This window comes from Isoptericola sp. GX10416 (genome assembly GCF_056590155.1).
On sequence record NZ_JBWPVO010000005.1, the window covers coordinates 113,532 to 169,970 of the forward strand.

Annotated in this window: 54 protein-coding genes (2 of these 54 running past the window's edge); 33 read left to right on the forward strand and 21 right to left on the reverse strand. The window is 73.3% G+C overall.

Annotated features, from left to right (window positions below; translation table 11 throughout):
• The 4 genes in view from ACWAT2_RS09840 to ACWAT2_RS09855 are tightly spaced (at most 10 nt apart) and all read left to right on the forward strand, a layout consistent with a single transcriptional unit that may run on beyond the window.
• On the forward strand, positions 1-2,013 hold the 3' portion of the coding sequence (locus ACWAT2_RS09840; RefSeq protein WP_402375347.1) for a polyribonucleotide nucleotidyltransferase. The gene continues 258 nt to the left of window position 1, outside the view; only the last 2,013 of its 2,271 coding nucleotides appear in the window; its start codon lies beyond the left edge, outside the window; the stop codon is at positions 2,011-2,013.
• Between the two features lie 8 nt (positions 2,014-2,021).
• Positions 2,022-3,350 (forward strand): M16 family metallopeptidase, encoded by a 1,329-nt coding sequence (locus ACWAT2_RS09845; RefSeq protein ID WP_402375345.1) that lies wholly within the window; start codon positions 2,022-2,024, stop codon positions 3,348-3,350.
• 10 nt (positions 3,351-3,360) lie between these two features.
• The gene (gene dapB, locus ACWAT2_RS09850; RefSeq protein ID WP_402375343.1) at positions 3,361-4,140 is read left to right on the forward strand and encodes a 4-hydroxy-tetrahydrodipicolinate reductase; all 780 of its coding nucleotides are present in this window, start codon (positions 3,361-3,363) and stop codon (positions 4,138-4,140) included.
• Complete coding sequence (locus ACWAT2_RS09855; RefSeq protein ID WP_402375341.1) at positions 4,137-4,622, forward strand: hypothetical protein; 486 nt, start codon at positions 4,137-4,139, stop codon at positions 4,620-4,622. The genes dapB and ACWAT2_RS09855 overlap by 4 nt, the downstream gene beginning before the upstream one ends.
• A 28-nt stretch (positions 4,623-4,650) precedes the next feature.
• On the opposite strand, the gene ACWAT2_RS09860 is transcribed toward ACWAT2_RS09855, so the two are convergent.
• Positions 4,651-5,859 (reverse strand): MFS transporter, encoded by a 1,209-nt coding sequence (locus ACWAT2_RS09860; RefSeq protein ID WP_402375339.1) that lies wholly within the window; start codon positions 5,857-5,859, stop codon positions 4,651-4,653.
• Positions 5,860-5,975: 116 nt separating this feature from the next.
• Between ACWAT2_RS09860 and ACWAT2_RS09865 the strand changes: the two genes are divergently transcribed.
• Complete coding sequence (locus ACWAT2_RS09865; RefSeq protein ID WP_402375337.1) at positions 5,976-6,791, forward strand: HdeD family acid-resistance protein; 816 nt, start codon at positions 5,976-5,978, stop codon at positions 6,789-6,791.
• On the opposite strand, the gene ACWAT2_RS09870 is transcribed toward ACWAT2_RS09865, so the two are convergent.
• The 5 genes from ACWAT2_RS09870 to ACWAT2_RS09890 are packed head-to-tail and all read right to left on the reverse strand — an operon-like array spanning position 6,784 to position 11,072.
• Positions 6,784-7,290, reverse strand: a complete 507-nt coding sequence (locus tag ACWAT2_RS09870; RefSeq protein WP_402375335.1) for a GNAT family N-acetyltransferase — start codon at positions 7,288-7,290, stop codon at positions 6,784-6,786. The genes ACWAT2_RS09865 and ACWAT2_RS09870 overlap by 8 nt on opposite strands.
• A gap of 21 nt (positions 7,291-7,311) precedes the next feature.
• The gene (locus tag ACWAT2_RS09875) at positions 7,312-8,514 is read right to left on the reverse strand and encodes an MFS transporter (protein WP_402375333.1); all 1,203 of its coding nucleotides are present in this window, start codon (positions 8,512-8,514) and stop codon (positions 7,312-7,314) included.
• Positions 8,515-8,549: 35 nt separating this feature from the next.
• Complete coding sequence (locus ACWAT2_RS09880; RefSeq protein WP_402375331.1) at positions 8,550-8,870, reverse strand: AzlD domain-containing protein; 321 nt, start codon at positions 8,868-8,870, stop codon at positions 8,550-8,552.
• On the reverse strand, positions 8,867-9,580 hold the full coding sequence (locus ACWAT2_RS09885; protein ID WP_402375329.1) for an AzlC family ABC transporter permease: 714 nt from the start codon (positions 9,578-9,580) through the stop codon (positions 8,867-8,869). Before ACWAT2_RS09885 ends, ACWAT2_RS09880 begins: the two co-directional genes overlap by 4 nt.
• A gap of 25 nt (positions 9,581-9,605) precedes the next feature.
• Positions 9,606-11,072, reverse strand: a complete 1,467-nt coding sequence (locus ACWAT2_RS09890; protein WP_402375327.1) for an NAD-dependent succinate-semialdehyde dehydrogenase — start codon at positions 11,070-11,072, stop codon at positions 9,606-9,608.
• A gap of 143 nt (positions 11,073-11,215) precedes the next feature.
• On the opposite strand from ACWAT2_RS09890, the gene dapA reads away from it, so the two are divergent.
• The 4 genes from dapA to ACWAT2_RS09910 all read left to right on the forward strand — a co-directional run bounded on the left by dapA (position 11,216) and on the right by ACWAT2_RS09910 (position 17,596).
• Entirely contained in the window at positions 11,216-12,139 is a 924-nt protein-coding gene (dapA, locus tag ACWAT2_RS09895) for a 4-hydroxy-tetrahydrodipicolinate synthase (RefSeq protein ID WP_402375325.1), read from the forward strand.
• Between the two features lie 21 nt (positions 12,140-12,160).
• Positions 12,161-13,846 (forward strand): ribonuclease J, encoded by a 1,686-nt coding sequence (locus ACWAT2_RS09900; protein ID WP_402375323.1) that lies wholly within the window; start codon positions 12,161-12,163, stop codon positions 13,844-13,846.
• Positions 13,847-14,017: 171 nt separating this feature from the next.
• Positions 14,018-14,710: a DUF4328 domain-containing protein gene (locus ACWAT2_RS09905; RefSeq protein ID WP_402375321.1), complete on the forward strand. Its 693-nt coding sequence runs from the start codon at positions 14,018-14,020 to the stop codon at positions 14,708-14,710.
• Between the two features lie 117 nt (positions 14,711-14,827).
• The gene (locus ACWAT2_RS09910) at positions 14,828-17,596 is read left to right on the forward strand and encodes an FtsK/SpoIIIE family DNA translocase (RefSeq protein ID WP_402375319.1); all 2,769 of its coding nucleotides are present in this window, start codon (positions 14,828-14,830) and stop codon (positions 17,594-17,596) included.
• Between the two features lie 3 nt (positions 17,597-17,599).
• On the opposite strand, the gene ACWAT2_RS09915 is transcribed toward ACWAT2_RS09910, so the two are convergent.
• The gene (locus tag ACWAT2_RS09915) at positions 17,600-18,934 is read right to left on the reverse strand and encodes a CapA family protein (protein WP_402375317.1); all 1,335 of its coding nucleotides are present in this window, start codon (positions 18,932-18,934) and stop codon (positions 17,600-17,602) included.
• Between the two features lie 109 nt (positions 18,935-19,043).
• Here ACWAT2_RS09915 and pgsA point away from each other — a divergent pair, with 109 nt between their 5' ends.
• The 3 genes from pgsA to ACWAT2_RS09930 all read left to right on the forward strand — a co-directional run bounded on the left by pgsA (position 19,044) and on the right by ACWAT2_RS09930 (position 20,628).
• A complete protein-coding gene (gene pgsA, locus ACWAT2_RS09920; RefSeq protein WP_402375315.1) occupies positions 19,044-19,634 on the forward strand; it encodes a CDP-diacylglycerol--glycerol-3-phosphate 3-phosphatidyltransferase in 591 nt (196 codons plus the stop codon).
• Positions 19,631-20,119, forward strand: coding sequence for a CinA family protein (locus tag ACWAT2_RS09925; RefSeq protein WP_402375313.1), 489 nt, complete (start codon positions 19,631-19,633; stop codon positions 20,117-20,119). The genes pgsA and ACWAT2_RS09925 overlap by 4 nt, the downstream gene beginning before the upstream one ends.
• A 179-nt stretch (positions 20,120-20,298) precedes the next feature.
• A complete protein-coding gene (locus ACWAT2_RS09930) occupies positions 20,299-20,628 on the forward strand; it encodes a helix-turn-helix domain-containing protein (RefSeq protein WP_402375311.1) in 330 nt (109 codons plus the stop codon).
• A 12-nt stretch (positions 20,629-20,640) separates the two neighbouring features.
• Here the strand turns inward: ACWAT2_RS09930 and ACWAT2_RS09935 are convergent, their stop codons facing one another.
• Entirely contained in the window at positions 20,641-21,444 is an 804-nt protein-coding gene (locus ACWAT2_RS09935; protein ID WP_402375309.1) for a DNA-formamidopyrimidine glycosylase family protein, read from the reverse strand.
• A gap of 143 nt (positions 21,445-21,587) precedes the next feature.
• On the opposite strand from ACWAT2_RS09935, the gene ACWAT2_RS09940 reads away from it, so the two are divergent.
• Positions 21,588-22,277, forward strand: coding sequence for a DUF998 domain-containing protein (locus tag ACWAT2_RS09940; RefSeq protein WP_402375307.1), 690 nt, complete (start codon positions 21,588-21,590; stop codon positions 22,275-22,277).
• Here the strand turns inward: ACWAT2_RS09940 and ACWAT2_RS09945 are convergent.
• Positions 22,243-26,952 (reverse strand): ATP-dependent helicase, encoded by a 4,710-nt coding sequence (locus ACWAT2_RS09945; protein WP_402375305.1) that lies wholly within the window; start codon positions 26,950-26,952, stop codon positions 22,243-22,245. The two genes, ACWAT2_RS09940 and ACWAT2_RS09945, sit on opposite strands and share 35 nt — an antisense overlap.
• A 60-nt stretch (positions 26,953-27,012) precedes the next feature.
• Between ACWAT2_RS09945 and ACWAT2_RS09950 the strand changes: the two genes are divergently transcribed.
• The 3 genes from ACWAT2_RS09950 (at position 27,013) to ACWAT2_RS09960 (ending at position 29,222) form a co-directional block, all read left to right on the forward strand.
• On the forward strand, positions 27,013-27,246 hold the full coding sequence (locus ACWAT2_RS09950) for a DUF3046 domain-containing protein (protein ID WP_402375303.1): 234 nt from the start codon (positions 27,013-27,015) through the stop codon (positions 27,244-27,246).
• A gap of 205 nt (positions 27,247-27,451) precedes the next feature.
• Positions 27,452-28,606, forward strand: a complete 1,155-nt coding sequence (recA, locus tag ACWAT2_RS09955; RefSeq protein ID WP_402375552.1) for a recombinase RecA — start codon at positions 27,452-27,454, stop codon at positions 28,604-28,606.
• A gap of 13 nt (positions 28,607-28,619) precedes the next feature.
• Positions 28,620-29,222, forward strand: coding sequence for a regulatory protein RecX (locus ACWAT2_RS09960; protein WP_402375301.1), 603 nt, complete (start codon positions 28,620-28,622; stop codon positions 29,220-29,222).
• Positions 29,223-29,243: 21 nt separating this feature from the next.
• On the opposite strand, the gene ACWAT2_RS09965 is transcribed toward ACWAT2_RS09960, so the two are convergent.
• The 4 genes from ACWAT2_RS09965 to ACWAT2_RS09980 form a co-directional block, all read right to left on the reverse strand.
• The gene (locus ACWAT2_RS09965; protein ID WP_402375299.1) at positions 29,244-30,200 is read right to left on the reverse strand and encodes an amino acid ABC transporter permease; all 957 of its coding nucleotides are present in this window, start codon (positions 30,198-30,200) and stop codon (positions 29,244-29,246) included.
• Positions 30,197-30,874 (reverse strand): ABC transporter permease subunit, encoded by a 678-nt coding sequence (locus ACWAT2_RS09970; RefSeq protein WP_402375297.1) that lies wholly within the window; start codon positions 30,872-30,874, stop codon positions 30,197-30,199. Before ACWAT2_RS09970 ends, ACWAT2_RS09965 begins: the two co-directional genes overlap by 4 nt.
• Before the next feature lie 119 nt (positions 30,875-30,993).
• Positions 30,994-31,839 (reverse strand): glutamate ABC transporter substrate-binding protein, encoded by an 846-nt coding sequence (locus tag ACWAT2_RS09975; RefSeq protein ID WP_402375295.1) that lies wholly within the window; start codon positions 31,837-31,839, stop codon positions 30,994-30,996.
• A gap of 35 nt (positions 31,840-31,874) precedes the next feature.
• A complete protein-coding gene (locus ACWAT2_RS09980; RefSeq protein WP_402375293.1) occupies positions 31,875-32,654 on the reverse strand; it encodes an amino acid ABC transporter ATP-binding protein in 780 nt (259 codons plus the stop codon).
• A gap of 100 nt (positions 32,655-32,754) precedes the next feature.
• Between ACWAT2_RS09980 and miaB the strand changes: the two genes are divergently transcribed.
• Positions 32,755-34,395: a tRNA (N6-isopentenyl adenosine(37)-C2)-methylthiotransferase MiaB gene (miaB, locus tag ACWAT2_RS09985; protein ID WP_402375291.1), complete on the forward strand. Its 1,641-nt coding sequence runs from the start codon at positions 32,755-32,757 to the stop codon at positions 34,393-34,395.
• A 13-nt stretch (positions 34,396-34,408) separates the two neighbouring features.
• On the opposite strand, the gene ACWAT2_RS09990 is transcribed toward miaB, so the two are convergent.
• Together ACWAT2_RS09990 and ACWAT2_RS09995 are read right to left on the reverse strand one after the other, a co-directional pair.
• Entirely contained in the window at positions 34,409-34,870 is a 462-nt protein-coding gene (locus tag ACWAT2_RS09990; protein WP_402375550.1) for a type III secretion system chaperone family protein, read from the reverse strand.
• A 47-nt stretch (positions 34,871-34,917) separates the two neighbouring features.
• A complete protein-coding gene (locus tag ACWAT2_RS09995; protein ID WP_402375289.1) occupies positions 34,918-35,484 on the reverse strand; it encodes a YbjN domain-containing protein in 567 nt (188 codons plus the stop codon).
• 34 nt (positions 35,485-35,518) lie between these two features.
• Between ACWAT2_RS09995 and ACWAT2_RS10000 the strand changes: the two genes are divergently transcribed.
• Positions 35,519-36,220 carry a hypothetical protein gene (locus tag ACWAT2_RS10000; RefSeq protein ID WP_402375287.1) on the forward strand — a complete coding sequence of 234 codons (702 nt, stop codon included), beginning with the start codon at positions 35,519-35,521 and terminating at the stop codon, positions 36,218-36,220.
• On the opposite strand, the gene ACWAT2_RS10005 is transcribed toward ACWAT2_RS10000, so the two are convergent.
• Complete coding sequence (locus ACWAT2_RS10005) at positions 36,133-36,609, reverse strand: hypothetical protein (RefSeq protein ID WP_402375285.1); 477 nt, start codon at positions 36,607-36,609, stop codon at positions 36,133-36,135. The genes ACWAT2_RS10000 and ACWAT2_RS10005 overlap by 88 nt on opposite strands.
• Positions 36,610-36,830: 221 nt before the next feature.
• On the opposite strand from ACWAT2_RS10005, the gene miaA reads away from it, so the two are divergent.
• Both miaA and dapF read left to right on the forward strand, forming a co-directional pair.
• Positions 36,831-37,829: a tRNA (adenosine(37)-N6)-dimethylallyltransferase MiaA gene (gene miaA, locus ACWAT2_RS10010; RefSeq protein WP_402375283.1), complete on the forward strand. Its 999-nt coding sequence runs from the start codon at positions 36,831-36,833 to the stop codon at positions 37,827-37,829.
• Positions 37,826-38,758 carry a diaminopimelate epimerase gene (gene dapF / locus ACWAT2_RS10015; RefSeq protein ID WP_402375281.1) on the forward strand — a complete coding sequence of 311 codons (933 nt, stop codon included), beginning with the start codon at positions 37,826-37,828 and terminating at the stop codon, positions 38,756-38,758. Before miaA ends, dapF begins: the two co-directional genes overlap by 4 nt.
• A gap of 33 nt (positions 38,759-38,791) precedes the next feature.
• On the opposite strand, the gene ACWAT2_RS10020 is transcribed toward dapF, so the two are convergent.
• The gene (locus ACWAT2_RS10020; RefSeq protein ID WP_402375279.1) at positions 38,792-39,397 is read right to left on the reverse strand and encodes a class I SAM-dependent methyltransferase; all 606 of its coding nucleotides are present in this window, start codon (positions 39,395-39,397) and stop codon (positions 38,792-38,794) included.
• Between the two features lie 82 nt (positions 39,398-39,479).
• Here ACWAT2_RS10020 and hflX point away from each other — a divergent pair, with 82 nt between their 5' ends.
• The 3 genes from hflX (at position 39,480) to ACWAT2_RS10035 (ending at position 44,127) form a co-directional block, all read left to right on the forward strand.
• Positions 39,480-41,009 carry a GTPase HflX gene (hflX, locus tag ACWAT2_RS10025; protein WP_449768916.1) on the forward strand — a complete coding sequence of 510 codons (1,530 nt, stop codon included), beginning with the start codon at positions 39,480-39,482 and terminating at the stop codon, positions 41,007-41,009.
• Positions 41,010-41,083: 74 nt separating this feature from the next.
• Positions 41,084-43,135, forward strand: a complete 2,052-nt coding sequence (locus tag ACWAT2_RS10030; RefSeq protein ID WP_402375275.1) for an ATP-dependent DNA helicase — start codon at positions 41,084-41,086, stop codon at positions 43,133-43,135.
• A gap of 32 nt (positions 43,136-43,167) precedes the next feature.
• Complete coding sequence (locus ACWAT2_RS10035; RefSeq protein WP_402375273.1) at positions 43,168-44,127, forward strand: L-lactate dehydrogenase; 960 nt, start codon at positions 43,168-43,170, stop codon at positions 44,125-44,127.
• A gap of 16 nt (positions 44,128-44,143) precedes the next feature.
• Here the strand turns inward: ACWAT2_RS10035 and lexA are convergent, their stop codons facing one another.
• The gene (gene lexA, locus ACWAT2_RS10040; RefSeq protein WP_402375271.1) at positions 44,144-44,905 is read right to left on the reverse strand and encodes a transcriptional repressor LexA; all 762 of its coding nucleotides are present in this window, start codon (positions 44,903-44,905) and stop codon (positions 44,144-44,146) included.
• A gap of 201 nt (positions 44,906-45,106) precedes the next feature.
• Between lexA and ACWAT2_RS10045 the strand changes: the two genes are divergently transcribed.
• The 3 genes from ACWAT2_RS10045 to ACWAT2_RS10055 all read left to right on the forward strand — a co-directional run bounded on the left by ACWAT2_RS10045 (position 45,107) and on the right by ACWAT2_RS10055 (position 46,283).
• Complete coding sequence (locus tag ACWAT2_RS10045; RefSeq protein WP_402375269.1) at positions 45,107-45,448, forward strand: LysM peptidoglycan-binding domain-containing protein; 342 nt, start codon at positions 45,107-45,109, stop codon at positions 45,446-45,448.
• Between the two features lie 89 nt (positions 45,449-45,537).
• Positions 45,538-46,053, forward strand: coding sequence for a transcriptional regulator NrdR (nrdR, locus tag ACWAT2_RS10050; RefSeq protein WP_402375267.1), 516 nt, complete (start codon positions 45,538-45,540; stop codon positions 46,051-46,053).
• Positions 46,054-46,100: 47 nt separating this feature from the next.
• On the forward strand, positions 46,101-46,283 hold the full coding sequence (locus tag ACWAT2_RS10055; protein ID WP_402375265.1) for a DUF5302 domain-containing protein: 183 nt from the start codon (positions 46,101-46,103) through the stop codon (positions 46,281-46,283).
• A 66-nt stretch (positions 46,284-46,349) separates the two neighbouring features.
• On the opposite strand, the gene serA is transcribed toward ACWAT2_RS10055, so the two are convergent.
• Both serA and ACWAT2_RS10065 read right to left on the reverse strand, forming a co-directional pair.
• Positions 46,350-47,588, reverse strand: a complete 1,239-nt coding sequence (gene serA / locus ACWAT2_RS10060) for a phosphoglycerate dehydrogenase (protein WP_402375263.1) — start codon at positions 47,586-47,588, stop codon at positions 46,350-46,352.
• 42 nt (positions 47,589-47,630) lie between these two features.
• Complete coding sequence (locus ACWAT2_RS10065) at positions 47,631-49,892, reverse strand: HelD family protein (RefSeq protein WP_402375261.1); 2,262 nt, start codon at positions 49,890-49,892, stop codon at positions 47,631-47,633.
• A 142-nt stretch (positions 49,893-50,034) separates the two neighbouring features.
• Here ACWAT2_RS10065 and ACWAT2_RS10070 point away from each other — a divergent pair, with 142 nt between their 5' ends.
• The 5 genes from ACWAT2_RS10070 (at position 50,035) to ACWAT2_RS10090 (ending at position 54,350) form a co-directional block, all read left to right on the forward strand.
• Positions 50,035-51,351 carry a PP2C family protein-serine/threonine phosphatase gene (locus ACWAT2_RS10070; protein ID WP_402375259.1) on the forward strand — a complete coding sequence of 439 codons (1,317 nt, stop codon included), beginning with the start codon at positions 50,035-50,037 and terminating at the stop codon, positions 51,349-51,351.
• Entirely contained in the window at positions 51,348-52,511 is a 1,164-nt protein-coding gene (locus tag ACWAT2_RS10075) for a sensor histidine kinase (protein ID WP_402375257.1), read from the forward strand. Before ACWAT2_RS10070 ends, ACWAT2_RS10075 begins: the two co-directional genes overlap by 4 nt.
• A 9-nt stretch (positions 52,512-52,520) precedes the next feature.
• On the forward strand, positions 52,521-52,961 hold the full coding sequence (locus ACWAT2_RS10080) for a response regulator (protein WP_402375255.1): 441 nt from the start codon (positions 52,521-52,523) through the stop codon (positions 52,959-52,961).
• A gap of 80 nt (positions 52,962-53,041) precedes the next feature.
• Positions 53,042-53,968 carry a PAC2 family protein gene (locus ACWAT2_RS10085; protein ID WP_402375253.1) on the forward strand — a complete coding sequence of 309 codons (927 nt, stop codon included), beginning with the start codon at positions 53,042-53,044 and terminating at the stop codon, positions 53,966-53,968.
• Positions 53,969-54,146: 178 nt separating this feature from the next.
• Positions 54,147-54,350, forward strand: a complete 204-nt coding sequence (locus tag ACWAT2_RS10090; RefSeq protein ID WP_402375251.1) for a cold-shock protein — start codon at positions 54,147-54,149, stop codon at positions 54,348-54,350.
• Between the two features lie 57 nt (positions 54,351-54,407).
• Here the strand turns inward: ACWAT2_RS10090 and ACWAT2_RS10095 are convergent, their stop codons facing one another.
• The gene (locus ACWAT2_RS10095) at positions 54,408-55,220 is read right to left on the reverse strand and encodes a spermidine synthase (protein WP_402375249.1); all 813 of its coding nucleotides are present in this window, start codon (positions 55,218-55,220) and stop codon (positions 54,408-54,410) included.
• Positions 55,221-55,389: 169 nt separating this feature from the next.
• Here ACWAT2_RS10095 and ACWAT2_RS10100 point away from each other — a divergent pair, with 169 nt between their 5' ends.
• The gene (locus ACWAT2_RS10100) at positions 55,390-55,824 is read left to right on the forward strand and encodes an SAV_6107 family HEPN domain-containing protein (protein WP_402375247.1); all 435 of its coding nucleotides are present in this window, start codon (positions 55,390-55,392) and stop codon (positions 55,822-55,824) included.
• Positions 55,821-56,439 carry the 5' portion of a DNA polymerase IV gene (gene dinB / locus ACWAT2_RS10105; protein WP_402375245.1) on the forward strand. The gene runs 629 nt beyond the window's last position, so the window shows 619 of its 1,248 coding nt (coding positions 1-619); its start codon is at positions 55,821-55,823; its stop codon lies beyond the right edge, outside the window. The genes ACWAT2_RS10100 and dinB overlap by 4 nt, the downstream gene beginning before the upstream one ends.

The following is a 56,439-nucleotide window of genomic DNA, read 5'->3' on the forward strand; positions in this document are numbered from 1 at the left end:
CGTCGCGAGGGACGTCCGTCCACCGAGGCGATCCTCACGTGCCGCCTCACGGACCGCCCGCTGCGCCCGCTGTTCGTCAAGGGGCTGCGCAACGAGGTCCAGATCGTCATCACGGTCATGGCTCAGCACCCGGACGACGCCTACGACGTCCTGGCGATGAACGCCGCGTCCGCGTCCACGCAGATCTCCGGTCTGCCGTTCTCGGGCCCGGCCGGCGCCGTGCGCATCGCGCTCGTCGACGACCAGTGGGTCGCGTTCCCGAAGCACTCCGACAAGGAGCGCGCCGTCTTCGAGATGGTCGTGGCGGGCCGCAAGGTCACCACGGCCGACGGCAGCGACGACGTGGCCATCGCGATGATCGAGGCCGAGGCCACCGACGACGCCTGGAACCTCATCCGTTCCGAGGGCGCCACGGCGCCCACCGAGCAGGTCGTGGCCGAGGGTATCGAGGCCTCCAAGCCGTTCATCGCCGCGCTGTGCGACGCCCAGATCTCCCTGGCGCAGCAGGCCGCGAAGGACGTCCAGGAGTTCCCGCTGTTCCCGGAGTACGCCGACGACGCGTACTCAGCGGTCGAGTCGGCCGTGTCGGGCACGCTGCGCGACGCGCTGTCGATCGCCGACAAGCAGGAGCGCGAGGGGCGTCTCGACGAGATCAAGTCGCAGATGCTCGGCGAGCTGCAGGCGGGCTTCGACGGCCGCGAGAAGGAGCTGTCGGCCGCCTACCGCTCGCTGCAGAAGCAGCTGGTGCGTCAGCGCGTCCTCACCGAGGGCGTGCGCATCGACGGTCGTGGGCTGGCGGACATCCGCACGCTGTCGGCCGAGGTCGAGGTGCTGCCCCGGGTGCACGGCTCGGCGCTGTTCGAGCGCGGCGAGACGCAGATCATGGGCGTCACCACGCTGAACATGCTGCGCATGGAGCAGCAGATCGACTCGCTCGGGCCGGTCACGCGCAAGCGCTACATGCACAACTACAACTTCCCGCCGTACTCGACGGGCGAGACGGGTCGCGTCGGCAGCCCGAAGCGTCGCGAGATCGGCCACGGCGCGCTCGCCGAGCGTGCCCTGGTACCGGTCCTGCCGAGCCGCGAGGAGTTCCCCTACGCGATCCGCCAGGTCTCCGAGGCACTCGGCTCCAACGGGTCGACATCGATGGGCTCGGTCTGCGCCTCGACGCTCTCGCTGCTCAACGCCGGTGTGCCCCTGAAGGCCCCTGTGGCGGGCATCGCGATGGGACTCGTCTCCGACACGGTGCCGTCGGGCGACGGCGAGGAGGTCCGTTATGCGGCGATGACCGACATCCTGGGTGCCGAGGACGCGTTCGGCGACATGGACTTCAAGGTCGCCGGTACCCGCGAGTTCGTCACGGCGATCCAGCTCGACACCAAGCTGGACGGCATCCCGGCGTCGGTCCTGACGGCCGCGCTGGGTCAGGCGCGCGACGCGCGCCTGACGATCCTGGACGTCCTCGCCGAGGCGATCGACGTGCCGGACGAGATGTCGCCGAACGCACCGCGCGTCATCGCCGTCAAGGTCCCCGTGGACAAGATCGGCGAGGTCATCGGGCCCAAGGGCAAGATGATCAACCAGATCCAGGAGGAGACCGGCGCCGACATCTCCATCGAGGACGACGGCACGGTCTACATCGGCGCGACCGACGGCCCGTCGGCCGAGGCCGCGCGCGCGGCGATCAACGCGATCGCCAACCCGCACGTGCCGGAGGTCGGCGAGCGCTTCGTCGGCACGGTCGTCAAGACGACGTCGTTCGGTGCGTTCATCTCGCTCTCCCCGGGCAAGGACGGGCTGCTGCACATCAGCCAGCTCCGCAAGCTCGTGGGCGGCAAGCGGGTCGAGAACGTCGACGACGTGCTGTCCATCGGCCAGAAGATCCAGGTCGAGATCGGTGAGATCGACCCGCGGGGCAAGCTCTCGCTCGTCGCCGTCACCGAGGACGACGAGAAGGCCGAGGCCGCGACAGGGGCCGACGAGCAGTCCGAGCCGCAGGGCGAGGCCTGATCGACCGTATGAGCCAGCACCTCCCGCTCGTCGGAGCGGGCCAGCCCGGTGCCGAGCTGACCGCCGGGCAGGACGGCGCGACGATCCGTCGCAGCGTCCTGCCCGGCGGTGTGCGTGTGCTCACCGAGCACATGCCAGGGCTCCGTTCGGCCACCGTCGGGGCCTGGGTCGGGGTCGGTTCGCGCGACGAGACCGACGGCCACCACGGTTCCACGCACTTCCTCGAGCACCTGCTCTTCAAGGGCACCCGCACCCGCTCCGCGCTCGACATCGCCGAGGCGTTCGACGCCGTCGGCGGCGAGGCGAACGCCGCCACCGGCAAGGAGTACACCTGCTACTACGCGCGGGTGCTCGACGACGACGTCCCCATGGCGATCGAGGTGATCGCCGACATGGTCACCTCCGCGCGCCTCGACGCCGACGAGCTCGAGACCGAGCGTGGCGTCATCCTCGAAGAGATCGCGATGACGGACGACGACCCGGGCGAGGTCGTCCACGAGGAGTTCGCCGCGGCGGCCCTCGGCACGCACCCGCTCGGCCGCCCGATCGGCGGGACCCCCGACACGATCCGCGCCGTGCCTCGCGACGCGGTGCTGGAGCACTACCGGTGGCACTACCGCCCGGAGACCCTCGTGGTCGCCGCGGCCGGCGGCGTGGACCACGACACGATCGTGCAGCAGGTCGGTGACGCGCTCGTGGCCGGCGGGTGGGACCTCGATCCGGCGGGCCTGCCTCGTGGGCGTCGGTCGAGCGCCCCGGACGCCGTCGGCGTGCCCGCCGCCGGCGTCGAGCTGACGATCCGCCGGCAAGTCGAGCAGGCCAACGTGATCGTCGGCGGCACCGGGCTCAGCGCCTCCGACGACCGGCGGTTCGCCTCCACGGTGATGCACGCCGCACTCGGTGGCGGGATGTCGTCCCGGTTGTTCCAGGAGATCCGGGAGAAGCGCGGCCTGGCGTACGCCACCTACTCGTTCGGGCAGGGGCACGGCGGGCTGGGGCTGTTCGGTCTCTACGCCGGATGCGCCCCCGGCAAGGTCGACCAGGTCACCACGCTGATGGTGGCCGAGCTGGAGCGTCTCGCGGCCGACGGCATCACGGACGCCGAGCTCGAGCGTTCCGTCGGTCAGCTCTCCGGCGGCATGGTCCTCGGCCTGGAGGACTCCGGGTCGCGCATGAGCCGGCTGGGCCGCGCGGAGCTCGTGCTCGGCGAGCTCGTGACGGTCGACGAGTCGTTGGCACGCATCCGTGCCGTCACCGCCACCGACGTGCGGGAGCTGGCCGCCGATCTCGCGTCGCGCCCGCGCTCGGTGGTGCGTGTCGGCCCCTTCGGAGAATGAGGAGACCATCGTGAGCACCAGCAGCACCGTCCGTGTGGCGGTCATCGGCGCCGCCGGGCGCATGGGCGCCCAGACGTGTGCCGCCGTCGAGGAGGCGGACGGCCTCGAGCTCGTCGCCCGCCTGGACGCGGGGGACGACGTCGAGGTCGGGGTCCGGGACGCCGGCGCGGACGTCGCGGTGGACTTCACGGTCCCGGCGGTGACGGAGGCCAACGTCCATGCCGCCCTGGACGCCGGGGCCCACGTGGTGGTCGGTACCACCGGGTGGGACGACGCGTCCCGAGGCCGGGTGGTGGAGCACCTCGAGCGGCTGGACGCCGAGGGCACCGGTGGGGGGCTCGGGGTGCTCATCGCACCCAACTTCGGGCTCTCCGCGGTGCTCGCGATGACGTTCGCGGCCAAGGCGGCGCGCTACTTCGAGTCGGCCGAGGTCGTCGAGCTGCACCACCCGGACAAGGTCGACGCGCCCTCCGGCACGGCCCGCCACACCGCCGCGGCGATCGCTTCCGCCCGGGCCGACGCCGGGCTCGGCCCGTCGCCCGACGCGACCCAGGACGGCTGGGACGCACGGGGTGCGGACGTCGACGGCGTCCGGGTGCACGCGGTGCGGCTGCGCGGGCTGGTGGCACACGAGGAGATCCTCTTCGGCAACGCCGGTGAGCAGCTGACGATCCGCCAGGACTCCTTCGACCGGGCCAGCTTCATGCCGGGCGTCCTGGTGGCCGTTCGCGAGATCACCTCTCGGCCCGGCCTGACCGTGGGCCTCGAGAACGTGCTGGACCTGTCGTGACCGACGGCGGCGCTCCGGAGGGCGTCCGGCGCAGGCTGCCTCGCGGGCTGGTCGGCGCGCTCGCCGTCACCGCCCTCCTGGCGCTGTACGTGGTGGCGATCGCGGAGCGCGGCGCAGCCATGCTGGGCAGCGGCGAGCCGCTGCTGATCGGCATCGGCCTCGCCGTGCTGGTCATCCCGCTGCTGGTGATCGGGCTCGTCGCCCGTGAGTTCTGGCTGGCCGCACGCGTGCAGCGCATGGCTGACGAGCTGGCGGCGGACGGCCAGCTCCCGGTGGACGATCTTCCGCGCTCTGCGGGCGGCAGGATCGACCGGGCGGCCGCGGACGCGGCGTTCGCGCAGTTCCGGGACGCGGTGGACGCCGCGCCGAAGGACTGGCGCACCTGGTATCGCCTGGCCTTCGCCTACGACGCTGCGGGGGACCGCCGTCGTGCGCGCGCCGCCCTGCGGCAGGCCTCGGCGCTCTTCAGGCCGCGCGACTGACGCCGGCAGCCCTCCTGTGCCCGGCGGGCTACCGCCCCGGGTCGGTCCCGACCGCCGCCGGGTCCTGCGGGAACGCGCCGCGCGCCACGAGCACGACGACGCACGCCACGGCGACCACGCCCGCACCCGTCAGTGCCAGCACGCTGCCGCCAGGACCGGCCACGACGCCGGCCCCGAGGGCGGCCCCGAGGCCGATGCCGAGGTTCGAGGTCCCGTTGACGAACGCCCCGGCGACGTCCGCCGTCGCGCCCTGCGTGCGCAACGCCGCCGCCTGGAAGGTCGCGGGGATCGCCCCGAACGCGGCGAGCCACACGCCGCCGGCCACGAGGACGCCCACCGGCTGGGGCAGGACCAGGGCGAGGACGGTCAGCGAGCCGACGATCGTGGCCATCGCCGTGATGGTCAGGGCGCGGGGCGTGCGGTCCAGGTAGCGGGCCGCCGCCCACAGCCCGACGAGCCCCAGTGCGCCGAAGAGCAGGAGCACGGGACCGACCGCCGCCTCGGACAGCCCGGTCGCCAGCAGCAGCACCGAGACGTAGGTGTACACGGTGTAGTGCCCGCCGAACAGCACCGTGTTGGTGCCGACGACGACGCCCAGCCGCCGGCGTCCCTGGCGGGCGGCCGAGCGGTCGCGAGCCGGCGGCGGGCCGACGTCGACCGCGGGCAGCAGGCGTGCCACCAGCACCGCCGTGAGGGCGCAGACGCCACCGAGCAGCGCGAACGACCAGCGCCAGCCGACCGCCGTGCCCAGCGACGTCGAGAGCGGCACGCCCAGGACGAATCCCATCGTGCCGCCGGCGGTGACGAGCGTCAGTGCCCGGCCGGTGTACAGCGGACCCACGAGGCGGGCGGCGTACGCGATCGACACCGAGAAGAAGACGGCGTGGCCGATCCCGCCGATGGTGCGTCCGGCCGCCATGACGGCGTAGGTCGGGGCGACGGCGACGAGCAGGTTGCCGGCCACGTAGGTGGCGAGCGTGACCAGGAGCAGCGGCTTGCGCGGGAACCGTTGCGTGGCCAGGGTCAGCGGGACGGCACAGACCGCGACGACGAGGGCGTAGACGGTGACGAGGAGCCCGGCCGTCGACTCGGAGACGCCGACGCCGCGGGCGAGCTGCGGCAGCAGGCCGACGGGCAGCACCTCGGTGGTGATGGCGACGAAGTTCGCCACCGCCAGGACCGTGATCCCGCCGGCGGCGTCGCGGACGGTGCGGGTGGAGGAGGCTGACGGCGGCACCGACTCATCGTGTCATCCTCACCGGCCGCCGCTCCCGCGCACGCGCTGCCGTGCACGGACGCGGGAGCGCTCGTAGCCTGAGCGCAGGTCAGCAGTCGACGACGAGAGGATCGCGCATGGCGCCCGACGACGGGGAGGCCGGGACGCAGGACGGCGCCGGCGGCACGTTCCGCAACCCGTTCCGACGGGTCTGGTGGCTGCCCGTGGTCCGCGGGATCGCCTTCGTGGTGCTCGGGCTGCTGCTGATGATCGAGCCGCTCGGTGAGCTCGAGGTGCTGCGGTTGCTCGTCGGCGCGTTCCTCGTGCTCGACGCGGTGCTGGTGGTGGTGCAGTGGTTCGTGCACCGCCGTCAGGTCGGCTCGGCGTGGTGGCTGGCGCAGGCGGGCGTCAACGTCCTCTTCGGCGTGGCCGTCGCGTTCTGGCCCGACCTGGAGCCGACGCCGCTGTACTACGTCCTGGCCAGCTGGGCGATCGTGCTCGGGATCGTCACCGTCGTCGGGGGCGCCGCCCTGGCCCGCAACCGTGACCTCGGCTGGCCGTGGATGATCACGTTCGGCCTCACGGCGGGTCTCTTCGGTCTGCTGCTCGTCACCCGCCCGCTCGACCTGCTGGACGTGCTGCGGCTGGTGACCATCGTGTTCGCGCTGTTCGCCTTCGTGGCGGGCTCGATCCACCTGGTGTCCGGGTTCGCGGTCCGCTCGGTCTCCCGCGAGCTGTGGGGGCTGCGAGAGCAGGCGGAGCGGGTCGGCGCCGTCGTGACGGGCGGCTCGGTGCTGGGCTCCGCGAACCCGCAGGCCGCCCCGGCGGCGGTGGCCGGGCCGGCGTCGCGGGGGACCACGGACGGTCCGCCGTCCGTCTCGACCCCCGTGGACGACACGACCGGGGGCGACGAGCCGCGGGAGACGCCCGGAGGTGCCGGCAGGGTCAGATGACCGCCGACCAGCGGCGCTCGACGACGTCCCGCGCGCCGGTGGCGAGCGCACGGTCGACGCCGTCGGGACCGAGGCCGGACGAGGACAGGAAGCGTTCGCGGCCCTCGTCGCCGTCGAGCACCCAGGTGACGACCTCCTGCGAGCCGTCGGTGCGCAGCCGGTCGACGGCGGCGGCGAGCAGTCGGGACCCGTGCCCGGCGAGCCGGTGGTCCGGGGCGACCTCCAGGGCCATGACCTGTCCTGGGCCGACGGCGGCGAAACCGACGACCCGCGGTCCGTCCAGCGCGACGAGCACGGCGAAGCCCGGCCCGGGCGGCCGCGAGATCGCGTCCGTCCACCGCTCCACCATGGTCTGCTCGTCGAGGGCGTCGACGGCGTCACCGAGCGTGTCGGCGTGGGTCGCCCGCCAGGCCTCGACCTGGACCCGCGTCACCGCTTCCTCGTCGCCGGGGACTGCGGGGCGGACGGAGACGTCGGCGGTCTCGCGGAACAGTGCCATGGGCACCACCCTAGGTGCTCGTCAGTCGTCGGCGGGCGCCGCGGCCCGGTGTTGCGGGGGCCGGACCTGGCCCGCCACCGCGAGGCTGAGCACCACGGCGCCGCAGATGACGAGCAGGGCCGAGCGCACGCCCACCTGGTCGGCCAGCAGGCCGAGCAGGGGTGGGGCGGCAAGCATCGCCACGGTCGAGAACGAGGTCGCGACCGCGACGCGGGGCGCGGCGTGGGTAGGTTCGTCGGAGGCCGCGGAGATGGCGATCGGGTTCGCGAGCGCGGCGCCGCAGCCCCAGAGCACGATCCCGGCCCAGGCCAGGGCGAGGGTGGGCGAGAGCCCGAAGAGGAGCAGCCCGAGCAGCGCGGACGCCCCCGACACGCGGAGCACGGTCACCCTCCCGTAGCGGTCGATCAGGCCTGTGCCCGCGAACCGGACGACGGTCATCGACGCGACGAACGTCCCGTAGGCGACGGCGCCGACCGCCTCGCGGGCGGCGAACCCGTCGACGACGGCGAGGGACAGCCAGGTCCCGGCGGACCCTTCCGAGAGGGACGCGGCGAGGAGCACCAGACCCACCAGCAGCGTGCGGGGCTCGCGCCAGGCGGCCATGGCGGCTCGCACCCCGCCGCCGCGACGCGCTGGTGCTCCGTCGGCGGGCGCCTGGTCGCGGGGCGGGGCCAACCTCGTCGAGGGGACGACGAGCAGGGCACGCACGACGGTCACGACGGCGACCACCACGACGAGCTGGACGGCGACGTGCGCTCCCGACCAGGCGAAGGCGGCGCCGACGAGCGCACCGAGGGCGGCCCCGACGGAGAACGCCGCGTGGAAGTGGGGGAGGATGGCCCGCCCGACGGCACGTTCCACGCCGGCGGCACTGATGTTGATGGGGATGTTGGTCAGGGCTCCGCACATCCCGTTCAGGCACGCCCCGACGGCGAACAGCGGGATGTTGGCGGTGGTCGTCGCGAGCGCGAGGAGCCCGAAGCCCACCGCGTTGCCCGCCGTGGCCGCGACGAGCGTGCGCCGGCTGCCGAACCGCGCGACGACGGCCCCGGCGACGAGCACCGCGAGGAGCGAGCCGGCTCCGCCGACGACCAGGAGCGAGCCGAGCTGGCCCGCGCTGAGCCCCAGCTCGGACCGGATCGAGGGCAGGCGGCTCATCCAGGACGTGCCCAGCACACCGAACAGCGCGAACTGCGCCATGAGCGACCAGCGGGCGAGAGCCACCTCGGGGCGCGGGGAGGTGGGTCGTGCGCCCGGCCTCAGCCCCACCCGAGCGCCCGCAGGCCGGCGGCGGCGGCCGCCGCGAGCACGACCACCACGATGAACGGCGCCCGCAGGGCCAGGGCGACGGCTGCGACCGCGAGGGCCGGGACGCGGGCGTCGACGACGACCAACGAGCCGTCGGCGAACGTCTGCACGACGACCAACGAGACGAGCAGTGCCACGGTCACGAGCGTCGACGTGCGCTGCACCCGCTGGGTGGCCAGCCAGTGCTCCGGTATCAGGTGGCCGGCGAGCTTCAGGCCGAAGCTGGCGAGCGAGGCGAGGAGCACGGTGATCCACAGCATGGTCGTGGTCATCGGTCGTCCTCGCTGGTCGTGCGGCGCGGTGCGGCAGGGGCGACGGCTCCGGCCACGACGGCGACGGCCGCCGCGGCGAGCACCGGGACCCCGGCCGGCGCGACCGGGACCAGCGCCAGCGTGACCACGACGGCCAGCCCTGCCACGACCTGCGCCCGGCGCTCGGCGAGGCGGGGCCACACCAGCGCGAGGAACGCCGCCCCCGCGGCAGCGTCGAGGCCCCACGCCCGCGGGTCGCCGAGGGCGTCACCGGCCAGCGCACCCGCCAGCGTGAAGGCGTTCCACAGCACGAAGACCCCGACGCCGGCCGTCCAGAACCCGGCGCGGACCGCCGCGGGCGTGCGCTGCCCGACGGCGACCGCCGTCGACTCGTCGATCGTCAGATGGGCGGCTGCCGCCCGGCGCCAGCCCCGCAGGGACAGCAGAGGGGAGACGACGGCGCCGTAGAGCATGTTGCGCGCACCGAGCAGCGTCGACGTCGCCACCGCCGCGACGGGCGACCCGCCGGCGGCGACGACGCCGATGAGGGCGAACTGGGAGCCGCCCGTGAACAGCAGGAGGCTCAGGACGGCGGTCTGCGCCACGGTCAGGCCGGCGACCACGGCCAGGGCGCCGAACGAGATCCCGTACAGGCCCGTGGCCACGGCCACGCTGACGCCCTGCCGGACGGCGGCGGAGACCTCGGGAGAGGATGGACGGCTCACGGCCACAGGAAACCATGGTCCGGGGGGCTCGTCACAACGCGACGTACACCGTCTCCAGGTACTCCTCCAGTCCGGCTGCCCCGCCCTCGCGACCCAGACCGGACAGCTTGACCCCGCCGAACGGTGCGCTCGCGTCCGAGACCATGCCGCGGTTGATGCCGATCATGCCCGCGTCGATCTCGTGCGCGGCCCGCATCGCGAGGTCCACGTCGCGGGTGTAGGCGTAGGCGGCGAGGCCGTACTCGGTCCCGTTGGCCAGGGCGATCCCCTCGTCGACGTCGTCGAAGGCGACGACGGGCGCGACGGGGCCGAAGATCTCCTCGGTGACGCAGCGGGCGTCGGCAGGGGTGCCCGCGAGCACGGTGGGGGAGTAGAAGTAGCCCTTGCGGTCCGGCCGCGCGCCACCCGCGACCGCACGCGCACCGCGATCGGTCGCGTCGGTCACGAGCTCGTCGACCTTGTCGACGGCGCTCGCGCCGATCAGAGGGCCGACGTCGTGTCCCTCAGCACCCGGACCCACGCTCAGCCCGGCGAACCGCTCGGCGAGCCGTTCGGCGAACTCGTCCGCGAGCGAGCCGTGCACCAGGAAGCGGTTGGCCGCGACGCAGGACTGTCCGCCGTTGCGCAGCTTGGCGACCATCGCGCCCTCCACGGCTGCGTCGAGGTCGGCGTCGGCGAAGACGACGAACGGCGCGTTGCCGCCCAGCTCCATGGAGCAGTTGAGCACCTGCTCGGCGGCCTGCCCGAGCAGGACCCGCCCGACGCCCGTCGACCCTGTGAACGAGAGCTTGCGCAGGCGGCCGTCGGCGATCACCGGCTCGGTCACCGTCTTCGCCGACGACGTGGGCACCACGTTCACCACGCCGGTGGGCAGGTCCCGTGCGGCGAGCTCCGCACGGAGGATCTCGGCGACCGCCATGGTGGTCAGCGGCGTGAGCTGCGCGGGCTTGATCACCACCGGGCACCCCGCGGCGAGGGCGGGTCCGATCTTGCGCGTGGCCATGGCGATCGGGAAGTTCCACGGCGTGATCAGCAGCGACGGGCCGACGGGCCGGCGGTGCACGAGCTGGTGGTTGCTCCCGGCCGGCGCGGTGCGCATCATCCCTGGCGCCCGCACCGCCTCCTCCGCGAACCAGCGGAAGAACTCGGCACCGTACGCGACCTCGGCCCGGGACTCGGCGAGCGGCTTGCCGCCCTCCGCGGTGATGAGTGCGGCGAGCTCGTCGGTGCGCTCCACGATCGCCTCGAAGCAGGCCCGCAGCAGCTCCGAGCGGTCTCGGGGCGGTACCGCGGCCCAGGCCGGCGCGGCGTCGTGCGCGGCCGCCAGGGCGGCGATGCCGTCGTCGCCCGTGCCGTCCGCCACGCTCGTCAGGACCTCTTCGGTGGCGGGGTCCACGACCTCGAAGGTGGAGCCGCCCGATGCCGGTCGCCACTCGCCGCCGACGAGGACCTGGGTCGGGGCGTCACGCACGGAGGAGAGGGTCGTCGTCGCAGTCATACCATCCAGTATGTGCGGGCACCGGGTCGCCGCAACAGCCCTGGCAGGCGGCGCACGGCACCCTGGCACGACGTCTCATCCCGCCGGTCGCGAACCCGTGGACAGGGGCACCAGGAAGGGGTACCGAACGGTACGGTGTCCCCATGACGCTGCCCGGCACCCCTGCGCGCCCTTTCGGCGCGGTTCTCACCGCGATGGTCACGCCCATGACGAGCACCGGGGAGATCGATCTGAAGGCCGCGGCGTCGCTGGCGCGGCGCCTGGTCGACGAGGGGAACGACGGCCTCGTGCTGTCGGGGACCACGGGCGAGGCGCCCGCGACCCACACCCCCGAGAAGGCGGCGCTCGTGCGCGCCGTCGTCGACGCCGTCGGCGACCGTGCGGCGGTGCTCTCCGGGGCCGGGTCGAACGACACGGCGCACGCCGTGCGCATGGCCGAGCAGGCTGCGGAGGCCGGCGCGGACGGCCTGCTCGTCGTCTCGCCGTACTACTCCCGCCCGACGCAGGAGGGCCTCTACCGCCACTTCGCAGCGGTCGCGGACGCGACCGAGCTGCCCGTCATGCTGTACGACATCCCGGGCCGTGCGGGCGTGCGCATCGCGCCGGCGACGTACGAGCGCATCGCCGCGCACCCGCGGGTGGTCGCGACCAAGGATGCCACCGGCGACCTGACCGGCGTCCCCGCGCTGCGTGCCGCCACGGGTCTCGCCTGGTACTCGGGCGACGACACGCTGCTGCTGCCCTTCCTCTCCCACGGTGGTGCCGGGATCGTCTCCGTCTCCGCCCACGTGGTGGCCGGGCAGTTCGCCGAGGTCGTGCGGCGCTTCGACGCCGGAGACCACGCCGGCGCGCTCGAGACCTTCTGCACGACGCTGCCCGTCATCGCCGCCATCAACGGTGCCGGTGCCCAGGCCGGCATGACCAAGGCCGCCCTCGAGCTGCTCGGTGCCGTGGGCAACCGCGAGCTGCGCCTGCCGAACGTCGCCGCCACCGACGCCGACGTCGCCATGATGCGCGCCGCCCTCATCGCCGGCGGTGTCCTGGACGCCGCCACCACCGTCCCGTAACCCCACAGGCCAGGAGGCCACGTGAGCCACCCTCACCCCGAACTCCCTCTTCCTCCCGAGCTGCCCGCCGGCGGGCTGCGCATCGTGGCGCTCGGCGGGCTCGGCGAGGTCGGCCGGAACATGGCCGTCCTCGAGTACGACGGCCGGCTGCTGATCATCGACTGCGGCGTCCTGTTCCCCGAGGACCACCAGCCCGGCGTCGACCTGATCCTGCCGGACTTCGAGTACCTCTCCGGCCGGCTCGACGACATCGAGGCGATCGTCCTCACCCACGGCCACGAGGACCACATCGGCGCCGTGCCCTACCTGCTGCGGCGCCGTCGCGACATCCCGATCTACGGCTCGCAGCTCACGCTCGCGTTCCTCGAGGCGAAGCTGAAGGAGCACCGCATCAAGCCGGTGACGCGGGTCGTCGCCGAGAACGACACGGTGCGGCTCGGCGTCTTCGGCCTCGAGTTCGTCGCCGTCAACCACTCCATCCCCGACGCGCTCGCCGTGGCCGTCACCACGGGTGCGGGCACGGTCCTGCACACCGGCGACTTCAAGATGGACCAGCTCCCGCTGGACGGCCGTGTCACGGACCTGCGGGCTTTCGCGCGCCTGGGTGAGCAGGGTGTCGACCTCTTCATGGTGGACTCCACCAACGCCGAGGTCCCGGGCTTCGTCACCCACGAGGTCGAGATCGGGCCCGTCCTGGACAGCGTGTTCGCCCAGGCGGAGAAGCGCATCGTCGTTGCCTCGTTCTCCTCGCACGTCCACCGCGTCCAGCAGGTCCTCAACGCCGCCCACACGCACGGGCGCAAGGTCGCGCTCGCGGGTCGCTCGATGATCCGCAACATGGGCATCGCGGCCGAGCTCGGCTATCTCGACGTGCCGCCCGGAGTGCTCGTCGACCTCAAGCGGACCGGCGACATCCCGGACGACGAGCTGGTGTACATGTGCACCGGCTCGCAGGGCGAGCCGATGGCGGCGCTGAGCCGGATGGCGAACGGCGACCACCGCGTCAAGATCGGGCACGGCGACACGGTGATCCTCGCCAGCTCCTTGATCCCCGGCAACGAGAACTCCGTGTTCCGAGTCATCAACGGCCTCACGCGGCTCGGCGCACGCGTCGTGCACTCGGGCAACGCGAAGGTCCACGTCTCGGGCCACGCCAGCGCGGGCGAGCTGCTCTACTGCTACAACATCATCAAGCCCCAGAACGTCATGCCCGTGCACGGCGAGGTGCGGCACCTCGTGGCCAACGCGGCGCTCGCGGTGAAGACCGGCATCCCCGCCGACCGCGTCGTGCTGGCGGAGGACGGCGTCGTCGTGGACCTGGTCGACGGGCGCGCCACCGTGGTCGGTGCCGTGCCCTGCGGGTACGTGTTCGTCGACGGGTCGTCGGTCGGCGAGGTCACCGAGAACGAGCTCAAGGACCGCCGGGTGCTCAGCGAGGAGGGCTTCGTGTCCGTCTTCGCCGTCGTGGACTCGGCCACCGGCAAGGTGCTCGCGGGCCCGCAGATCCTCGCGCGCGGCATGGCCGAGGGCGCGGCGGTCTTCGACGAGATCCAGCCGGACGTCGTCAAGGCGCTCGAGGACGCGATCGCCGGGGGCGCGACCGACACCCACCAGCTGCAGCAGGTGATGCGGCGCGTCATCGGCCAGTGGGTCAACCGGCGGCTGCGCCGTCGTCCGATGATCGTCCCGGTCGTCGTCGAGGCCTGAGCCGACGAGGGACCTTCGGTCGACCCTCGATCGACCCGCGGCGACCTGCATGCGCCAGTTTGCGCTATCCTCGCGCGACTTGTCCGTCTTGTGGAGGAACAGATGTCCGATCCTGACCCTTTCGCTCCGCCGTCGGTCACGCCAGCGCGCGCGACCCCTCCGGCCCGTCCCGTGGAGCCCACGTACGGGGCCTACGCTCCGGTGTCGCCGTCGGGTGGCAGGACGTCCGGCCCTTCGGACCCGTGGGGCCAGCCGGCGCCGACCCGGGTCGCTCCGACGGGGCTGGCGACATGGTCCGTCGCGCTGGCGTCCGCCTGGGGGCTGGTCCAGGTGCTGATGTTCGCGTCGTCGTCCGGCGCGGCCCAGGAGTTCAGCCGTGCCGTCGACGCGGGGGCGAGCCCCGGCGACGTCTGGACCACCTACGACAGCTTCGCCACCCTGCTGCAGCCCGTGCAGCTCGCAGCGTTCGTCGTCACGTGCCTCTGGCTCCACCGCAGCCGTCAGATCGCCGTCGCCGCGCGGCCGCAGGAACGGCACGTCCGGGGCGTCGTGTGGATCTGGCTGGGCTGGTTGGTGCCGGTGGTGTCGTTGTGGTTCCCGTACCAGGTCGTGCGGGACGTGCGTCAGGGGACCACCGGCCTGCGGCGGATGCCGGGGCTCGGGCTGTGGTGGGTGAGCTGGCTCGTCATGCTGTGGGCGTCGAACAGGGCGGCGTTCATCACCTCCGGGTTCAGCCGGTCCGACCCCGGGCTGCTTCCCGTGCTGGACGGCGTCGCGACCGCCGCGGTCGCCGTCGCCCTGGTGCTGTGGATCCGCGTCGTCCGCGAGGTCACGGCCGCGCAGCGGTCACTCCCGGCCGGCTGACGGGGGCCGGGGCCGCCCGGCGGCTGACGCACGTGACCGTGCTCACGCCCGGCGGGTGTGACACGCGCCCGCGACCTGCGGCGCCGGGCGGAGGCGCCCGGGTACGGTGAGAGGATCATGGCGACCCGGACGACCGCCCGGAAGAACTCCGGGGCTGCGCGGGGCGGGGCACGGACGGGGCGGCGCGCCTCGTCGTCCGCCTCGGGACGTGGCGCGTCCGCACGGTCGTCGTCGGCCCGCTCAGGAGCCTCGCGCGGTGCGCGGGCGTCCGGGCGGCGACCGGCCCGCAGCGGTCCGCCGTGGCCGGTCCGGATGGTGCGTGGTGCCTACCTGGGCGTCGCGCACGGCCTGGGCACCGTGACACGCACGATCACCAAGGGAGCGAGAGACCTGGAACCGGAGCACCGTCGGGACGGCGTCGCCTTCTTCCTCATCGCCGTCGCGCTCGTCGTGGCCGCGCGCGAGTGGTGGGGGATCCCCGGGACGTTCGGTCTGGTCGTCCATGCCGTCGTGGCGGGCACCGTGGGCCTGGCCGGCGTGGCCGTCCCGGTGCTGCTGATCTGGCTAGGGGTCCGGGTGATGCGGCACCCCGAGCGCGGCCGCGCGAACTCTCGCGTCGCCATCGGGCTGAGCCTCCTCGTCGTCTCTGTCTGCTCGCTGGTGGCGATCGCCGAGGGGACCCCGTCGCCGCGTGACGGCTTCGCGCAGGTGCAGGAGGCCGGCGGCATCATCGGCTACCTCGCCGCGACCCCCGTCGTCATCGGGGTCACCACCTGGGTGGCGGTCCCGCTCTTCCTCCTGCTCGGCTTCTTCGGGCTGCTCGTCGTCACCGCGACGCCCGTCCACCGCATCCCCGAACGGGTGCGCGGCCTGTACGACCGCCTGACCGGGAACCACCACGAGGACGAGGCGTCCGACGACCGGCTGCGGCTCGCCGACGGCGTCTCGGCGCACGACGGGTCGGACGACGCGGCCACGCCGCGCAAGCGGCGCAAGCGCCGCACCAAGGCCGAGCGTGCGGCGGACGCCGCCGCGGCCGAGCTGGACCAGTACGCCGGCGACGAGGCCTTCGAGAAGGCCGCCACGCTCGACCCGGCCGGGAGCCCGAGCTCGGCCGGGCGCCGCAAGGGTGACGGCACGGCCGCCACGCAGCGGGTGCCGTCCGGGACAAAGCCTTCCGGCACCATCGTCCCGGCCGCCGCGGCGGACGCCCCGCGCAGCGCACCCGAGCCGTCGCCCGCCCCGGCAGGTCGCGCGGAGCAACCGATGCTCTCAGGCGACACGGTCTACCTGCTGCCGAGCGAGGAGGCCCTGGTCGAGGGCGCGCCCCACAAGACGCGCTCCGCGGTGAACGACCGGGTCGTCGAGTCGCTGACCAAGGTCTTCGCCGACTTCGGCGTGGACGCCGAGGTCACGAACTTCACCCGCGGCCCCACGGTGACCCGGTACGAGGTCGAGGTCGGCGCGAAGACGAAGGTCGAGCGCATCACCTCGTTGTCCAACAACATCGCCTACGCGGTGGCGAGCGCCGACGTGCGGATCCTGTCGCCCATCCCGGGCAAGTCGGCGATCGGCATCGAGATCCCCAACTCGGACCGCGAGACGGTGGTCCTCGGCGACGTCCTGCGCTCGTCGGCGGCACGCCGCACCGAGCACGCGATGGTCATGGGCGTCGGCAAGGACGTCGAGGGCGGGTTCGTGGTCGCCAACCTGGCGAAGATGCCGCACATCCTCGTTGCGGGTGCGACCGGCGCCGGCAAGTCGAGCTTCATCAACTCGATGATCACCTCGATCCTCATGCGGGCGACGCCGGAGCAGGTGCGACTGGTCCTGGTGGACCCCAAGCGTGTCGAGCTGACGATCTACGAGGGCATCCCGCACCTCATCACCCCCATCATCACGAGCCCCAAGAAGGCGGCCGAGGCGCTCGAGTGGGTCGTGCGCGAGATGGACGCCCGGTACGACGACCTCGCGACGTTCGGCTTCAAGCACATCGACGACTTCAACGCCGGGGTCCGCTCCGGCAAGGTCAAGCCCTTGCCGGGCTCGGAGCGCAAGATCGCTCCGTACCCGTACCTGCTGGTCGTCGTCGACGAGCTGGCGGACCTGATGATGGTCGCCCCCCGGGACGTCGAGGCCTCGATCCAGCGCATCACCCAGCTGGCACGTGCGGCCGGGATCCACCTGGTCCTGGCGACGCAGCGGCCGTCCGTCGACGTCGTCACGGGGCTGATCAAGGCCAACGTGCCATCGCGGCTCGCGTTCGCGACGTCCTCGGTCACCGACTCGCGCGTCGTGCTGGACCAGCCGGGGGCCGAGAAGCTCATCGGCCAGGGTGACGCCCTGTTCCTGCCGATGGGGGCCGCCAAGCCGATGCGTGTGCAGGGGGCCTGGGTCACCGAGTCCGAGGTGCACGCCGTCGTCGAGCACGTGAAGTCGCAGCTCAAGCCGGTCTACCGCCAGGACGTCACGGCGCCGGCCGCCGCGAAGAAGCAGATCGACGACGACATCGGCGACGACCTCGACCTGCTCCTCCAGGCGGCGGAGCTGGTGGTCTCCACGCAGTTCGGCTCCACGTCGATGCTGCAGCGCAAGCTGCGGGTCGGCTTCGCGAAGGCGGGGCGGCTCATGGACCTCCTCGAGTCCCGCGAGATCGTGGGGCCGTCGGAGGGCTCGAAGGCTCGCGAGGTACTGGTGCAGCCCGACGATCTACCCGCCGCGCTCGCCCTGATCCGTGGGGAATCAGCCCCGGCGCCGGCCTACGACCAGGAGTCCGACGACGGGACGGCGGACCCGTACGCCGAGGGCACGGACTCGCACCGGCCCCCGGTCGCCACCGACTACCACGACGGTGCGGACACCGACGCGCAGGACCCGGTGCGCTGAGCCCTACCGCTCGGGCCGGGGCGAGTGCTGGTCGTCGTCGGCGTCCGCCGCGTCCTCGCGGGGGAGCACCACCGGTTCGTCGCCGGTCGGGTCGGACGGCCGGGTGCGTTCCCGGGCCGTGTCGCGGACGGCGTCCTCGACACGATCCTGGCGGTCGGCCAGCTCCGCCGACGAGAGGGTCGTGCTGCCCGGGTCCTCCAGCACGTCGGGCAGCGCGTGCACCCGGTGCCCGGCCGCGATGTCGACGGTGGTCCCGGTCCATCTCACCTTGCTGACCAGGGTGGGTCCGGACGGGCGTTCCTGGGCGAAGGTCGCGGACAGCAGCACGCCGTTGCTCGTGCGGGCGTCGCAGCACGCCGCGCTCTGGTTCGACAGCAGGTTCCCCAGACCGTAGGCCACCCACATCCCGCTGCCGTCGGGACCGCCGTCGACGCGCTCGACGCGCTGCGGCACGTGCGCGTGGTGGCCGATCACCAGGTCCACCGCGCCGGAGGTGCCGAGCTCGGCGACCACGTCCACCTGCTCGTCGGTGAGGTCCTCCGTGTACTCGACGCCTGCGTGCAGGCTGACCAGCACGACGTCAGCACCCTCCTCGCGGGCGCGCCGTGCGTCGTCGACGAGCCGCTCGGCGTCGATGAGATCGACCGCCCACCGTGCCGCGGGCGGCATCGGCAGACCGTTGAGGCCGTACGTCGCCGAGAGATGGGCCACGGTCAGCGTGCGGCCCGACCGATCCAGCTCGTACCGCTGCGGCGCGGACTGCTCGGTCTCCGAGCGGGCCGTGCCCACGTGCCCGAGGCCGGCGTCGTCGAAGGCGTCGAGAGTGGCGACCACACCGTCGTAGGCGCGGTCGACCGAGTGGTTGGAGGCGGTCGAGCACCCGTCCCAGCCCTGGGCGGCGACCGCGTCCACGAGGCCTGCGGGCGCGCCGAACATCGGGTAGCCGCTCGGGGCCGTGCCGGGCGGGGCGACCGGGACCTCCATGTGGCACAGCGCGAGGTCGGCCCCCGCCACCCACGGGTCGAGGCCGGCCAGCAGCCCGGCGAAGTCGCTTCCGCCCCCGGCGGACCGGACCACCGGCCCGTGCGGGAGCAGGTCGCCCGCCGCGAGGACCGTGAACGTCGCCGGCGGCACGGGTTCCGGCGGCGACTCCTTCGCGACGGCAGGGTCCGGCGACGCCGTGACGGTCCCCGGGCCGGCCGGGTCGTCGGCGACGATCTGGCACGACGTGACGACGCCGAGCGCGATGGTCGCGACCACGGCGACGCGGACCAGGGCCGCGGCGGGCGCGCCTCGGTCGCGCGCGTGCGCCGGTCCACGGAGCCTCGTGTGCTGCACCCCGCGAGAGTACCGGGCCTCCGGCCGCGCGGGTCGCGGGCCGGCAGGGGCGCACCGGGTGAAGCGACCGGCGGGATCCGGCCGTCACCCGCCCCAGTAGGCTGGACGGATGGACGCCACACCCTCACCGTGGAACATCGCGAACCTCGTGACCATGGTGCGCATCGCCCTCGTGCCGGTCTTCGCGTGGGCGCTGCTCGTCGACGACGGTCAGTCCGTGACCTGGCGCCTCGTGGCGACCGTCATCTTCGCCGTGGCCGCCGTGAGCGACCAGGTCGACGGTCATCTCGCCCGTTCCCGGGGCCTGGTCACCGACCTGGGCAAGATCCTCGACCCGATCGCCGACAAGGCCCTCGTGGGCGCGGCGCTCGTGCTGCTCTGGTGGCCGCTCGACGAGCTGCCCTGGTGGGTGCCCGCCGTCATCCTGGTGCGTGAGCTGGGGATCACCGTGATGCGCATGGGGATGCTGCGATACGCGGTGATGCCGGCCTCGCGCGGCGGCAAGATCAAGACGGTGCTGCAGATCGCGGCGATCCTGCTCTTCCTGCTCCCGCTGGACCACCTCCACGCGTCGGTCCTGGTCCTCGCATGGGTGGTGATGGGCGCCGCCGTCGCCGTCACCGTCGTCACGGGGCTCGACTACCTCGTCCAGGGGTGGCGCATCCGCCGTGACGCGCAGCGTTCGGAGCCCGCCGGGTGAGGGCTCGGACGCTGCTCTCGTACGCCGCGGCGCAGGGCTGGACGATCGGCGTCGCGGAGTCGCTGACCGGCGGGCTCGTCACGGCGTCGCTGGTCGAGGTGCCCGGCGCGTCGACGGTGGTCCGCGGCGGTGTCGTCGCCTATGCGACCGAGCTCAAGGCAACGCTGCTGGGGGTGGACGCCGGCCTGCTCGACGAGCGTGGCGCCGTCGACCCGGACGTGGCCGAGGCGATGGCGCGCGGCGTGCGGCAGGCGACCGGCGCCGACGTCGGTCTCGCGACGACGGGGGTGGCCGGGCCCGACCCGCAGGACGGCAGACCGCCCGGCCTGGTGTTCGTCGCGGTGGTGACCCCCGTGGCGTCGGCGGTGCGCCGGTTCGAGCTCGGCGGCGACCGTGCCGCCGTCCGCCGCGGGGCCGTGGACGCGGTTCTGACGCTCGCCGAGGAGCTGGTCGATGGTGAAGGATCCGTGTCGGCCGGGCGGTGATCCGAGGTGCGCCCGGGCGCCGGGAACACCGGAGGGGGGCCGGGCGTTGGGCAGGTGTGATCGCAGACAGGCCACGAACCCGTATCGATGCGCGTCCCGGTCGACGCGCGCCACACCGCTCGGGGTACGGTAGTGCCACCCCTCGATACGGGGTGGCGGACGAAGGAAGGGGGCGCGACATGATCGTCCTACGACGAGAGATCGGTGACGTGCTGCGCGACGCGCGGCAGCGTCAGGGGCGCACCCTGCGTGAGGTGTCCTCGGCGGCACGGGTCTCGCTGGGCTATCTCAGCGAGGTCGAGCGCGGCCAGAAGGAAGCCTCCTCGGAGCTGCTCGCCTCGATCTGCGAGGCCCTGGACGTGCCGCTGTCGCTCGTGCTGCGCGAGGTCAGCGACAAGATCGCCGTCGCCGAGGGCCTGCACGTGCCGGACACCATCCCGGCCGACGTGCTCGCGGGGATGTACTCCCGCGGCACCGCCTCGCGCGAGGACCTGACGCCGGTCGGCTGAGGCGCGACCGGCTCAACGGGCCGGAGCGTCGCTCGCCTGGCACGTCGGGCACCAGAAGACCGGACGTTCGTACGGAGGCTCGTTGGCCTGCCCGACGGCGACGGACGTCCGGCATCGGCGGCACGGCCTGCCGAGCTGTCCGTGCACCGCGCGGGGCACCTCCTGCAGCCCGCGAGAGCGACCGATGTCGACGCTGCGTCCCATGAGCCGTCGAGCCGTGGCCAGCAGCCGACGGTGCGCCGCGTCGTCCAACGCTTCCGCCGGGGTCCAGGGCCACAGGCGCGAGGCGTACAGCGACTCGGCCATCCAGATCGTGCCCAGGCCGGCGACGACGCCCTGGTCGAGCAGCACGTCGCACAGTGGCCGAGGGCCCTGCTCACGCATCCGGCGCACGGCTTCGTCCAGGCCGTCGCCGGGGAAGTCGTCCGCCAGCACGTCCGGTCCCAGGTGGGCGAGCAGGTGCGGCTCGTCACGGGTCCGCAGCAGGTCGAGCATGCCGAGACGCCACCCCACGCAGGTCCAGCGCGTCGTGGCCAGGACGGCGCGTATCTCAGGCCGTCGTGCCGCCGCGGCGCGCCCGCCCGTGCGCTCGACCCGCCACGAGCCGTCCATCCGCAGATGCGTGTGCAGCGTCCGGCCGTCGTCCAGCCGGGTCAGGACGTGCTTGCCGTAGGCCGTGCACGACGTCACGGTGCGGCCGACGAGATCTGCTCCCGCAGCGCTGGGCCAGCGAAGCTCCGCGCGCACGAGCGGCGAGCCGCGCAGCGCCTGGTCGAGCCGGTCCGCGGTCAGCCGCAGGACGTCACCTTCGGGCACCTGACCCTCCCTTCCTGGTGGACTCAGGGTGCCACGGTCACCCGTCAGGGACGGACCAGGGAGGTACCCGATGGATCGGCGCGGACTTTTCGGACATCCTTGGGTCCATGTCTCCCCTTGCACCAGAATCTCGCCCTGCCCAGGTGGCTCGTGGCAGCGTGCGCACCGTCGGATGGTTCGGTGCGGTGGCGCTCGGCGCGATGGTCGCCGCACACGTCCTCGGTGCCGGCGTCGTGGATCCCGTGGTCGATCCCGTGAGCTTCTACGCGTTCGTCTCCGGCGGTGGCGAGGCGATCCTGCTCGGTGGGACGGTGCTCGCGCTCGTCGGGCTCGTGGTGGTGGCACGGGCATACCGGTCGGGGTTGGCGGTCGGCCCGCTGCCGGGTGCCGCGATGGTCGTCTTCGCCGTCGCGATGGTGCTGGTGGGAGTGTTCCCGACGGACCCGCCGGGGGTGGAGACGACCTTGTCCGCCGCGGTGCACCGCACGAGCGCGGCAGCGGCGTTCGTGGTGCTGCCGGTGGTGGGCCACTGCGTGGCGCGGCAGGTCGGTGCGCCCCGCTCGGCCGCGCCGCGGCGGCTGCAGCGTGCGACGACCGCGTTGGCGATGCTGGTCGCGACGTTCCTGGCCGTCCACCTGCCGCTCGCCGCGGTCGGTTCGGGGATCGTGGCCTTCGGCCTGCTCGAGCGCGTGGGTTTCGTCCTCATGATCGGGTATCTGTTCCTCCTCGCCGACATCGTCGACCGGGAGCCGCCGGACACCTCCGACGCCGCGCTGCCGACCGCCGTCGCGGCGCCTGTCAGCGAGCCGCGACCCGTAGACCTTGTGGCGTGATCCCGAAGCCGTGGTCGAGCAGGGCTGCGGCGGCCGGTCCACGATCCCGGGCGGCGGTCAGTGCGGGCGTGCCGTCGATGCGCTGGACCAGCACCTTGCCCAGCCGCCCCGTGCCGGCCGCCTCGGCGAGGACGGCGGCAGCCGGGGCGAGCTCGGCGGCGTCGTCGGTGAAGGACAGCAGGGTGCGCCCACCCCGTTCCACGTAGAGCGTGAGCGACCCGCCCGTGAGCACGACGACGGCTCCCGCCTTGCGGCCCGGGCGGTGCACGGGGGAGTCGCTCGACCCGGTCGATGGCCGTGGCCAGGCCAGGGCGGCGCCGTAGGGGTTGGCCGGGTCCGTGGCCGCGAGCAGCACGGCACGACGCGTCGCGTCCGGGTCGGCGCGCAGACGGTCGCGCTCCGCGGCGTCGACCCGCAGCTGGTCGACGGCTCCGGGGAGCGCGAACTGGGATCCGCCGAGGCGTTCGACGAAGTAGCCACGGCGCACCGCGCCCCGCTCCTCGAGGCCGGACAGCACGCGGTAGACCTCTCGGAACTGCCCCGTCACTCCCTCGGAGGGCGCCACGGCACGTGTGAGCACGCCGTGCCGATCCAGCAGCACCTGCGTCAGCGCGTGAGTGCGCAGGGTCGGGTCTGCCTCGCGCACCGGCAGCGCCGACCATCGACCACCACCGCCGCGTGGTGCCACCGGTCGGGCGAGGGCGAACCGTGACCGGCGGACGGGGCGGGCGCGCGCCGGCGTGCGCGGTGCTCGGTGCACGCCCCCGCGGGGGCCGACCCGCTCGCGGAGCACCGCCAGCCCGTCGTTCGTGACGTGCCCGGCCCACACCAGGTCCCACAGGACCTCCAGGGTGTCCTGCGGCGCGGCGTCCGCCAGCTCGGCCAGCCGCGGCAGGAAGTGTCCGCCGGAACCGGAGAGCAGGTCGAGCACCACCCGGTGCAGGTCGGTGTCCAGCGGGCCGTCGGGCGCGAGGTCGGACGGCGCGGCGAGCGTGAGCGGCGCGTCGTCGCTCAGGTGCAGGCTCACCATCCCGTCCCCGCCTCCGCCGGCCAACGAGGCGTGCCCGGCCCACAGCACCTCACCGGTGGTGGTCAGCTCGTCGAGGAGTGCGGGGGAGTAGTCGGCCACGCGCGCAGGCAGCACGAGGGTCTCCAGGGCGGAGGCGGGCACGGCGGAACCGGCCAGCTGCTCCACGACCCGCAGGACGCCGTCGGTGCCTCGTAGCGGCGAGGACGTGACCCCTTGCCAGCGAGGCAGGAAGACGCCGAGCGCCTCGGGCTCGACCGGTTCCACCTCGGCCCGCAGGGCGGCCAGGGAACGGCGGCGCAGGGTGCGCAGGACACGCGGGTCGCACAGGTCGTCGCCGGTGCCGCCGAGGACCTCCGGCCGCAGGGCGCCCCGGACCAGGAGCCCGTCCGCCTCGAGCCTCGCGACCACGGTGGCGACGACCGCGACCCCGAGGCCGAACCGGCGCGCGACGTCGGTGACGGTGAACGGACCGTGCGTCCGGGCGTGCCGGCGCACGAGGTCACCCAGGGGATCGGGCACCGGCGTGGTGTGGGCCTCGGCCAGACCGGCGGGCAGGGCTGCGCCGAGGGCGTCGCGCAGCCGCGCCGCGTCCTCGACGACGGCCCACTGCTCGCCCCCGGCCAACCGGACGGGGAAGATCCGTCGCGCCCGGGCCAGTTCGTCGAGCCAGGCGCCCACGTCGTCGCGTGCGTCCTCACGGGTGCGCTCGCGCAGCGCGGCCACGGGGTGCGGGCCGGTCCGGCGCAGCAGGTCCCACACACCCTCGGCGTCCTTGGCCTGCCGTGCGGGGTCCAGGCCCTGCAGCTCCGCCTCGGTGCGTTCGACGGCGGCGGGGTCGAGGAGATCGGCGAGGTCGGTCGCCCCTTGTTCGCCGAGGAGCTCGGCCAGCAGCGCCGGGTCGAGGGACAGCGCGGCCGCACGTCGCTCGGCGAGCGGCGCATCGCCGTCGTACAGGAACTGTGCTGTGTAGCCGAACAGCAGGGACCGGGCGAAGGGCGACGGTTCGGGCGTGGTCACCTCGACCAGACGGACGCGGCCGGCGGCCAGGTCGGTCATGAGCGTGCGCAGGGCCGCGACGTCGAAGTCGTCCTGGAGGCACTCCCGGGCAGCCTCGAGCATGATCGGGAAGTCGGGGTGGGCGGAGGCGACCTGCAGCAGCTGGGCGGCGCGCTGGCGCTGCTGCCACAGCGGGGACCTCCGGTCGGGCCGACGGCGGGGCAGCAGCAGGGCGCGGGCCGCCGCCTCCCGGAAGCGCGCGGCGAAGAGCACCGAGGAGCCGAGCTCGGTGCGCACGGTGTCGGTCACCTCCTCGGGGTCGAGGAGGAGGTCCTCGGTAGTGACGACGGGCTCCGCACCGGCGTCGCCGGCCTCCACGTCCCAGGGCGAGTCACCGGGCAGGCGCAGCACGATGCCGTCGTCACCCGGCATCGCGGCGACGTCGGCACCCAGGCGATCCCGCAGCCGGGCGGCGACGGCGAGCGCCCACGGCGCGTGCACCCGGGCGCCGAGCGGCGAGTGCACCACCACCCGCCAGTCGCCGAGCTCGTCCCGGAACCGCTCCACCACGACCGTCCGGTCGTCCGGCAATCGCCCCGTGGCGGCGCGCTGCTCGGTGAGGTAGCCCGCCAGGTTGTCCGCGGCCCAGGCGTCCAGCCCGGCGTCCCGCAGGTGCGCACGGCCGGCCTGAGGGTCGGCGGCCAGCGCCTCGTCGGCCTCGCGGACGAACGCTCCGACGGCGCGGCCCAACGGCGCGGGGCGCCCGGGGGCGTCGCCCTTCCAGAACGGCAGCCGCCCGGGCAGGCCGGGTGCCGGCGTGACGACCACGCGGTCCGGCGTGATGTCCTCGATGCGCCACGTCGAGGACCCGAGCGTGAACGTGTCGCCCGCCCGGGACTCGTAGACCATCTCCTCGTCCAGCTCGCCGACCCGCTTGCCGCCGCGACCGCCGTCGTCCCCTGCCAGGAAGACACCGTAGAGCCCGCGGTCGGGGATGGTCCCGCCGCTCGTGACCGCCAGGCGCTGGGCCCCGGGGCGCGCGGAGAGGCCGCCGGTGATCCGGTCCCAGACGATCCGGGCGCGCAGCTCGCCGAACTCCTCGCTCGGGTAGCGTCCGGCGAGCATGTCCAGGACGGCGTGCCAGGTGGCGTCCCCGAGCCCCGTGAACGGTGCGGACCGGCGCACGAGCGCCAGGAGGTCGTCGACGGGCCAGTCGTCGACGGCCAGGGCGGCCACCACCTGCTGGGCGAGGACGTCCAACGGGTTGGTCACCACGTGCAGCGGCTCGATGTCCCCGTCCTGCATGCGCTGCGCGACGACGGTGGCCGGGACGAGGTCACCGCGGAAGGTGGGCAGCACGACACCCCGTGACACGGCGCCCACCTGGTGGCCGGCGCGGCCGATGCGCTGCAGCCCGCTGGCGACCGACGGCGGCGCACCGACCTGGACCACGAGGTCGACGGCGCCCATGTCGATGCCGAGCTCGAGGGACGACGTCGCGACGACGGCGGGCAGCACCCCTGCCTTGAGGTCGGACTCGGTGCGCGTGCGCTCGGCCCGGCTCATGGACCCGTGGTGGGCACGCGCCAGCACGGGCGCGTCGTCGGGGCGGGACGAGGCCGTGCCCGACTGCCCGGGCGTCAGCGCGGCCTGCTCCGCGCCGGGGTCGGGGAGGGTGAGCCCCTGCCGTTCGGCCCACGTCTCGTTGATCCGCGCCGTGAGCCGTTCGGCCCCGCGCCGCGAGTTGGTGAACACGAGGGTCGACCGGTGCGCCGCGACGAGGTCGACCACCCGGTCGGTGACGTGCGGCCAGACCGAGGCCTGGCGCTGCGGTCCCGCCGCTGCACCGGTCAGGTCCGGCTCGTCCGTCCCGCCGAGGTCCGTCAGGTCGGGGACGGGGACGGCGACCTGGAGGTCCCAGCGCTTGTCGGCCGGTGGTTGCACCACGACGACCTCGCGCCCGCCGTCCGCCCGGGCGCGGCCGCCACCCAGGAACCCGGCGACCTCGTCCACCGGGCGGACGGTGGCGGAGAGCCCGATGCGCTGGGCCGGTCGGTCCAGCAGCTCGTCGAGCCGCTCCAGCGTGAGAGCGAGGTGCGCACCGCGCTTGGTCCCGGCGACGGCGTGGATCTCGTCGACGATCACCGTCCCGACACCGGCCAGCCCTGTCCGTGCCGCCGAGGTCAGCACGAGGAACAGCGACTCGGGGGTGGTCACGAGGACGTCCGGGGGGCGGGTGGCGAACGCCCGGCGCTCGGACGCCGGGGTGTCACCCGTGCGCATGCCGACCGTCACCTCGTGGGCGACCCCGCCGTCGCGCGCGGCGGCATGGCGGATGCCGGCGAGCGGAGCGCGCAGGTTGCGCTGGACGTCCGCCGCGAGAGCCTTGAGCGGGGAGACGTAGAGCACCCGGCAGCGACGGGCCGGGTCGCGCGGCGGGGGAGCGGACGCCAACCGATCGATCGCCCAGAGGAACGCCGCCAGCGTCTTCCCGGAGCCGGTCGGTGCGACCACCAGGGCGTGGTGGTCGTCGCCGATGGCGTCCCAGGCGCCCGTCTGCGCCGCCGTCGGCCTCGCGAACGCGCCGCCGAACCAGGCCCGGGTGGGGGGCGCGAACCGGGTGAGCGGGTCGTCGGAGGTCGTGGCCACCGCCCCATCGTGCACCGCGACACCGACAGCCGCGCGCTGCCGACGTGGCACCCTGGGGGAGTGCGCTACTCAGACTTCTCCCAGCTCGTCGACGAGGTCTTCGGCCGGGCCCTCGGCCGCACGCTCGTCCGGGAGCAGGTGCTGCCACGCCTCGGCGACCGGACGCCGGCCGAGGCGCTCGCCGCCGGCGTCGAGCCCCGGGACGTGTGGCACGCGCTCTGCGACGCGCTCGACGTGCCCGCGGACCGGCGCTGGGGCACCGACCGGAACCGGCAGGCGCCGCCGCCGCGCTGAGGTGCCCCGCCGACACGCCGGTCTCCGACCCCGGGGATCGAACACGCGTTCGGGTAGAGTGTGACCACAGCAGGACGTCTGCGGCCCGTCGTCCACAGGCCGGCGGGTGGTGCGGATCGTTGTCGGTGGCCCCGAGTACGGTCGTCGCAACATGAACAGCAAGCCGAAGGCGCGCGGCCGCGCCCAGAACCCGAAGGTGACCAACATGCCAGCATCGGAAGACCGCGAGAAGGCTCTCGAAGCCGCGCTCGCCCAGATCGACCGCAGCTTCGGCAAGGGCTCCGTCATGCGCCTGGGCCAGGAGGGGCGCGCCCCGGTCGAGGTCATCCCGACCGGGTCGATCGCGCTCGACGTCGCGCTCGGCATCGGAGGACTGCCCCGCGGGCGTGTCGTCGAGGTCTACGGCCCGGAGTCCTCCGGCAAGACGACCATCGCGCTGCACGCGGTGGCCAACGCCCAGCGGAACGGCGGCATCGCGGCGTTCGTGGACGCCGAGCACGCCCTGGACCCGGACTATGCGAAGAAGCTCGGCGTCGACACCGACGCGCTGCTCGTCTCGCAGCCGGACACCGGTGAGCAGGCCCTGGAGATCACGGACATGCTCATCCGGTCGGGCGCCATCGACATCATCGTGATCGACTCCGTCGCGGCCCTCGTGCCCAAGGCGGAGATCGAGGGCGAGATGGGCGACAGTCACGTGGGCCTGCAGGCGCGGCTCATGTCGCAGGCGCTGCGCAAGATCTCCGGCGCCCTGAGCTCCTCGGGCACCACGGCGATCTTCATCAACCAGCTCCGCGAGAAGATCGGAGTCTTCTTCGGCTCCCCTGAGACGACCACGGGTGGCAAGGCGCTGAAGTTCTACGCCTCGGTGCGCATGGACATCCGCCGGATCGAGACCCTCAAGGAGGGGACCGACGCGGTCGGCAACCGCACGCGGGTCAAGGTCGTCAAGAACAAGATGGCGCCGCCGTTCAAGCAGGCCGAGTTCGACATCCTCTACGGCGTCGGGATCTCCCGCGAGGGTGGCCTGATCGACATGGGCGTGGAGCACGGGTTCGTGCGCAAGTCCGGGTCCTGGTTCACCTACGACGGGGACCAGCTCGGGCAGGGCAAGGAGAACGCCCGCGCCTTCCTGCGCGACAACCCCGACCTGGCCAACGAGCTCGAGAAGCGGATCAAGGAGAAGCTCGGCGTCGGTGCTGCGGTCGACGCCCCCGCCGAGGGTGACGGCACGGAGCCGGTGACCGACGCTGCGGCGTCGACGGCCTCGGTGGCGAGCCCGGACGACGGCAAGACGCCGGCGAAGGCCAAGGCGGCGACCCGGTCGGCCGCGGCCAAGGCGAAGAAGGCGCCGTTCTGACGGGCGCGCGCTGATGGCCTGGGACCAGCGCCAGGGCGGTCGCGGCGAGGGGAAGCGTCGCGGCCGCCCGAACGTCGCGGAACGTCTCGACACGGGGGAGCTCTCTGTCGAGGAGGCGGTGGAGCTGGCCCGCGAGGCCGTGCTGCGGTCCCTCACGGCAGCACCCAAGAGCCGTGCCGAGCTCGAACGGTCGCTGACGCGCAAAGGGTTCCCCGAACATGTCGTGGACCCGGTGCTCGACCGGTTCGAGGAGGTCCGTCTCATCGACGACGTCGAGTACGCCGAGATGATCGTCCGGACCCGTCACACCGAGAAGGGCCAGGCGCGGCGGGCGATCTCGGCGGAGCTGCACCGCCGCGGCGTCGACACCGAGACCGCCGCCGTGGCCCTCGAGCAGATCGACGCCGACGACGAGCGCGCAGCTGCCGCCGAGCTCGCCCGCAAGCACGTGGCGCGGACGCGCGGGCTCGACCGCGACAAGCGGGTCCGTCGGGCCGTCGGATCGCTCAGCCGCAAGGGCCACAACCCGTCGGTGGCGTTCGCCGCGGTGAAGGAGGCTCTCGCCGCCGAGGGGGATGAGCTCGACGAGCTCGACGACGTCTTCCTCGGCGACTGACGGCAGCGGACGCGCGGACGCCTAGGACCAGCGTGTCGGGTGGTCCCGGTCGCCGGGGCCTGTACCGGGGGCACCGGGGCCCTCGTCGAGGCGCGCAGCAGGGCCGGTGGCGACCGCGGTAGCTCCCGCTCCCACACCGGCGTCCAGCCCGGCGGCCATCGTCCCCGTCTTGCCCGACGTCCGCCGCAGCGTACGGCTGAGCCGCTCCGCCAGCTTCGACAGGCTGTAGTTGACGACGATGAAGAGGACGGCCGCCACCGTGAGCGCCTGCAGGATGTTGCCCTGGCCGGAACCGAGGCGACGTGCGTGCTGCAGGAGCTCGCTGTAGGAGATGATCGCGCCGAGCGCTGAGTCCTTGAGCACCACGACCAGCTGCGAGACGAGCGCAGGCAGCATCGCCACCAGCGCCTGCGGCACCTCGACCGAGCGCAGCGACTGACCTCGGGTCAGGCCCACGGAGAGCGCTGCCTCCCGCTGCCCGCTCGGCAGACCGTGGACGCCGGAGCGCACCAGCTCGGCGACGACCGACCCGTTGTAGAGGACGAGCGCGATGACCACGCCCCAGAACGAGGAGTTCTCCACGCCTCCGTTGGCGAGCAGCAGCCAGAAGAACACCATCATGAGCAGCACCGGCACCGCGCGGAAGAACTCCACGATCGTGCCGCACACCGTGCGGACCAGGAGGTGTGACGACAGGCGGCCCACTCCGAAGAGGAGGCCGAAGACCATCGCACCGACGATCGCCAGCGCAGCGGCGCGCAGGGTCGCCAGGAACCCGGGCCAGTAGTAGTACGCCCACGCGTCGGCGTCGACGGCGTGCAGCCACAGTGTCGGGTCGAGCTGGCCCTTCTCGGCGAGCCGGAGCAGGACGAGGGCGATGACGCCGGCGACGATCACGGCGCCGACGAGGTTGCCGAGCAGGATGCGCCGACGGGCTCGCGGGCCCGGTGCGTCGAACAGGACGGACTGGGCGTTCATCGGGACACCGCCAGGCTCCTCGAGAGAGATGTGGTCAACAGCCCCACCGGCGTCACGAGGATCACGTACCCGATCGCGAAGGTGAAGAAGATCGCGTAGATGTAGTCGGACCGGAACTCGATCATCGTTTTCATCACCGATGACGTCTCCGTGGCGACCGAGGCTGCCGCCGCCACCGTCGTGTTCTTGATCAGCGCGATGAGGACGTTGCCCAGCGGCGCGATGGCGCCGCGGAAGGCCTGCGGGAGGATGACGAGCCAGGCCGCGGGGAGGAACGACAACCCGATGGAGCGCGCCGCCTCGGCCTGGCCCACCGGCACCGTGTTCACCCCCGAGCGGATCGCCTCGCACACGAAGGCCGCGTGGTAGACGGACAGCCCGATGACGGCGAGCCAGAAGAAGTTCGTGTTGAAGTCGGTCGAGAGCGACAGGTCGAGCTGACCCCAGGCGCCGAGCACCATGAAGACCATGATGATCGTCAGGGGCATGTTCCGGAACACCGTGACGTAGGTGGTGCCGGCCCACTGGAGGCTGCCGATCGGCGAGATGCGGAACAACGCCAGCACGGACCCCAGGGCGAGGGCCAGCAGAGCGGCCCAGAACGCGAGCTGGATGTTCACCCAGAACGCGCCGAGCACGTCGTACTCGCGGACGATGTCGAGGTACTCCTGCACGCGGCAGTCGCTCCTTCGGAGGGTAGGTCGGTCGAGGGCAGTCGGTACGGCGTCGCCTGCCGGGTGGCCCGGGCCCGCCACGCTGAGCGTGGCGGGCCCGGGCCCCGGTCAGCGCTGCGTCACGCGTCGCAGGGCTCGTACTCCGGCGGGTTGAGGTCGGCGTTCGGGACGTACCCGGTGCCCTCGGTCGCGGCGTCGAGCGCCTCCTGCCAGGCGCCGTCGTCGACCATCTTGGTGATGGCCTCGTTGATGGCCTCGCACTGGTCGGACCCCTGCGGGATGCCGACGCCGTACAGCTCCTCGGAGAAGGTGTTGCCGACGACCTTCACCTGGCCGGCGTTGGACGGCTGCGCGCCCAGGCCCGCCAGGATGACGTCGTCGGTGGTGACCGCGTCGACCTGGCCTGCGACGAGGGCGGTCACGCACTCGGCGTAGCCCGGCTGCTCGAGCAGGTTGACGCCCTCGGAGTACTCGTCCTTGATCCGCTGGGCGGAGGTCGAACCGGTGACGGAGCACAGGTTCTTGCCGTCGAGGGTGTCCGGGCCGGTGATGTCCGTGTTGTCGGCGGCGACCAGGAGGTCCTGGCCGGCCACGAAGTACGGTCCGGCGAAGGAGACCTGCTCGCGCCGCTCGTCGGTGATCGAGTAGGTCGCGAAGATCATGTCGACCTGGCCGGTGGACAGCAGCGTCTCCCGCTGGGCGGACGGCGCCTCCGTCCAGGTGATCTGGTCCTCGGAGTAGCCGAGCTCGCCGGCCACGTACTTGGCGACCTCGACGTCGAAGCCGGAGGGCGTGTCACCCTCCATGAACCCGAGGCCCGGCTGGTCGAACTTGATGCCGATGGTGACCGATTCGCCGCCGCCCTCGGCCTCGCCGCCGCTCGAGCCTCCGTCGTCGGAGCAGGCGGCGAGCGTCAGCGCGGCGGTGGCCGCGAGCGCGATCGCCCCCGTGGTGCGTGTGCGCATGGTGTTCCCTTCGTCGGTTGTGCAGGGTGGGGAAGTCAGTGGGTGAGGATCTTGGACAGGAAGTCCTTGGCGCGGTCGCTGCGCGGGTTCGTGAAGAACTCCTCGGGCGTGGCCTCTTCGACGATCTGCCCGTCGGCCATGAAGACGACGCGGTCAGCGGCCTTGCGGGCGAACCCCATCTCGTGGGTCACGACGATCATCGTCATGCCCTCGTGCGCGAGCTGGACCATCGCGTCGAGCACCTCGTTGATCATCTCGGGGTCCAGGGCCGAGGTGGGCTCGTCGAAGAGCATGACCTTGGGGTGCATCGCGAGCGAGCGGGCGATGGCGACGCGCTGCTGCTGACCGCCGGAGAGCTGGGCCGGCAGCTTGTCGGCCTGGTTCTTGACCCCGACGCGGTCGAGGAGCGCGAGACCCTCCTCGTCGGCCTTGGCCTTGGGGACCCGGCGTACCTTGCGCGGCCCGAGGGTGACGTTCTCGAGCACCGACTTGTGGGCGAACAGGTTGAACGCCTGGAACACCATGCCGACGTCGGCACGGAGGCGGGCGAGGTCGCGACCCTCGGCGGGCAGCGGCTCTCCGTCGATGCGGATGTCGCCGTCGTCGATCGTCTCCAACCGGTTGATCGCGCGGCACAGGGTGGACTTGCCCGAACCCGACGGGCCGATGACGACGAGCACCTCACCCTTGCGCACGGTCAGGTTGATGTCCTGCAGCACGTGCAGGTCACCGAAGTGCTTGTTGACTCGCTCGAGCTCGACGAGCGGAGCACCCAGGTGCTCACCCGCTGCGCGAGCCGATCCGCTGCTATCCATCCCATGAACCTAACCAGTCGAAGTTTCGTTCACCAGCATCGGGAGTCCTGCGTCGGCAACGAATCGGTAACGACGTCCGGGCGCCGTATCCTGGGTGGCGATGTCCACCACCATGCCTACACCGCACCACACCGGCTCGCCCGTGCTCCCGGACCCCGGCGCCCGAACATACGTGGTCCGCACCCTCGGGTGCCAGATGAACGTGCACGACTCGGAGCACATGGCCGGCATGCTCGAGCAGGCCGGATATTCCCGGGCGACAGCCGCCGACGACGCCGCGAGCAACGCCGACGTCGTCGTGATCAACACGTGCGCGGTGCGCGAGAACGCCGCGACCCGCCTGTACGGGAACCTCGGCCAGCTCGCGAGCCTCAAGGCTGCCCGGCCCGGCATGCAGATCGCCGTCGGAGGCTGTCTCGCCCAGAAGGATCGTGGCGAGATCGTGACGAAGGCGCCCTGGGTGGACGTCGTCTTCGGCACCCACAACCTCGACGCGCTGCCGGTGCTGCTGGAGCGCGCCCGGCACAACGAGTCCGCCCAGGTCGAGATCGCCGAGTCCCTGCAGGTCTTCCCGTCGACGCTGCCGACCCGGCGCGAGTCCGTGTACGCGGGCTGGGTCTCGATCTCCGTGGGCTGCAACAACACGTGCACCTTCTGCATCGTGCCGCACCTGCGCGGCAAGGAGCGCGACCGCCGCCCGGGCGAGGTCCTGGCCGAGGTCCAGGCGCTCGTCGACGCGGGTGCCGTCGAGGTGACCCTGCTCGGCCAGAACGTCAACAGCTACGGCGTCGAGTTCGGCGACCGGGGCGCGTTCGCCAAGCTGCTGCGCGCCTGCGGCGAGATCGACGGCCTGGAGCGGGTGCGGTTCACCTCCCCGCACCCGGCGGCGTTCACCGACGACGTGATCGAGGCGATGGCCGAGACGCCGAACGTCATGCCGCAGCTCCACATGCCGTTGCAGTCCGGCTCCGACCGGGTCCTGCGGGCGATGCGTCGCAGCTACCGGTCGGAGAAGTTCCTCGGCATCCTCGACCGGGTCCGTGCCGCGATGCCCGACGCCGCGATCACCACCGACATCATCGTGGGCTTCCCGGGCGAGTCGGAGGAGGACTTCGCCCAGACGCTACGGGTCGTCGAGGCCTCGCGCTTCGGCTCGGCCTACATGTTCCAGTACTCGCCCCGCCCGGGCACCCCGGCCGCGACGATGGACGACCAGCTCCCCAAGGAGGTCGTCCAGGAGCGGTTCGAACGGCTCCTCGCCCTGCAGGAGCGCATCAGCGGCGAGGAGTCGGCCCGCCAGGTGGGCCGCACCCTCGAGGTGCTGGTCGCGGAGGGTTCGGGCAAGAAGGACGGCGCCACGCACCGCCTGAGCGGCCGGGCCCGTGACAACCGGCTGGTCCACCTCGCGCTGCCGGCGGGAACCGTGGCCGACGGCGACACCCCGGCCGACCAGCCCGCCGGCCTCGACGACCCCCGCCTCGCCGACCCGGCCGAGCTCGACCCGCAGCTGCCGCGTCCTGGCGACATGGTGACGGTCGAGGTCACGCGTGCCGCGCCGCACCACCTCATCGCGGACTCCGCCGTCGACGGCGGCACCTACGCCGTGCGCCGCACGCGGTCCGGTGACGCGTGGGTGCGGCGTGAGCGGGCGCGCCTCGGTGGCGGCGGGGACGAGCACTCGCACGGCGCCCCGGCGCCGGACGGACCCGTGGTGCTGGGCATGCCGACGCTGCGCGGCTGAGCGTCCCGAGCTGTCAGGAGGGCGCGGACGGGTCCGTCAGCGGACCGACGCTGGAGAAGAACTGGGCGGCCGTGACCAGGCCGCAGGACACGGTCTCCGCGAGCTGGGAGTCCGTCGCGCCGTGCTCCAGGTCGACCGAGACCTCGGTGTAGAGGGCCAGGCCGCCGCCTTCCGGGCGGGTGTAGACCTTCGGCCAGATGCGCTCGCGGTTCCAGTCGTTGCACGCCTGGAGGACGGCCGGGCGGGCGGACTCCGGCACCGTGCCGGCCCAGCGGCCGCGCACCTGGAGGATCTCGGACTCCTCGCCCAGCAGGAGGAACCAGAAGCGGTTGCCGTCCCACGTGCCGGTGATGTCGCCGTCGTCGTCGGTGCGGAACCGGTAGCCGCGCCGGGCCAGGTCGTTGCCCACACGGGCCAGGGAGACAGGTGTCGGGAGCGAGGGGCGAGCGCCGCCCTGGCCGCCCCGGCCCCGCAGGCGGGCGGCCTGGAGGACGGCGTCCGTGGCACGTCGCAGGGGGCCGCTCACGGTGCGCTCCGCAGCGGGTCGCCGAAGACCTCGTCGAGGTGCTCGAAGAACATGGCCGACGTGGACAGGCCGCACTGCAGGTGCTGGGCGAGCTGGTCGTCGTTCGCGCCGTGCTCGACGCTGACGGTGACCTCCGCGCAGACGACGATCGCGCCGTCGTCGCGCACGCGCGCGTACGTCTTGGGCCAGATGCGCTCGGCGTTCCACTCGTTGCAGATCTCGAGCACCTCGCCGAGCCGCTCGATGGTCGCCTCGCGGTGCCACTGGCCGCGGACCTGGAGCACCTCGCCGTCCGGGCCCAGCGGCAGGAAGTAGAAGAGCCTGCCGTGCCACAGCCCGCCGAGGTCGCCGTCGGTGTCGACGAAGTAGGTGAACCCCGACTGGTCCAGCCATGCGCTGATGCGTTCGCGGGAGACCGGCCCGGGCACGGCTCCCACGGCGTCGCCGACCGGTCCGGCGAGCAGGACGTTCCGGACGTCGGCGCGGAACTGGTCCGGCTCACCGCCCTCGGAGACCGATGGCGCGGACGACCTCGCGGCCCGACGTGATCCGAAGAACCTCACATGCCCACGCTACACGGCCCGGTACCGTGGGACGGTGCCCGTCCACGCCGTGGTCCTTCCCGCCACCGTCCTCCTCGTACCGGGCGCCGCCGGTCTCGCGCGGCCCGTCGACCGGTTGCGCCGGGCGGTGCGGGACGAGCTCGTCAGGGCCGTCGGTCCGGACGGGGCGTGGCCGGCCCGGTGGGGCGTGCTCGCGCCCGCCACCCGGACCGCCGTCGGGCGCCGCCGGCCCTCGCTGGGGGCCGCCGGGATCGCCGACCGGTGGGTCCCGGGCCTCGACCGGTGGCCCGCAAGGTCCGTGGCCGGCCGGGGTGGCGTACCCGCCTCGGTCGTGCAGCTCGTCCTGGGCGACGCCGTCGGCGCGGACGCCGCCGCGGAGGCGCTCGTCGTCGAGCTGGCGGCGGACGCGGACGACGCGTCGCTCGCCGGGGCGGCAGATGCGCTGAGCGCCTGCGACGTGCTGCTGGTGGCGAGCGGCGACCCGCGCGGCGAGGGAGCGTCGTCCTGCACGCCGGCCGTGGCGACCGTCCTGGACCGGCTCGCCCGGGCCGGTGGCTGGACGGCGACGACACGATCCGTCACCGCGGCCGGACCCCACCTGCCCGGCCGGTACGACGTGGTCACCTGGAGCGGGGTGGCACCGACTGATCAGGTCGCGGACGCGGCGAACCAGCCGACGCCCGCGAGCAGCAGCCAGAACCGCACGGTGCGCCCCACGAGGACCGTCGGGACGTAGACGGCCATCGGCACCCGCAACGACCCGGCGACGACGGCGATGATCATCAGCGGCGGGAAGCCTACGCCCGCGGAGGCGAGCAGCACCGCCGCGGTGAGGACCGGGCGCCCGGTGACCCGCTGCCGCCAGCGCTCGAACCCGCGACGCCACTTGTCCTGGGCGAGCTTGCGCTGCAGCCGGGGAGACTCCATCGAACGCGCGGCGGCGAGGTACCAGGCCACCTTCGCGAGGGTCTGGCCGACACCGGCCGCCACGGCGAGGCCGGCCACGAGGCCGGGGGAGGAGGCGGCGTCGGTGGCTGCGGCCAGCCCGCCCAGGTAGACCTCGATGCTGACGACCGGCACCAGCCCGGACAGCAGGCTCACGGCGAAGGTGGTCAGCAGCAGCACCCGCGGAGCGTAACCCGGGCCGGGGGATCAGGTGCCGTAGCGTGGGGCGACCTGGCAGCGGAACGGGTCGCCGCCGAGGTAGATCTCCCGGGGAGAGCCGGACGGGTGGCGTGCGTCTCGCGTGGCGGCGGCGCGCACGGCGTCGAACGCCCGCGGGCCACGGCCAGCAGATCCCCTGCCCCAGGGTCAAGGTCAAGGGCTGCTGCGGCTAGCGTGGACCCGTGATCGTCGCCGTCGTAGGACCAACCGCCACCGGGAAGTCGGACCTCGCGCTGGACCTGGCGCAGGCGTTGTCCGACGGCGTCCGCGGCGCTCGGCCCGTCGCCGCCGAGATCGTGAACGCGGACGCCTTCCAGCTCTACCGGGGCATGGACATCGGGACCGCGAAGGTGCCGCTCGCCGAGCGCCGGGGGATCGTGCACCACCAGGTCGACGTCCTCGACCCCGACGAGGACGCCTCGGTGGCGCGCTACCAGGCCGACGCCCGGGCGGACCTCGACGCCGTCGCCGGCCGAGGAGCACGGGCCGTCGTCGTGGGCGGGTCGGGTCTCTACGTGCGTGCGCTGCTGGACCACCTGGACTTTCCCGGCACGGACCCCGTGGTGCGGGCCAGGTTCGAGGAACGGGCCGAGTCCGAGGGTGGGCGCGTCCTGCACGCCGAGCTCGCCCGGCTCGACCCGGCGGCCGCGGACTCGATCGGCCCGGCGAACACGCGGCGCGTCGTCCGGGCGCTGGAGGTCATCGAGATCACCGGGCAGCCGTACACCGCGAACCTGCCCCGGCAGGAGTACGTCCGACCCGCCGTCCAGATCGGCCTCGACTGCGACCGCGAGACGCTCGACACCCGGGTGGCGGGACGCGTGGACCGCATGTGGGAGGCGGGGCTGGTCGACGAGGTGCGTGCGCTCGCCGCGCCGCACCAGGGCGGGACCGGCCCCGGCCTCGGCGCCACGGCCGCCCGTGCGGTCGGCTACGCCGAGGTGCTGCGCTGGTTCGCCGGGGAGCGGACCGAGGACGAGGCGCGGGCGGACGTCGTGGCCAACACACGCCGGCTGGCCCGCAAGCAGATGGGCTGGTTCGGCCGCGACCCCCGCGTCCGGTGGCTCGACGCGGGCTCGCGGAGCCTGCTCGACGAGGCTCTCGCCGTCGTGCGGGCCGCCGACGCCGGCGAGCTGTCTCCGCCGGGCGAGGGACCGGTACGCCGTAGTCTGGGCTCATGACCTTGCGCTTCACCAAGGGCCACGGGACGCAGAACGACTTCGTCCTGGTCGCCGACACCCGAGGAGACCTCGACCTCACCCCGGACCAGGTGCGGCGCCTGGCGGACCGCCGCGCGGGCATCGGCGCGGACGGCGTCATCCGCCTCGCTCCGACGGCGGCGCTCGCCCGCGCCGGCGAGGCGACGGCCGACGCCGTGCTCGGTGAGGAGCCGGGCGCGATCTGGTTCATGGACTACCGCAACTCCGACGGCACGGCGGCCGAGATGTGCGGCAACGGGGTGCGGGTGTTCGCCGCCTTCGCCGAGAGCCTCGGGCTGGTCGACCTGTCCGGCGGCGACGAGCTCGCTCTCGGCACCCGCGGTGGCGTCAAGCGCGTGCGCAGGGAGCCGAACGGCTGGTACGCGGTCGACATGGGGCCGTGGACGTACCCCGGCGGCCAGGAGGCCGTGGAGTCCGGAGCCGACGCAGCAGTCATGACCGCCGGATGGGACGCCCCGCGCCCCGCGCTCAGCGTGGACCTCGGCAACCCGCACACCGTCGTCGCCCTGTCCCGGCCGGCGGAGCTCGACGCGCTGGACCTCACCCGCACACCCGCCGTCGACCCCCTGCCGCCGCACGGCACCAACGTCGAGCTCGTCGTGCCGCTCGGCGAGGAGACCATGCCCGACGGCGTCACCGCCGGCCGGGTGCGCATGCGCGTGCACGAGCGGGGCGTGGGGGAGACGCGCTCGTGCGGCACGGGTGCCTGCGCTGCGGCGCTCGCGGTCCGTGCCTGGGCCGCGCACGGGGCCGCCGACCCCGACGAGGTCCCGACCACGTGGTTCGTCGAGGTCCCCGGCGGGGAGGTCCGGGTGCGGCTGCTCGACGGCGGGCACGTCGAGCTCGCCGGTCCGGCCGAGCTGGTCTTCAGCGGAGACGTCGAGCTGTAGCCTGCGCCGCTCCGGGCCGGACCCGGGCGCTCGTCAGCGGGTGGAGTGCAGGACGCGGAACCCCTTGGACGACGTGACCCGTTCGGTCGGCAGGTCGAGCTCCGCCTCGATCCAGCGGGCCAGGGAGTCGGAACCGAGGTTCTTCTGGACCACCAGCCAGGCCCCGCCCGGCGCACCACCCGGGACCAGGCGCGGGAGCCACCTGCGCAGCATGTCGTGCAGCACCTGCTTGCCGACCCGGATCGGCGGGTTCGACCAGAGGGCGGCGAACCGGACGTCGTGGGGCACCTCGTCCGGCGTGACGGCACGGACCCGCCCGGCGACCCCGAGCCGCTCCGCGTTGCGGCGCACCAGGTCGAGCGCACGGAGGTTGACGTCCACCGCCCACACCGTCGCGCCGGGGGCCCGCAGCGCCATCGTGAGGGCGATGGGGCCCCAGCCGCAGCCGAGGTCCAGCAGGTCGCCCGCCGGCGGCGCCGGGACCTCGCCGAGCAGCACCCGGGTGCCCTTGTCGAGGCCGCCGGGAGAGAAGATGCCGCCCGCCACCTCGACCTGCGTGGCGGTGCCCGCCAGGTCGACGGCGACCAGCCGTCGCTCGGCGTCGGAGGCCGGCTCGGCCGTGAAGTAGTGGTCGCTCACGCACGCATCGTAAATCCCTTCGGCCGGGACGAATCCGCGTGGGATCCTTGTTGCACCCACGTACCCCATGGAGAGGACCGTCTTGACCCACATCCCGACCGATCCCGAACAGACCACCGCCGCCACCGGACCGAGCGCGTCCCGTGACGCGCAGTCGATCGCGAACGACGTCGTCGCGCGGGTGCTGGCGCGGGCCGGGACCGCTCGGGCCGAGGGCACGACGGTCCACGCCGCCCACGACGGGGACCAGCTCGACCTCGCCGAGCGGGCCGCGCTGCGGCGCGTCGCCGGCCTCTCGACCGAGCTCGACGACGTCACCGAGGTCGAGTACCGCCAGCTGCGCCTCGAGAAGGTCGTGCTCGTGGGGCTCTTCCCGGGTGGCGAGGCCGCGGCACGCGAGGCCGACGTCTCCCTGCGCGAGCTCGCGGCGCTCGCCGAGACGGCCGGTTCCCAGGTGCTCGACGGACTGCTGCAGAAGCGCGCCAAGCCCGACCCCGGCACGTTCCTCGGCTCCGGCAAGGCCGCTGAGCTTGCCGAGATCGTGGCGGCGTCCGGCGCGGACACCGTCGTGGTCGACACCGAGCTCGCGCCGTCCCAGCGGCGTGCGCTGGAGGACATCGTCAAGGTCAAGGTGGTCGACCGCACCGCCCTGATCCTCGACATCTTCGCCCAGCACGCCAAGTCCCGGGAGGGCAAGGCGCAGGTCGAGCTCGCCCAGCTCGAGTACCTCCTGCCGCGTCTGCGCGGCTGGGGCGAGTCGATGTCCCGGCAGGCCGGTGGCCAGGTCGGCGGGGCGGGAGCCGGCATGGGCTCGCGCGGACCCGGTGAGACCAAGATCGAGCTCGACCGCCGCCGCATCCGCAACCGCATGGCCAAGCTGCGCCGGGAGATCGCGGCGATGGCACCCGCCCGGGAGACCAAGCGGCACGACCGCAAGCGGCACGCGATCCCGAACGTGGCGATCGCGGGCTACACCAACGCCGGCAAGTCGTCGCTGCTCAACGCGCTGACGGGCGCCGGGGTGCTCGTGGAGAACGCGCTGTTCGCCACCCTCGACCCGACCGTTCGCCGGTCCCGGACCGAGGACGGCCGCGTCTTCACCTACGCCGACACCGTCGGGTTCGTCCGGCACCTGCCGCACCAGCTCGTCGAGGCGTTCCGGTCCACGCTCGAGGAGGTCGGCGACGCCGCCCTGCTGCTGCACGTCGTCGATGCCTCCCACCCGGACCCGGAGGGCCAGATCGACGCCGTCCGGGAGGTGCTCGCGGAGATCCCCGGCATGGACGACGTGCCCGAGGTCGTGGTGCTCAACAAGGCCGACGTGGCCGACCCGACGGTCGTGGGCCGCATCCAGCGCAGGGAACGCCGCACGGCGGTGGTCTCGGCGCACTCGGGCGAGGGCATCGCCGAGCTCCGCGCGCTGATCGCCGACACGCTGCCGCGCCCCGCGGTCGAGATCGACCTCGTGGTGCCGTACTCGCGCGGCGACCTCGTCCACCGGGTCCACGAGAACGGCGAGCTCGCCGGGGAGGAGCACCTCGCCGACGGCACGCGCCTGCGCGGCCGGGTCGACGCGGCGCTCGCCGCGGAGCTGGAGGGCGTGGCGCTCTGAGCCGGGCGGCCGCCGTCGTCCGTGTGCTGTGGACCGGGCACCCGCGGCGCCTCCCGCGCCCGTAGGATCGTCCGGTGAACTCGTCCGCCTCGTCCGCAGAACCCGCCGAGCAGCCGCCCGAGGTCACCGAGCTCCTCGACCTCGCCGTGGCGGCCCTCGGCGGGTCGCGGCGCGAGGGCCAGGACCGGATGGCCGAGGCGGTCACCGACGCCGTGGAGTCCGGTCGGCACCTCCTCGTCCAGGCGGGCACCGGCACGGGCAAGTCTCTCGGGTACCTGGTACCCGCCGTCCGGCACGCCGTCACGGCCGGCGAGCGCGTCGTGGTCTCCACCGCGACCCTCGCGCTGCAGCGTCAGGTGATCACCCGTGACCTCCCCCTGGTCGCCGACGCCGTCGCGCCGCGGCTGGCACGGCCGCCGCGCGTCGCGCTGCTCAAGGGCTGGCACAACTACCTCTGCCGGCACAAGGTCACCGGCGGCTATCCCGTCGACGGCGCCACGCTGTTCGACCTCCCGGCCGACCCCGGCCCTGGCGAGGGTTCGTCGGCCGAGCAGCACCCCGCGGCGGCGCCACGGGGCCGGTCCGACGACGGCGCGCGGCTGGCCGACCACGTCCGGCGGCTGCACGAGTGGGCCCAGGAGACCGACACCGGTGACCGGGACGACCTGGTCCCGGGCGTGCCGGACCGGGCCTGGCGGCAGGTGTCCGTGACGTCGCTGGAATGTCTCGGGCAGCGCTGCCCCCTGATCGACGAGTGCTTCGGGGAGCAGGCGCGGAACACCGCGCGCGAGGCCGACGTCGTGGTGACCAACCATGCGATGCTCGGGATCGCGGCGTCCGGCAACACCAACGTGCTGCCGGAGCACGACGTGCTCGTGGTAGACGAGGCGCACGAGCTGGCCGACCGGATCACGGCGGCGGCGACCGTGGACCTGTCCGGAGGCACGGTGGAGCACGCCGCCCGGCTCGTGCGCCAGCACGGCGGGACGCTGACCGACGACCTCGACGCCGCCGCACGGTCGCTGGCAGAGGTCCTCGCGCGGGTCCCGGCGGAGCGTTACTCGCAGGGCCTGCCCGGCGAGCTGCAGACCGCGGTCGAAGCGGTCCGCGACGCCGCCCGGACGCTCCTGAGCGACGTCAAGCCGGATCGGGGGGCTGAGCCGGACGCCGGCCTGAAGATGGCGCAGTCGGCCCTCACACAGCTGTTCGAGGTCGCCGAGCGCATGGCGGCGGAAGACACGAGCGCCGACGTGCTGTGGTGCTCGCGCCCCCCGGCCGACGCGCCGTGGGGCGACGGGGTGGGCCGGCTGCACGCCGCGCCGCTCGCGGTCGCGGGACTGATCAGCACCCAGCTCCTGGGCGAGCGGACCGGTGTGCTCACGTCGGCGACGCTGGCCCTCGGCGGCACGTTCGACCCGGTCGCCCGGTCCCTCGGCCTCGCGGCCTCGACGGGCGAGGACGACGCCGTCTGGCGTGGGCTGGACGTGGGCAGCCCGTTCGACTACCGCAAGCAGGGCATCTGCTACGTGGCCAAGCATCTGCCCGCCCCGGGGCGCGAGCCGACGACCGAGGCCCAGCTGGACGAGATCGCGGGACTCGTCGAGGCGGCCGGGGGTCGGACGCTCGGGCTGTTCTCGTCCCGGCGGGCGGCCACGGCCGCCGCCGAGGCGATGCGCGAACGGCTGGACGTCCCGGTGCTCTGCCAGGGGGACGACCAGCTGCCCACCCTGGTGCAGCAGTTCGCGGCCGACCCGGCGACCTGCCTGTTCGGCACGCTGTCGCTGTGGCAGGGGGTGGACGTGCCGGGTGACGCCTGTCGGCTCGTGATCATCGACCGGGTACCGTTCCCGCGACCGGACGACCCCGTGAAGGCGGCACGTGCCCGAGCCGTCGAGCAGGCCGGTGGCAACGGGTTCATGCAGGTGGCCGCGACCCACGCGGCGCTCCTGCTCGCCCAGGGCGCGGGCCGCCTCATCCGGTCGACTGACGACCGCGGCGTGGTGGCCGTGCTCGACCCCCGGCTCGTCACCGCACGCTACGGCACGTTCCTGACACGGTCGATGCCGGACTTCTGGCGCACGACCGACACCGAGCTGGTGCGCTCCGCGCTCCGGCGGCTCGCGTAGCGCCCCGCACGGGCGCGACCTAGGCTGACCGGGTGACAGCACCTCGCAGCAGGACCAAGATCGCCGTCGTCGGTGCCGGTGCGGTGGGGGCCACCCTCGCCTTCACGGCGCTGGCGCGTGGTACCGCCAGGACGGTCGCCCTCCTGGACGTCAACCGGGCCAAGGTCGAGGCCGAGGTGCTCGACCTGCAGCACGGCGGGATGTTCGTCCCCCAGGCCGAGGTGATCGGCTCGGACGACGTCGAGGTGTGCCGCGGCGCCGACGTCGTGATCGTCACCGCTGGAGCGAAGCAGCGGCCGGGACAGTCTCGACTGGACCTCGCGGAAGCGACCATCTCGCTGACCCGCAAGATCCTCCCGGGCCTCCTCGAGGTCGCGCCCCACGCCATCTTCCTGATGGTGACCAACCCGGTCGACGTCGTGACGTACGCGGCACAGCAGATCTCCGGGCTGCCGCCCGAGCGGGTCTTCGGCTCGGGCACGGTGCTCGACTCGTCACGCCTGCGCGGGGCGCTCGCACAGCACTGCGGGGTGGCGACGGCGAACGTGCACGCCTACATCGCCGGCGAGCACGGCGACTCCGAGATCGCGCTGTGGAGCTCCGCCCGCATCGCCGGGGTGCCGCTCCTGGAGTGGGAGGCGCTCCCGGGCCGCCCGCCGCTCGACGACGCCACCCGGAAGGTGATCGCGCGCGACGTGGTCGAGTCCGCGTACCGCGTGATCGCCGGCAAGGGGGCGACCAACTACGCGGTCGGGCTCGCCGCGACGCGGATCGTGGAGGCGGTGCTCAACGACGAGCACCGTGTGATGCCCGTCTCCACCCGGATCGAGGACTTCCACGGGATCAGGGACGTGTGCCTGTCCCTGCCGACGCTGGTGGATGCCCGGGGCGCGACGACCGTCGTCGACACCCCGCTGTCCGAGCAGGAGGTGGCCGGCCTCCGATCGTCGGCCGCGAGCGTGCGGTCGGTGCAGCAGCGATTCGGGCTCTAGCCGCAGCGCGTCGAGGTCACAGGCTGCGCAGGACGGCGACCACCCGGCCGAGGACCTGTGCCTCGTCCCCGGAGATCGGGTCGTACGCGGAGTTCTGGGGCATCAGCCAGGTGTGACCGCCGGTCTGCTTGAACGTCTTGACCGTGGCCTCGCCGTCCAGCATCGCGGCGACGATCTCACCCTGCTCTGCGACGTTCTGGCGACGGACCACCACCCAGTCCCCGTCGCAGATGGCCGCGTCGATCATCGAGTCGCCCGCGACCTTGAGCAGGAAGAGCTCACCGTCACCCACGACCTGGCGGGGGAGCGGGAAGACGTCCTCGACGACCTGCTCGGCCAGGATCGGCCCACCGGCGGCGATACGACCGACGAGCGGCACGTAGGACGGCGTCGCGACCTCGCTCTCGGACCCGTCCGGGGTCGGCAGGCTCGACGACGCGACCGGTGAGCCCGCGGTGGAGGCCGCTCCGTTGCCCGCCGAGGGGTCCACGACCTCCATCGCCCGCGGACGGTTAGGGTCGCGGCGCAGGTATCCCTTGCGCTCGAGCGTGGTGAGCTGATGCTTGACCGACGACGGGCTGGCCAGGCCGACGGCCTCGCCGATCTCCCGCATCGTCGGTGGATAACCGCGGCTCTCGACCGAGGCGCGGATCGTCTCGAGGACCCTTCGCTGGCGCGGGGTCAGCCGGTCCGGACCGGTGGAGATCTCGGAGACGGACGCGAGCGTGCCGTCGTGCGTACCGGACCCGGCGCCTTCGGTCTCGCGTGTCGTCGTCATGTGTCTCTCCCGTCAAGAACCAGACAAACCTGTCATCGCTCCCGTCAGAGTAGGGCAGATCCGCACCGACATCAAACATCTGTTCGAGATCTCTCGACGCGTGTCGGGTCGCCGTGATACCAATGTGTACAAGCGTTCGACGAACATACGTTTGACGGACAGGTGTTCGAGAGGCCCGTGCGGCTCCGGGAGGGCGAAGCAATGGCATCGATCGCAGTGGTCTCGCAGGCCGCGGGCTTCCTGGGCCTCGGTGGCCTACGCCTCACGGTTCGCGGGCGCCGTGTGCTCGTCGCCCTGGCGGTGCTTCTCCTGGCCGTGCCGGCCGTCGCCTGGGGTGCCAGTGCCGTCGCGGACGCGCCGGACCGTGCGCAGGAGGTGCGGCTCGAGACCGTGGCGCCGGGCGAGACGTTGTGGGAGTACGCGCGGTCGGTGGCGACCCCGGGCGAGGACCTGCGGGACGTCGTCGCCGCGCTGCAAGAGCTGAACGGGCTGGGCGGCGCGGAGCTCAGGGCGGGGCAGGTCCTGGTGCTGCCGCTCGACTAGCGGCACGTGGTGTTGCACCGAGGGCTGGCTGGCGCATACTTTCGTCGGGCAGCTGGGCACGGGCCCGGCCCGACCGCAGGAGACTCCGGATGCACTGCCCGTTCTGCCGACACGCCGACTCGCGCGTGGTCGACTCTCGTACCGCCGACGACGGATCGTCGATCCGACGCCGCCGCCAGTGCCCGAACTGCCAGCGCCGTTTCACCACGATCGAGACCGCGAGCCTCTCCGTCGTCAAACGTTCGGGCGCGACCGAACCGTTCAGCCGTGACAAGGTCGTCGCCGGGGTGCGCAAGGCGTGCCAGGGTCGGCCGGTGAGCGCCGACGACCTGGCGCTCCTGGCGCAGCGGGTCGAGGAGACGCTGCGTGGCTCGGGTAGCGCGGAGATCGACGCCTACGAGATCGGCCTGGCCATCCTGGGTCCCCTCCGGGAGCTCGACGAGGTCGCCTACCTGCGTTTCGCCTCGGTCTACCAGGCGTTCGACTCGCTCGACGACTTCGACGCAGCGATCACATCCCTGCGCGCGGAACGGGCCGAGCGCGAGACGGCCGCGGGTACGGCGCCCGGCGGCTCGGTGGAGGAGGCTCCCACCGCGTCCACGTGATCGGAAAAGCCCTCGCGCCCGCGGGCCGAGGGGCGCATGCTGGGCCTATGACAGACGACAAGAGGACGACCGCCCCCGGCGACGAGGCCAAGGCACGGTTCAAGGAGGCCCTCGACAAGAAGAACGCCGCGCGCCACCGCACGTCCGACTCCGAGCGGAACACCGGATCCGTGCACGGCTCGGAGACCGCCGGTCCCGTGCAGCCGATGTTCCGGCGCAAGTCGGGCTGACGGACCTGACGACGAAGGGCCCGCACCATGGTGCGAGCCCTTCGTGCTCCGGTGCGGCGTGAGTGGTCAGCCGGCGGCGGGCCCCGGCGGGAACTCCGGGCGCTCGAACGCGTCGCGGATCCGCAGCCGCACCGTGGTGTCCATCGCCATGAGCTTCTTCGAGGCCCCACGCTGCGTGACGTCGGAGATGTCGGTGACCACGTAGCCGAGGTCCCCCCGCGTGGCGAGCATCTGGGCCTCGATGTTGGCACCGTGGTCGGCGAAGACCTGGTTGACGGCAGCGAGCACGCCCGGCACGTTGCGGTGGAGCAGTGCGATCCGCCCGACCCCGGTGTGCTCGAGCTGCAGGTTCGGCAGGTTCACCGAGAGCGTCGTCGAGGCGGTCAAGAAGTACTCGCGCAGCTTCTTCGCGACGAAGTGACCGATCGACTCCTGCGCCTCGAGGGTCGAGCCGCCGACGTGCGGGGTGAGGATGACGTTGTCGAGGCCGCGCAACGGCGACTCGAAGTGGTCGCCGCGCTTCTTCGGCTCGGTCGGGAAGACGTCGACGGCCGCACCGGAGAGGTGGCCCGAGAGGATGTGCTCACGCAGGGACTCGACGTCGACGACGAAGCCGCGCGAGAGGTTGAGGAAGATCGCCCCCGGCTTCATCCGCGCGAACATGTCACCGGTGAACATCCCGGCGTTCCCGGGGCGCCCGTCCACGTGGATCGTCACCGCGTCGGCGACCTCCAGGAGCTCGCCCAGCGTCTCCACGCGGTGGGCGTTGCCGAGCGCGAGCTTCTCGGCAGCGTCGTAGAAGACGACCTTCATGCCCAGGTTCTCGGCCAGCACCGAGAGCTGGGAGCCGATGTTCCCGTACCCGATGATGCCGAGCGTGCGGCCGCGCACCTCGTGCGAGCCCTCGGCCGTCTTGTCCCAGACGCCGTCGTGCAGCGCCTTGTCCCGCACGGTGAGCCGCCGGGTCAGGGCGATGATCTCCGAGACCGCCAGCTCGACGACCGAGCGGGTGTTCGAGAACGGTGCGTTGAACACGGCGACGCCGTGCGACGACGCCGCCTCGAGGTCGATCTGATTCGTCCCGATGGAGAACGTGCCGACGGCCAGCAGGCCGGGCACGGACTCCAGGACGCGACGGGTGACCTGGGTCTTGGAGCGGATGCCGAGAATCTGGAAGTCGGCGAGCGTCTCGATCAGCTCGGCCTCGTCGAGCGCGCCGGAGCGCGTCTCGACCTCGATCCCCGCATCGCGGAGGATCTCGACAGCAGCGGGATGGACGTTCTCAAGGAGTAGGGCGCGCAGCACGGACCTATGGTGCGCCTCCGCGACGCGACCCACAAACCCGTCTCACCCTTCGTCCACCAGGCCGTCGGGAAGGTCTCGGGCGTGCAGCACGACGAGCTGCTGCGTCGTCCGCGTCATGGCCACGTACAGGTCGCCCCAGCGACCCGGGCCGGACGCGACGTCGGCCGGCTCGACCAGCACGACGGCGTCGTACTCCAGGCCCTTCGCCTCGCGGGGCGAGGTGACGACCACCTGGGCGTCCTCGGGGCGCTGGGCGGCGAGCCGTGCGGCCTCGGTGGCCCCGAGCGCGTCGGTGAGCGCCGCCGCCACCCGCTCGTCCAGGTCTCCGACGGCGTGCTGCCCGGCGATGATCGCCACCCGTCCCGACCCGTCGGCGGCGACGTGCTCGCGGGCGAGGTCGGCCGCCCGGGCGGCGGCGGCCGCGACCGGGTCGCCGACCCGGTCGACCTGGAGGGCACCGGGCACGTCGCGGGCAGCGGTCAGCGGCGAGACCGGGAGCCCGGCCGCCGTCGCCATGCGCTGGGCGGCGTCGGCCACGGCCGCGGGGGTCCGGTAGCTGACGGTCAGCTCGCTCAGCCGCCAGCCGTCACGCAGCACGGGATCGAGCGCCGCGGGCCAGGAGTCCGCGCCGGCCGCGGACGACGTCTGGGCGACGTCACCGACGATCGTCAACGACCGGGACGGGACCCGGCGCACGATCGCGTGCCACGCCATCGGGCTCAGCTCCTGCGCCTCGTCGACCACGACGTGGCCGTAGGTCCAGGAGCGGTCCGCCGCGGCGCGCTCGGCGGTGGTCAGCACCGGACCGGTCTCGGTGAACCGGGCAGCCAGGGTCTCGGCGTCGACGAGCCCGCCGCCGGCCCCGGTGGACTCGAGCACCGAGCGTGCATACTCCAGCTCGGAGGCGCGCTGCGCCTCGGCGGCGCGGGCCTCGGCCCTGGCCAGCGAGTCGTCGACCCCGAGGAGCTCGGCCGCCTCGTCCAGGAGCGGGACGTCGGACTCCGTCCACGGCGCGTCGGGCGATCGGCGCAGCAGCCCGCGCTCGGGAGCGCTGAGCTCGGGGGCGGCCTCGGCCAGCCGGTGGGGCTTGGACCACAGGTCGGCGACGAGCTTCTCGGGCGTGAGCGGGAACCAGGCGAGGTTGAGGGCGACCCGCACGTCGCGGTCCGCCCGGAGGTCCTCGTTCAGCACCGCGACGTCGTGGTCGGACAGCTCGGAGTCGGTGCGCACGCGGTACTGGTCGACGAGCCGCGCGAGCATCTCGCGCACGAACGTGGCCCGCGCCTCGTTGTGCGGCTTGTGGGTCCGGCGGGCGCGGCCGATCGCGTCGCGGACGTCGCGCCGCCTGACCTCGAGGTCGACGCCGTCGACCCGCACCGGCACGTCCCGGGCCGGGATCCGTTCGCGGGCTCGCACGGCACGCCGGATCGCCGCGCGCCACAGGAGCCGGCCCTTGACCTCGGCGACCCGGCCCTCGTCGACGGCGTCGGCACGCAGCCCGGGCAGGAGCTCGGCGATGGTCGTCGAGACGACGCCGGTCTCGCCCAGCGAAGGGAGCACCTGGTCGATGTAGCGCAGGAAGGCGCGGCTCGGGCCGACCAGGAGCACGCCCGAGCGCTCCAGGACCCGCCGGTGCGCGTAGAGCAGGTACGCGGCGCGGTGCAGCGCCACGGCCGTCTTGCCGGTGCCGGGCCCGCCCTGGACGACGAGGGCGCCGCCGAGGTCGTCGCGGACGATGCGGTCCTGCTCACCCTGGATCGTGGCGACGATGTCCGCCATGCGACCGGTCCGTCGGCTGGCGAGCGACGCCAGCAGCGCGCCCTCCCCGGAGAGCGAGGACACGTCGAGGCCGTCCGCGACGGCGTCGAGGTCGAGCACCTCGTCCTCGTACCCCGTGACGGTCCGGCCCGCGGTGACCACGTGACGACGACGGCGCACCCCGTCGGGGTGCATCGCCGTCGCCCGGTAGAAGGCCTGGGCGGCGGGTGCGCGCCAGTCGGTGAGCAGCGTCCGGTGCTCCTCGTCGGTGAGGCCCAGCCGTCCCACGTAGCGCACCTCGTCGTCGTCGAGGTCGAGCCGCCCGAAGGCGAGCCGGTCCTCGACGGCGTCGAGCTGGGCCGCACGGTCGGCGTACAGCGTCGCGAACGCGTCGCGCTCGCTCCGGTTCTGGGGCGAGCCCGACGGCCCCACCCGGCGGACGTCCGCCAGCCGCTCGCGCGTGGTGGCGCGCAGCGCGTCCAGGCGGTCGTACAGGCGGGTCACGACCGCCTGCTCGCGCGCCAGCTCCTCGTGCCTGCCCGCCACACGTCCTCCCGATGCTGCTCGATCTGCGGCCGACCATCATTCCATGCGTCGCGGCACGAGCGCGCCGCCCGCTGCCGGGCGCCGACGACGCGCCGGGTCGTGGGCGATGACGCGGCGGGTGCGACGGCATAGGATCGCGGTCATGATCAGCGGCGACGGGGGACGCGCCGGGTCCGAGGACGGAGAGTCGGCGGAGCCGGCCGTGGTGCTGCTCGTCGAGGACGACGACGGCGACGCACTGCTGGTGACCGAGCTGCTCGCCGACGCCGAGATCGCGATCGAGGTGCGCCGTGCGACGTCGGTGGCCCAGGCGGCCGAAGAGCTCGCCCAGACCGCCGTGGACTGCCTGGTCGTGGACCTGGGGCTGCCGGACGCGGTCGGTCTCGCCGCGGTCGAACGTCTGCGTCGCTCGACCGAACGTCACTCGGTGCCGCCGGCCCTCGTCGTGCTGACGGGGCACGCCGGCATCGACCAGGGCGTGCGAGCCGTCGCGGCGGGCGCGGACGACTACCTCGTCAAGGGCGAGACCGGCCCCGACCTCCTGGCGCGCTCGTTGCGGTACGCGCTCCAGCGCCGGCGGTCGGCCGCGCAGCAGCGGGCCCTGTACCGCAGCGAGGTACGCGCCGCGGAGACGGCACGGCTCGAACGTGCGCTGCTGCCGAAGCCGCTGGTCGAGGACGTCGCCGTGTCGGTGATGGTCGGGTACCTGCCCGGGGGTAACGGGCTGCTGGGTGGCGACTTCTTCGACTCCGTCGAGATGGCCGACGGCACGGTGCTGTCGATGATCGGGGACGTGGCGGGGCACGGGCCGGACGAGGCCGCGCTCGGCGCGACCCTGCGCACGGCCTGGCGCACGCTGGTCCTGACCGGGACGCCGCCTGCCGACGTGCTCGGTCACCTGGAGCGCGTCCTGGTGACGGAGCGGTCCCAGCCGGAGATCTTCGTGACGCTCTGCCAGGTGGCCGTCGCGGCCGACCGCGGCTCGATCGACGTCTACCTCGCCGGGCACCCCGCCCCGATGCTCCTGACCGGTCCCGTCGGGGCCGTCCGCTGCGACGTGGTCGAGCCGACGTCGCGCGGTCGCGCGCTCGGCATCCCGATCGACGGTGGCTGGCGCCCGCAGCGGCTGGAGGTCGACGGTCCGTTCGCCGTGCTCATGTACACCGACGGGCTGGTCGAGGCCTCCGTCGCGGACTCCGCGGCCGGCCCGGAGCGGCGGGGTCGCCGTGGGCCTGAGCGGGTCGGCGTCGACGGGCTGCACCGGCTCGTGCAGCAGGAGCTCGACGGGTCAGGGTTCGTGGGCGTCGTCGAACGTGTCCTGCGTCGGGTGCGGGCGATCCACGGTGGTCCGCTCGTCGACGACGCGGCCATGCTCGTCGTCGGGTGGACCGGCACGCGCGAAGTGATCGGCGAGCGTTCGTCGACGCTGGCGGACTCGGCGGAATGGGCGCGCTGGTGAGCGAGCGTTCTTCGGTGCTGACGGGCCTGCGGCGGCTCCTGCGCGGGGCGGGCGTGGTGCTCCTGCTGGTCCTGGTGGTGGCGTTCGTCGCCGTCCTCGTGTCGCTGCGGCTGCTGGCGGACGGCGCCGATGCCGAGGCCATCGAGCTCGCCCGGGTGTGGAACGAGGTCGTGCTGGTCGTCGTCGGCGTGCTGGGCATCGTGGCGGTGGTCCTCGGCTGGGTGGTCTGGCAGGCGGTCCAGCGTGGGGTGACCGCGCCCATCGGGACCCTTGCCGCCGAGGTGCGCAAGGCCAGCACCGGTGAGCACGACCACGAGATCCCGCGGGTGGGTACCGGTGAGGTCGCGGCCCTGAGCCAGGACGTCGAGCACATGCGCCGCGAGCTGGTGCGCCAGGTCGCCGAGGCCCGCGAGGCGCACGTCGAGGCCAGGGACGCCCAGGACCGGCTGCAGGAGCAGGCCGGGGAGCTGGAGCGCTCGAACCGCGACCTCGAGCAGTTCGCCTACGTCGCCTCGCACGACCTGCAGGAGCCGCTGCGCAAGGTCGCGAGCTTCACGCAGCTGTTGCAGAAGCGCTACGGCGACCAGCTGGACGACCGGGCGGACCAGTACATCGCGTTCGCCGTGGACGGCGCCCACCGCATGCAACGCCTCATCCAGGACCTGCTGAGCTTCTCCCGGGTCGGCAGGACGGGGGAGGCCCCGGAGGACGTGGACCTCGAAGCGGTCCTGCGGCAGGTGCTGGCCGACCTCTCCCACCGGATCGAGGACGAGGGAGCGGAGGTCACCCACGACCCGCTGCCGGTGGTGCGGGGCGAGAAGAGCCTGTTGACGATGCTCCTGCGCAACGTCGTCGGCAACGCGCTGAAGTTCCGCCACCCCGACCGCCCGCCCCGGGTGCACCTGACCGCCGCTCGCGGCGAGGACGGAGAGGGCTGGGAGCTGGCGTGCCGCGACAACGGGATCGGCATCGACTCCCAGTACGCCGAGCGGGTGTTCGTCATCTTCCAGCGGCTGCATCCCAAGGAGGTGTACAGCGGGACCGGCATCGGGCTGGCCCTCGTCAAGCGGGTGGTCGAGCATCACGGCGGGCGGGTCTGGATCGATCCCGACGCCACGCTGGGCACGACCATCCGGTGGACCCTTGCCGGGTCCGCTTAGGGTGGCGGGATGACGGAGCAGCAGGTCGGTATCGAGGTCCTTCTGGTGGAGGACGATCCCGGCGACGTCCTCATGACGCGCGAGGCCTTCGCCGAGCACAAGGTCGCCAACCAGCTGTCGGTGGTGTCCGACGGCGTGAGCGCGATGGAGTTCCTGCGGCGTGAGGGCGAGTACGCGCAGGCCCCGCGGCCGGACCTCATCCTGCTCGACCTCAACCTGCCGCGCATGGACGGCCGGGAGGTCCTCGGGCTGGTGAAGGAGGACCCGGTGCTGAAGCACATCCCGGTCGTCGTCCTCACCACGTCGGAGGCGGAGGAGGACGTGCTGCGCTCCTACGCGCTGCACGCCAACGCGTACGTGACCAAGCCGGTCGACTTCGAGCGGTTCATCGACGTCGTGCAGCAGATCGACGAGTTCTTCGTCTCCGTGGTCCGGCTCCCGCGTCGCTGAGGTCGGGAAGATCTCGGGGGGCACGCTGGTTGTCCCGAGGGACGCTGTTGCGTCGTGGTGGTCGAGACGAGGAGGAACGGGTGCTGGACCCGCAGGGGATCTACGAGGTGGACGACGAGGCGATCGAGCGCACGTTCGGCGACGAGCCGGCGGCGAGCGGTGCGCCGGTCCTGGTGCACGCTCTGCGCGGCTTCGTCGATGCGGGGTCCGCCGGTGAGATCACCGTCGGGCACCTGCTCGAACGGTTCACGGCCACGCGACTGATCACCTTCGACGTCGACCGACTCGTGGACTATAGGTCGAGGCGTCCGGCGATGACCTTCGACGCGAACCGGTGGGCGGACTACGACGAGCCGTCGCTCGTGGTCGACCATCTGACGGACGGCGAGGGCACGGGATTCCTCCTGCTGCACGGCGTCGAGCCGGACGTGCAGTGGGAGCGCGTGGTCCGCGCGGTGCGCGAGATCGTGGAGCGGTTCGGCGTGTCCCTGACCGTCGGCGTCCACGGGATCCCGATGGGGGTCCCCCACACGCGCCCGCTGACGTTGACGGCGCACGGCACCCGCGAGGGGCTGGTCGAGGACTACACCTCGTTCTTCGGCCAGGTGCGGGTGCCCGGTTCGCTGGGCGCGCTCCTGGAGCTGCGGCTCGGGCAGACCGAGCACGACGCGCTGGGAGTGACGGTCCACGTACCGCACTACCTGGCGCAGTCCCGCTATGTACCCGCCGCCGTCGTCGCGCTGCAGCACCTGGAGAAGGCGACCGGGCTGGCGCTCGGGACGGACCGGCTCGCGGAGGCAGCGGCCGAGACGCAGGTCGAGGTCGCCGAGCTCGTGGCCGAGAACGAGGAGGTCGCCGCCGTCGTGCACCAGCTCGAGGAGCAGTACGACGCCTTCACCCGGTCGGTGGGCCGGACGAACCTCCTCGCCGAGGACGCCGCGCTCCCGACGGCCGACGAGCTCGGTGCCGAGTTCGAGAGGTTTCTCGCCCAGCGCGACGACGGCTGACCGGAGGGTCGCGACGCCGGGACCGGTACCGCGCGCATCCCGTGCGGAACGTAGTGGTCCATGCCACACTGTCGGGCGTCGCACCTGCTCACCGGCCCACGGACCGGTTCCGGCGCGGTGCGACGGCGGGTGCCCGTCCGGTGCACCCGTGCACCGGACGGAAGGTCGAAGGATCAGCATGGCGCAGGGTTCTGTGAAGTGGTTCAACTCCGAGAAGGGCTACGGGTTCATCGCCCAGGACGGCGGCGGGGCCGACGTCTTCGTCCACTACTCCGCGATCGAGACGCAGGGGTACCGAACGCTCGACGAGGCCCAGCGGGTCGAGTTCCAGATCACGCAGGGACCGAAGGGTCCGCAGGCGGAGCAGGTCGTCCCGCTCTGAGGCGGCACGTCCCGCCGCAGGCCGCCCCTCGGGTCTCGGGGAGCGGCCTGCGGCGTCTCAGGGCAGCGGCGCGGCCGACCCGACGAGGCGAGCCAGGTCGCCACCCGTGACGGTCTGCGCGGGCACGGCCAGGGATCGCAGGGCGCGCGCCAGCCGGGTGTCGGCGAGGTCGAGTCCGTCGGGCGCCGAGCCGTCGGTCTGCGGAGCGACGGCGGCGATCACGACGTTGCCGTATCGACGGCCCTTGAGCACGGCCGGCTCGGCGATCAGGGCGAGGCGTCCGTGCTCGGCGGCGCCCGGGTCGAGGGACGCCGCGAACGACGCCAGCTCGCGCCGCGTCAGCTCCAGCGGTGGCCGGTCGGCACAGTTCACCAGGAGCAGCCCGCCAGGCCGCAGGACCCGCAGCGCCGCGTCGGCGAAGCCGCGGCCCGCGAGATGTTCGGGCGTCGCGTCGCCGTCGAACGCGTCACGCACGACGACGTCGAACGACGCGGCCGGCAGGGTCGACAAGGCGTGCCCGGCGTCGTCGGCCCGGAGCCGCAGCCGGGGCGACCGGGGCAGCGAGAACCACTCGCGCACGAGCGTCAGCAGGCGGGCGTCGACGTCGACGCCGAGCTGGCGGGAGTCGGGCCGGACGTGCTCGATCTGCCGGGGGAGGGCGCACCCTGCGGCGCCGAGGTGGAGGGCGCGCACGGGCCCCGGGTCGAGCAGGTCGACGACGGCGGCCATCTGCTGGAGGTACTCGAAGGCGAGGAAGCCCGGGTCGTCGAGGTCGAGGCAGGAGCTCGGCACGCCGTTGACGTGCAACGTCACCCGCCCGGCGTGGTCGGGGTCGGGTTCGAGGTGCGCCGTCCCGGTGTCGATCGGCACCGGGCCCGAGGGGAGTGTCGGTGCCTCGCGCGATGATCGGTCCGGACGGGTGGTGCGGGAGCGTCGAGCCATGGGGACAGTCTCTCGTGCGACACGCCTTGACAGGATCGAACAGACGTTCGAAGATGCGAGGGCGGGGCGGTCCCGCCGAGGGGTCAGGAGGTGTGCGATGACAGCACGAGGCGGTGCACCCGTGCCCGACCGGGTGGACAGGCTCCTGGCGCGCGCCGACGCGGAGCTGGCCGCCGCGGTCGCTGCCACCGCAGCCGCGGAGCGCTTCGTCCACGCCCACCTGGCGGCCTTGCGCTCTGCCGCCGCGGTCGTGGCGCTCCACGGGGACGCGCCCCGGGGGCGCGCGAGGGCGGTGTGGGACCTGCTGACCCGGGTGGAGCCCGAGCTGGCGGCGTGGAGCGTGTACTTCGCGTCCGGTGCGCGTCTGCGGGCAGCTGTGGACGCCGGGCACGGCGAGGACGTCACGCCGGCCCGCGCGGACGAGCTGCTCGCGTGCGCCGAGGACTTCCGGGACGAGGTGGGTCTCCGGCTCGACCCGGACGCCGGCTTCTCCCTGCGGGCTGCACGCGGTGCCGTGACGGCGGCATCGTGAGCCGCGGTCCGCGCTCCACGGACGTGCGGCGCGACTGGGGGGACGACGAGGAGGGCTCGTCGATCCTGCACGTCGACATGGACGCGTTCTTCGCATCGGTCGAGCTCGCGCGGCGGCCGGAGCTGCGGGGGCTGCCCGTCATCGTCGGCGGCCGGGAGCGGGGCGTCGTGCTCGCGGCCACCTACGAGGCGCGTGCCTACGGCATCCGGTCGGCGATGTCGATGGCCCACGCGCTGCGTCGGTGCCCGCAGGCCGTCGTGGTGCCGCCGGACCATCGCCGCTACCGGGACGTGTCCCGCTCGGTGATGGCGATGCTGGGCGACGTGACGGCGGTCGTCGAGCAGGTCTCGGTCGACGAGGCGTTCCTCGACGTGGCCGGCGCACGGCGTCGTCTCGGCAGGCCCACCGCCATCGGCGCGGCGCTGCGCGAGCAGGTGCGCGCGGAGCACGGCATCACCTGCTCGGTCGGCATCGGCCGCAACAAGCTCGTCGCCAAGCTGGCCTCGACGCACGCCAAGCCCGACGGCCTGCTCCTGGTGCCCGCGGCCGCGACCGAGCGGTTCCTGCGCGAGCTCCCGGTCGGCGCGCTGTGGGGCGTGGGGGAGAAGACGGAGC

Coding starts and splice junctions, on each gene's coding strand:
- nrdR (WP_402375267.1), top strand. CDS start 45,538: ATGCACTGCCCGTTCTGCCGACACGCCGACTCGCGCGTGGTCGACTCT.
- ACWAT2_RS09880 (WP_402375331.1), bottom strand. CDS start 8,870: ATGACCACGACCATGCTGTGGATCACCGTGCTCCTCGCCTCGCTCGCC.
- ACWAT2_RS10090 (WP_402375251.1), top strand. CDS start 54,147: ATGGCGCAGGGTTCTGTGAAGTGGTTCAACTCCGAGAAGGGCTACGGG.
- ACWAT2_RS09975 (WP_402375295.1), bottom strand. CDS start 31,839: ATGCGCACACGCACCACGGGGGCGATCGCGCTCGCGGCCACCGCCGCG.
- lexA (WP_402375271.1), bottom strand. CDS start 44,905: ATGACGACGACACGCGAGACCGAAGGCGCCGGGTCCGGTACGCACGAC.
- recA (WP_402375552.1), top strand. CDS start 27,452: ATGCCAGCATCGGAAGACCGCGAGAAGGCTCTCGAAGCCGCGCTCGCC.
- ACWAT2_RS10080 (WP_402375255.1), top strand. CDS start 52,521: ATGACGGAGCAGCAGGTCGGTATCGAGGTCCTTCTGGTGGAGGACGAT.
- ACWAT2_RS09910 (WP_402375319.1), top strand. CDS start 14,828: ATGGCGACCCGGACGACCGCCCGGAAGAACTCCGGGGCTGCGCGGGGC.
- ACWAT2_RS09870 (WP_402375335.1), bottom strand. CDS start 7,290: ATGGCACTGTTCCGCGAGACCGCCGACGTCTCCGTCCGCCCCGCAGTC.
- ACWAT2_RS09930 (WP_402375311.1), top strand. CDS start 20,299: ATGATCGTCCTACGACGAGAGATCGGTGACGTGCTGCGCGACGCGCGG.
- ACWAT2_RS09890 (WP_402375327.1), bottom strand. CDS start 11,072: ATGACTGCGACGACGACCCTCTCCTCCGTGCGTGACGCCCCGACCCAG.
- ACWAT2_RS10045 (WP_402375269.1), top strand. CDS start 45,107: ATGGCATCGATCGCAGTGGTCTCGCAGGCCGCGGGCTTCCTGGGCCTC.
- pgsA (WP_402375315.1), top strand. CDS start 19,044: ATGGACGCCACACCCTCACCGTGGAACATCGCGAACCTCGTGACCATG.
- ACWAT2_RS09965 (WP_402375299.1), bottom strand. CDS start 30,200: ATGAACGCCCAGTCCGTCCTGTTCGACGCACCGGGCCCGCGAGCCCGT.
- dapA (WP_402375325.1), top strand. CDS start 11,216: ATGACGCTGCCCGGCACCCCTGCGCGCCCTTTCGGCGCGGTTCTCACC.
- ACWAT2_RS09980 (WP_402375293.1), bottom strand. CDS start 32,654: ATGGATAGCAGCGGATCGGCTCGCGCAGCGGGTGAGCACCTGGGTGCT.
- ACWAT2_RS10100 (WP_402375247.1), top strand. CDS start 55,390: ATGACAGCACGAGGCGGTGCACCCGTGCCCGACCGGGTGGACAGGCTC.
- ACWAT2_RS10055 (WP_402375265.1), top strand. CDS start 46,101: ATGACAGACGACAAGAGGACGACCGCCCCCGGCGACGAGGCCAAGGCA.
- ACWAT2_RS09960 (WP_402375301.1), top strand. CDS start 28,620: ATGGCCTGGGACCAGCGCCAGGGCGGTCGCGGCGAGGGGAAGCGTCGC.
- ACWAT2_RS09845 (WP_402375345.1), top strand. CDS start 2,022: ATGAGCCAGCACCTCCCGCTCGTCGGAGCGGGCCAGCCCGGTGCCGAG.
- dapF (WP_402375281.1), top strand. CDS start 37,826: ATGACCTTGCGCTTCACCAAGGGCCACGGGACGCAGAACGACTTCGTC.
- ACWAT2_RS09865 (WP_402375337.1), top strand. CDS start 5,976: ATGGCGCCCGACGACGGGGAGGCCGGGACGCAGGACGGCGCCGGCGGC.
- ACWAT2_RS10070 (WP_402375259.1), top strand. CDS start 50,035: ATGATCAGCGGCGACGGGGGACGCGCCGGGTCCGAGGACGGAGAGTCG.
- miaB (WP_402375291.1), top strand. CDS start 32,755: ATGTCCACCACCATGCCTACACCGCACCACACCGGCTCGCCCGTGCTC.